The organism is Nostoc sp., assembly GCF_036919815.1.
Lineage (GTDB): Bacteria > Cyanobacteriota > Cyanobacteriia > Cyanobacteriales > Nostocaceae > Nostoc.
In genome coordinates, this window is record NZ_JBALCE010000011.1 from 113,597 (window position 1) to 162,832 (window position 49,236).

General features: G+C 42.2%; 46 protein-coding genes, 1 other RNA gene and 2 pseudogenes (1 of these 49 running past the window's edge). 30 read left to right on the forward strand and 19 right to left on the reverse strand.

All coding sequences use genetic code 11. The features are described from left to right. Window positions 1-283, forward strand: partial view of a hypothetical protein gene (locus V7K15_RS03800; protein ID WP_334903141.1) — the end only. It extends 1,013 nt beyond the left edge of the window; the window shows 283 of its 1,296 coding nt (coding positions 1,014-1,296); its start codon lies off the left edge, out of view; it ends in the stop codon at window positions 281-283. Between the two features lie 229 nt (window positions 284-512). Here the strand turns inward: V7K15_RS03800 and V7K15_RS03805 are convergent, their stop codons facing one another. Further along, window positions 513-1,715: an FtsW/RodA/SpoVE family cell cycle protein gene (locus tag V7K15_RS03805; protein ID WP_334903143.1), complete on the reverse strand. Its 1,203-nt coding sequence runs from the start codon at window positions 1,713-1,715 to the stop codon at window positions 513-515. A 402-nt stretch (window positions 1,716-2,117) separates the two neighbouring features. Between V7K15_RS03805 and V7K15_RS03810 the strand changes: the two genes are divergently transcribed. Together V7K15_RS03810 and V7K15_RS03815 are read left to right on the forward strand one after the other, a co-directional pair. After that, window positions 2,118-2,828, forward strand: coding sequence for a hypothetical protein (locus V7K15_RS03810; protein ID WP_334903145.1), 711 nt, complete (start codon window positions 2,118-2,120; stop codon window positions 2,826-2,828). Between the two features lie 296 nt (window positions 2,829-3,124). Further along, the gene (locus tag V7K15_RS03815; RefSeq protein WP_334903146.1) at window positions 3,125-5,512 is read left to right on the forward strand and encodes an EAL domain-containing protein; all 2,388 of its coding nucleotides are present in this window, start codon (window positions 3,125-3,127) and stop codon (window positions 5,510-5,512) included. Between the two features lie 257 nt (window positions 5,513-5,769). Here V7K15_RS03815 and V7K15_RS03820 read toward each other — a convergent pair whose 3' ends face one another. From V7K15_RS03820 to V7K15_RS03835, 4 genes and pseudogenes are all read right to left on the reverse strand, one after another. Next, window positions 5,770-5,976: a phycobilisome linker polypeptide gene (locus tag V7K15_RS03820; RefSeq protein ID WP_012411143.1), complete on the reverse strand. Its 207-nt coding sequence runs from the start codon at window positions 5,974-5,976 to the stop codon at window positions 5,770-5,772. A 223-nt stretch (window positions 5,977-6,199) separates the two neighbouring features. Beyond that, a complete protein-coding gene (apcB, locus tag V7K15_RS03825) occupies window positions 6,200-6,688 on the reverse strand; it encodes an allophycocyanin subunit beta (protein ID WP_292801661.1) in 489 nt (162 codons plus the stop codon). 65 nt (window positions 6,689-6,753) lie between these two features. Further along, on the reverse strand, window positions 6,754-7,239 hold the full coding sequence (gene apcA, locus V7K15_RS03830; RefSeq protein WP_292826785.1) for an allophycocyanin subunit alpha: 486 nt from the start codon (window positions 7,237-7,239) through the stop codon (window positions 6,754-6,756). Window positions 7,240-7,639: 400 nt separating this feature from the next. Next, a pseudogene (locus V7K15_RS03835) lies at window positions 7,640-10,945 on the reverse strand (phycobilisome rod-core linker polypeptide); the annotation flags it as partial. 510 nt (window positions 10,946-11,455) lie between these two features. On the opposite strand from V7K15_RS03835, the gene V7K15_RS03840 reads away from it, so the two are divergent. After that, window positions 11,456-11,986 (forward strand): hypothetical protein, encoded by a 531-nt coding sequence (locus V7K15_RS03840; RefSeq protein ID WP_334903148.1) that lies wholly within the window; start codon window positions 11,456-11,458, stop codon window positions 11,984-11,986. On the opposite strand, the gene V7K15_RS03845 is transcribed toward V7K15_RS03840, so the two are convergent. Further along, entirely contained in the window at window positions 11,987-12,721 is a 735-nt protein-coding gene (locus V7K15_RS03845; RefSeq protein ID WP_334903150.1) for a 2-phosphosulfolactate phosphatase, read from the reverse strand. It abuts the gene before it with no gap. 190 nt (window positions 12,722-12,911) lie between these two features. On the opposite strand from V7K15_RS03845, the gene V7K15_RS03850 reads away from it, so the two are divergent. The 13 genes from V7K15_RS03850 to ssrA all read left to right on the forward strand — a co-directional run bounded on the left by V7K15_RS03850 (window position 12,912) and on the right by ssrA (window position 22,804). Then, window positions 12,912-13,328 carry a XisH family protein gene (locus tag V7K15_RS03850; protein WP_334903151.1) on the forward strand — a complete coding sequence of 139 codons (417 nt, stop codon included), beginning with the start codon at window positions 12,912-12,914 and terminating at the stop codon, window positions 13,326-13,328. Next, a complete protein-coding gene (locus V7K15_RS03855; RefSeq protein WP_334903153.1) occupies window positions 13,316-13,645 on the forward strand; it encodes a XisI protein in 330 nt (109 codons plus the stop codon). Before V7K15_RS03850 ends, V7K15_RS03855 begins: the two co-directional genes overlap by 13 nt. Window positions 13,646-13,727: 82 nt before the next feature. Next, on the forward strand, window positions 13,728-14,930 hold the full coding sequence (locus V7K15_RS03860; protein ID WP_334903155.1) for a class I SAM-dependent methyltransferase: 1,203 nt from the start codon (window positions 13,728-13,730) through the stop codon (window positions 14,928-14,930). Between the two features lie 504 nt (window positions 14,931-15,434). Further along, window positions 15,435-15,917: an ATP synthase subunit I gene (locus V7K15_RS03865; RefSeq protein ID WP_292801677.1), complete on the forward strand. Its 483-nt coding sequence runs from the start codon at window positions 15,435-15,437 to the stop codon at window positions 15,915-15,917. Window positions 15,918-15,977: 60 nt separating this feature from the next. Next, window positions 15,978-16,739 carry a F0F1 ATP synthase subunit A gene (gene atpB / locus V7K15_RS03870; RefSeq protein ID WP_334903157.1) on the forward strand — a complete coding sequence of 254 codons (762 nt, stop codon included), beginning with the start codon at window positions 15,978-15,980 and terminating at the stop codon, window positions 16,737-16,739. A gap of 147 nt (window positions 16,740-16,886) precedes the next feature. Beyond that, the gene (gene atpE, locus V7K15_RS03875) at window positions 16,887-17,135 is read left to right on the forward strand and encodes an ATP synthase F0 subunit C (RefSeq protein ID WP_196521630.1); all 249 of its coding nucleotides are present in this window, start codon (window positions 16,887-16,889) and stop codon (window positions 17,133-17,135) included. Between the two features lie 406 nt (window positions 17,136-17,541). Continuing rightward, a complete protein-coding gene (locus tag V7K15_RS03880) occupies window positions 17,542-17,973 on the forward strand; it encodes a F0F1 ATP synthase subunit B' (RefSeq protein WP_292801681.1) in 432 nt (143 codons plus the stop codon). A 187-nt stretch (window positions 17,974-18,160) separates the two neighbouring features. Further along, window positions 18,161-18,733: a F0F1 ATP synthase subunit B gene (locus V7K15_RS03885; RefSeq protein ID WP_334903158.1), complete on the forward strand. Its 573-nt coding sequence runs from the start codon at window positions 18,161-18,163 to the stop codon at window positions 18,731-18,733. Further along, on the forward strand, window positions 18,730-19,284 hold the full coding sequence (atpH, locus tag V7K15_RS03890) for an ATP synthase F1 subunit delta (protein WP_334903160.1): 555 nt from the start codon (window positions 18,730-18,732) through the stop codon (window positions 19,282-19,284). Before V7K15_RS03885 ends, atpH begins: the two co-directional genes overlap by 4 nt. Window positions 19,285-19,507: 223 nt before the next feature. After that, complete coding sequence (gene atpA / locus V7K15_RS03895) at window positions 19,508-21,028, forward strand: F0F1 ATP synthase subunit alpha (protein WP_334903162.1); 1,521 nt, start codon at window positions 19,508-19,510, stop codon at window positions 21,026-21,028. 168 nt (window positions 21,029-21,196) lie between these two features. After that, window positions 21,197-22,144 (forward strand): F0F1 ATP synthase subunit gamma, encoded by a 948-nt coding sequence (locus V7K15_RS03900; protein WP_334903164.1) that lies wholly within the window; start codon window positions 21,197-21,199, stop codon window positions 22,142-22,144. Between the two features lie 59 nt (window positions 22,145-22,203). After that, window positions 22,204-22,341 carry a hypothetical protein gene (locus V7K15_RS03905; RefSeq protein WP_334903166.1) on the forward strand — a complete coding sequence of 46 codons (138 nt, stop codon included), beginning with the start codon at window positions 22,204-22,206 and terminating at the stop codon, window positions 22,339-22,341. A 73-nt stretch (window positions 22,342-22,414) separates the two neighbouring features. Beyond that, window positions 22,415-22,804, forward strand: a transfer-messenger RNA (tmRNA) gene (ssrA, locus tag V7K15_RS03910). A gap of 313 nt (window positions 22,805-23,117) precedes the next feature. Here the strand turns inward: ssrA and V7K15_RS03915 are convergent. Together V7K15_RS03915 and V7K15_RS03920 are read right to left on the reverse strand one after the other, a co-directional pair. Continuing rightward, window positions 23,118-23,606, reverse strand: coding sequence for a helix-turn-helix domain-containing protein (locus V7K15_RS03915; RefSeq protein ID WP_334903168.1), 489 nt, complete (start codon window positions 23,604-23,606; stop codon window positions 23,118-23,120). Between the two features lie 1,027 nt (window positions 23,607-24,633). Continuing rightward, the gene (locus tag V7K15_RS03920; RefSeq protein WP_334903170.1) at window positions 24,634-25,095 is read right to left on the reverse strand and encodes a BON domain-containing protein; all 462 of its coding nucleotides are present in this window, start codon (window positions 25,093-25,095) and stop codon (window positions 24,634-24,636) included. Between the two features lie 116 nt (window positions 25,096-25,211). On the opposite strand from V7K15_RS03920, the gene V7K15_RS03925 reads away from it, so the two are divergent. From V7K15_RS03925 to V7K15_RS03940, 4 genes are all read left to right on the forward strand, one after another. Further along, on the forward strand, window positions 25,212-25,352 hold the full coding sequence (locus tag V7K15_RS03925) for a hypothetical protein (protein ID WP_334903171.1): 141 nt from the start codon (window positions 25,212-25,214) through the stop codon (window positions 25,350-25,352). Window positions 25,353-25,413: 61 nt separating this feature from the next. Continuing rightward, complete coding sequence (locus V7K15_RS03930; RefSeq protein ID WP_334903173.1) at window positions 25,414-25,572, forward strand: hypothetical protein; 159 nt, start codon at window positions 25,414-25,416, stop codon at window positions 25,570-25,572. Between the two features lie 112 nt (window positions 25,573-25,684). Then, a complete protein-coding gene (locus tag V7K15_RS03935) occupies window positions 25,685-26,605 on the forward strand; it encodes a ribonuclease D (RefSeq protein WP_334903175.1) in 921 nt (306 codons plus the stop codon). A gap of 227 nt (window positions 26,606-26,832) precedes the next feature. After that, window positions 26,833-27,675, forward strand: coding sequence for a tetratricopeptide repeat protein (locus V7K15_RS03940; protein ID WP_334903177.1), 843 nt, complete (start codon window positions 26,833-26,835; stop codon window positions 27,673-27,675). Window positions 27,676-28,062: 387 nt separating this feature from the next. Here V7K15_RS03940 and V7K15_RS03945 read toward each other — a convergent pair whose 3' ends face one another. From V7K15_RS03945 to V7K15_RS03955, 3 genes are read right to left on the reverse strand one after another with little or no spacing between them, the layout of a single operon-like run. Continuing rightward, window positions 28,063-28,404 carry a hypothetical protein gene (locus V7K15_RS03945; protein ID WP_334903179.1) on the reverse strand — a complete coding sequence of 114 codons (342 nt, stop codon included), beginning with the start codon at window positions 28,402-28,404 and terminating at the stop codon, window positions 28,063-28,065. 2 nt (window positions 28,405-28,406) lie between these two features. Continuing rightward, on the reverse strand, window positions 28,407-29,975 hold the full coding sequence (locus tag V7K15_RS03950) for a sodium:solute symporter family transporter (protein ID WP_334903180.1): 1,569 nt from the start codon (window positions 29,973-29,975) through the stop codon (window positions 28,407-28,409). A gap of 56 nt (window positions 29,976-30,031) precedes the next feature. After that, window positions 30,032-30,307 (reverse strand): DUF485 domain-containing protein, encoded by a 276-nt coding sequence (locus V7K15_RS03955; RefSeq protein ID WP_334903181.1) that lies wholly within the window; start codon window positions 30,305-30,307, stop codon window positions 30,032-30,034. 432 nt (window positions 30,308-30,739) lie between these two features. On the opposite strand from V7K15_RS03955, the gene V7K15_RS03960 reads away from it, so the two are divergent. Continuing rightward, window positions 30,740-31,348, forward strand: coding sequence for a site-2 protease family protein (locus tag V7K15_RS03960; RefSeq protein WP_334903182.1), 609 nt, complete (start codon window positions 30,740-30,742; stop codon window positions 31,346-31,348). Between the two features lie 98 nt (window positions 31,349-31,446). Here the strand turns inward: V7K15_RS03960 and V7K15_RS03965 are convergent, their stop codons facing one another. From V7K15_RS03965 to V7K15_RS03975, 3 genes are all read right to left on the reverse strand, one after another. Next, complete coding sequence (locus V7K15_RS03965; protein WP_334903183.1) at window positions 31,447-33,117, reverse strand: phosphatidylglycerol lysyltransferase domain-containing protein; 1,671 nt, start codon at window positions 33,115-33,117, stop codon at window positions 31,447-31,449. 69 nt (window positions 33,118-33,186) lie between these two features. Continuing rightward, a complete protein-coding gene (locus tag V7K15_RS03970) occupies window positions 33,187-34,089 on the reverse strand; it encodes an alpha/beta hydrolase (protein ID WP_334903185.1) in 903 nt (300 codons plus the stop codon). Window positions 34,090-34,227: 138 nt separating this feature from the next. Next, window positions 34,228-35,202, reverse strand: a complete 975-nt coding sequence (locus V7K15_RS03975; RefSeq protein WP_334903187.1) for an alpha/beta hydrolase — start codon at window positions 35,200-35,202, stop codon at window positions 34,228-34,230. A 170-nt stretch (window positions 35,203-35,372) separates the two neighbouring features. Between V7K15_RS03975 and V7K15_RS03980 the strand changes: the two genes are divergently transcribed. Continuing rightward, window positions 35,373-36,314, forward strand: coding sequence for a lysylphosphatidylglycerol synthase domain-containing protein (locus V7K15_RS03980; protein ID WP_334903189.1), 942 nt, complete (start codon window positions 35,373-35,375; stop codon window positions 36,312-36,314). A gap of 1 nt (window position 36,315) precedes the next feature. On the opposite strand, the gene V7K15_RS03985 is transcribed toward V7K15_RS03980, so the two are convergent. The 3 genes from V7K15_RS03985 to V7K15_RS03995 form a co-directional block, all read right to left on the reverse strand. Then, complete coding sequence (locus V7K15_RS03985) at window positions 36,316-36,468, reverse strand: hypothetical protein (RefSeq protein ID WP_334903191.1); 153 nt, start codon at window positions 36,466-36,468, stop codon at window positions 36,316-36,318. 147 nt (window positions 36,469-36,615) lie between these two features. After that, a complete protein-coding gene (locus V7K15_RS03990; RefSeq protein ID WP_334903193.1) occupies window positions 36,616-38,304 on the reverse strand; it encodes an NAD(P)H-quinone oxidoreductase subunit 4 in 1,689 nt (562 codons plus the stop codon). A gap of 236 nt (window positions 38,305-38,540) precedes the next feature. Then, the gene (locus tag V7K15_RS03995; protein WP_334903195.1) at window positions 38,541-39,260 is read right to left on the reverse strand and encodes a response regulator transcription factor; all 720 of its coding nucleotides are present in this window, start codon (window positions 39,258-39,260) and stop codon (window positions 38,541-38,543) included. A 576-nt stretch (window positions 39,261-39,836) separates the two neighbouring features. Between V7K15_RS03995 and V7K15_RS04000 the strand changes: the two genes are divergently transcribed. From V7K15_RS04000 to V7K15_RS04030, 7 genes are all read left to right on the forward strand, one after another. Next, window positions 39,837-40,931: a hybrid sensor histidine kinase/response regulator gene (locus V7K15_RS04000; protein WP_334903197.1), complete on the forward strand. Its 1,095-nt coding sequence runs from the start codon at window positions 39,837-39,839 to the stop codon at window positions 40,929-40,931. 112 nt (window positions 40,932-41,043) lie between these two features. Further along, entirely contained in the window at window positions 41,044-41,691 is a 648-nt protein-coding gene (locus V7K15_RS04005) for an SMI1/KNR4 family protein (RefSeq protein ID WP_334903199.1), read from the forward strand. An 869-nt stretch (window positions 41,692-42,560) separates the two neighbouring features. After that, complete coding sequence (locus V7K15_RS04010; RefSeq protein ID WP_334903201.1) at window positions 42,561-42,881, forward strand: RNA recognition motif domain-containing protein; 321 nt, start codon at window positions 42,561-42,563, stop codon at window positions 42,879-42,881. Window positions 42,882-43,114: 233 nt separating this feature from the next. After that, window positions 43,115-43,303 (forward strand): 30S ribosomal protein S21, encoded by a 189-nt coding sequence (gene rpsU, locus V7K15_RS04015; protein ID WP_012407716.1) that lies wholly within the window; start codon window positions 43,115-43,117, stop codon window positions 43,301-43,303. A gap of 123 nt (window positions 43,304-43,426) precedes the next feature. Beyond that, complete coding sequence (locus V7K15_RS04020; protein WP_334903202.1) at window positions 43,427-45,187, forward strand: serine/threonine protein kinase; 1,761 nt, start codon at window positions 43,427-43,429, stop codon at window positions 45,185-45,187. A gap of 451 nt (window positions 45,188-45,638) precedes the next feature. After that, a complete protein-coding gene (locus V7K15_RS04025; protein WP_334903204.1) occupies window positions 45,639-46,202 on the forward strand; it encodes a pentapeptide repeat-containing protein in 564 nt (187 codons plus the stop codon). A gap of 208 nt (window positions 46,203-46,410) precedes the next feature. Next, the gene (locus V7K15_RS04030; protein ID WP_334903206.1) at window positions 46,411-47,595 is read left to right on the forward strand and encodes a M20 family metallopeptidase; all 1,185 of its coding nucleotides are present in this window, start codon (window positions 46,411-46,413) and stop codon (window positions 47,593-47,595) included. A 90-nt stretch (window positions 47,596-47,685) separates the two neighbouring features. Here V7K15_RS04030 and V7K15_RS04035 read toward each other — a convergent pair whose 3' ends face one another. Continuing rightward, the gene (locus tag V7K15_RS04035) at window positions 47,686-48,729 is read right to left on the reverse strand and encodes a hemerythrin domain-containing protein (RefSeq protein ID WP_334903208.1); all 1,044 of its coding nucleotides are present in this window, start codon (window positions 48,727-48,729) and stop codon (window positions 47,686-47,688) included. A 277-nt stretch (window positions 48,730-49,006) separates the two neighbouring features. Then, a pseudogene (locus V7K15_RS04040) lies at window positions 49,007-49,236 on the reverse strand (hypothetical protein); the annotation flags it as partial.

Below are 49,236 nucleotides of genomic sequence, written 5' to 3' on the forward strand. Positions count from 1 at the left end.
AGCAGGTTTCTTAGGCATACCGTTATTGCGTTATTTCTGGATTCGGTGGCGTAATCGCAAAATAGGCGATCGCAACCGCGATCGCATTTCCAGAGCAAGGCTATTGGCAAGTCCTGATGCACCTTTGCAACAAAAAATCGAGTATGCTCAACAATTTGCAACACAAAAAGTCATTGGCAACGAAGATTTAGTGTATTCTAGCGAAACTGACTTACTTGACCAAGAAGTTGAGCGTTCTGCACAAATTGACGCTGAATGGCAACGGCGGCTAGATCAGTCATAAGCAATTCGCTTATCCAAAATTTCCTATAATCAGAAGCTAACAAAAATGGGCGGGCATCTTGCCCACCCATTTGAGTTTTTGCGGGAGGAATCCATTTAAAACTCCCTTACCTCTGAGATAACTTTTGGGCGATGTGAAAAGCAGAGATATATGAAAGTTCAAGACTGCCTCCAAAATCATCTTCTATGCGGTTAGTCTATTCAATTTGATCGTACAAAGGCTTAGTAGCTCAATTCTTATTTTTCTGAAAAGCTCGGCGTCTGCGCCCATTTTCAACCAAGGGTTTTCGCAACGGTAGTACCTCAGCTTCACTACTCTCGCGTGCTACCCGAATCAGCAACCCAGCAGCGATTAAGCTGGCAATCATGGAATTACCACCATAACTAAACATGGGCAAAGGTAAGCCAGTAGTTGGTAAAGAACCTGTAGCAACACCGATGTGGAGCAATGATTGTCCTACCATCAAAATCGTCACGCCGATCGCTACCAATCGATGTACTGTATTTTTAGCCTTCAGGGCCACAATTAATCCGAGAGTGGCGAATGTCGCTAAAAGTGCTAACAATACCATACTGCCAACAAAGCCAAACTCTTCAGCGAACACAGCAAAAATAAAATCGGTGTCCTGAATTGGTAAATAAAACAGCTTTTGTTGAGAAAGCCCATATCCAGCTCCCCAAGTTCTACCAGAACCCACAGCTAGTAGACTTTGTACCAACTGGTAGCCATCTCCTGTAGCATCCGCCCACGGATTCAGGAATGACATTACCCGCTTACGCTGATACTCTTTAATACTAATACTCAGTATTGCCAACATCACTCCACCAATTGCTGTTCCTCCCAGATATTTGTAAGATAATCCAGCTGCTAGAGCAATTAGCCAGATAGTCATGCCGCAAAGTGCTGTTGTACTCAAGTTAGGCTGGGCAAGAATTCCTAAAAGTACCAGACCGAAAATACCCAACCAAGCCAAGCGAACCCGCCAACTGATTCGTTCCCACTGACCAAAAAGCCGCGCACTTTGCAGCACCAAAAAGGGTTTAATTAATTCTGACGGTTGAATCGGAATTGGCCCGATCGCAATCCAACGCGCTGCATCAAAAGCTTTTTTTCCCAATCCTGGGATCAATGTGACAAAAATTAACGCTAAAAACAGCAACAAAAACCAATGGGATAGTCCCAAAATTTTCTGCAACGGCAAATTCACAATAATATTGAATCCGATTAAGGAAACTAACACCCAAAGCAGTTGACGCTTAAAGTAGTACAACCCATCATGTTGACGGGCATCAGCGACAGGATAGGATGCTGAAAATAGCATGATTAAGCCGGCGAACAGCCAAATCAACGTTAACCACCGCAACAACCGCGCTTCTAATGCCCAGTTGGAGACGGAAATATCAAAAATTGGAATCAGGCGGCGTAGATTCACGATCAGTACAGGTAAAAAGTTAGAAATTAGGAGTTAGTAATAAAACTCATAAATCATAACTCATAACTTATAACTCTTAAGTAGCTTTGACAACGATACATTTGATAATGGTCAACTTTAATACACTCAACTAGCAACTGTTAATCTAATTCTCAGTCGCCTTGACTGGGGTTGTTCTAGCGATCGCTAGGATATTTTTCTCAGACGACTACCAAATTTGACAACACAATACTTCTTGCTTTCCTTGATTTGACTTTTGACAAACCGAAAAATTTTTAATTTATCATGCATCCAGAAAGTTTCTCATAAAAAGCCCAGATAAAGTTTCAGTAATATTACGGTAGTGGCTTAACCTTCTTAGGGCTATGGTTAATTGAACTTATTTAAAAAGCTTGCGTGAATATGACGAATAACAGCCAAACCACCACAAACACAATTGTGCGTAAATCTACTCGTCCAGCATTAGTAGGTGAGTTTCACATGCATATAGATGCTCAGACGCTTTCAACTCCTTTTGAAAAATTTCTGATCGAGACTCAGAACTTTTGGAATTCCGATTTCTCAGGTCATCCCCAAGGACTTGCTCATCGTCCTCCAAAAAAGCACTTGACAATGAAAACTAAATATGCGTCACAACTTCGAGAAAACTTTGCTAGTGTTCTCCGCTACTTAGAGGATAATTCTGAAGCTATAGAAGGGTACATTGAGGCGGAATATATTCCCGTTGACGTAGAAATTGAGGAAAAATCTTTCAATCCAGAAATCGAAATTCCTTTTAAGCTTAAGTTGGCATCTTTAGCACCTGGAACATTTCGTCAAGATGAGCTCCACATCACTTTATCGCGGGAGCAGTCAGACCCAAGATTAATTAATTCCTTGCGAGATATGGGATTCTACTCAGTCTATATGGAAAAATCATTTGGGGAAGTAGAAATCTTTACTGCCCAAGGAACACGCAAAATGATTCGTCAGCTTTTGCCAGAGGTTATTACATATCTAACAGCAGTGGGGGGTGCCGTACAGTGCAGCGTTAAAGAAGAAAGAATTATTCGCTGGTGGATGAGTTCACCAGAACTTCTACTGCCTTCTGTTATCAACACTGTTGAGAGTTAATTAGCTCTGTTTCATCACTGTACTGGGAGTAATATTTTAAAGTAGCTCCTATAAAATTCCAGGTAATCTAAAACCTTTGCTGCAACAAAGTTTTAGACTCTTCCGAAGGGCTTGATAGAACACCTAACCGTAGTACCGCTACGTAGAATTCAAAATTAAGAAAGCTTACCAAATAAGGTTTTGACTTGTTTTAAATGGTTGGTTTATTTGCGCCCTGCTGTACTGGTTAGAGTACAAGAATGAAGGCTACTTTATATAACTGTAGCAGAATTCTTTACTCTAAAAGCCAGAATCTTGTGAAGAGTCAACCCAATCTCATCTGTCGATTTATCCCATTACAAACTCGTTCAAACAGGATATCAGACATCCTGCATCGTTTGAGTTTAAGAAACAAAATTATTGGCGGCTATGCTGTAGCTCTGAGCATTGCTGTAGGAGGAACGATCGCTGGATTGACCCTTGGCAATTACTACCAGCAACAAGCGAGTACCAGTCAAGACAGTGCTAATCAACAAGGTCAGCTCTTGAGTGACTTGCGACTAGCCATGCGTTGGACTTTACCTACCAAAGAGTTTGTAGCTTTACTCAAAAAGCCGAAAGAGTTTGAGCAACACAAGTCGGAATTGTCTGAGCGAGCAGAAAAAATTAAGCAGCTGATCAACGAACTCCAGCGATCACCACAAACCATAGCTACAAAAGACTTGGATCGTTTGTTGTCCAAAGATTATCGGGTGGTGGAAAAATTCTACCAACAGCTTGAAGTCGTGCTCAACCAGATAAAGCCGCAGATGTTACAGCCACAATCAAGTGGTGCAGCTAAGAAACTAATTACAGACTTTACAGGTGGCCCCGAATTTTATGCAATTGCTAGCTCTGCTGACGATCTCACAACTTTTATTAAAAGCGCTAAAGAGCAAGAGAAAGAAGCAAAGTACGCCTTGACAAAAGCAGAAGACCTGCGAAACCAGATTATTCCTATCAGTATGGTACTCTCAGTCTTGTTCGCTGCTGTCTTAGCCTTCTCTACCAGTCGAGCGATCGCCCGGCCGATTGAAGCTATGACTCAGGTTGCTCAACTTGTTAGTTCTTCATCAGATTTTAGTTTGCGAGTTCCGGTCACCACATCAGATGAAATTGGTCTATTGTCAATATCCTTCAATAACCTCATCCAAACGATCGCAATTTACATTCAAAAACTTTCACAAAAGCATCAGAAACTAGAGCAAGCAGAAGAGGCGTTACGAATAGCTCATGATCAGCTAGAAACTCGTGTCAGAGAACGAACAGCAGAACTAGCGAAAATAAATCAGGAATTGCTAATTGAAGTTACAGAGCGTAAGCGAGTAGAATCACAACTGCTACATTTGGCATCTCACGATGCGTTGACAGGGTTGCCAAACCGCACTTTCTTTATGAATAGCCTCAGAAATGCGATCGATTATTCAAAGCAGCATTCAGATTATTTATTTGCCGTGCTGTTTCTAGACTTAGATCGATTCAAATTTATCAACGACAGCTTGGGACACACATTTGGTGACCAACTACTGCTGACTATTGCTCAAAGGCTAAAGGAATGCCTGCGCTCTATAGATGTAGCTGCAAGGGTGGGAGGAGATGAGTTCACAATCCTGTTGGGAGGAATTCAGGATGTCAACCACGTAGTACTCATGACTGAACAGATACAAGAAAAAATTGCGCTTCCCGTAGTTTTAGATGGGCAAGAAGTGTTTACCACAGCCAGTATTGGTATTGCCTTGAGCATGACAGATTATAACCAACCAGAAGACCTTCTGCGTAACGCCGACATTGCAATGTACCGAGCTAAGGCACAAGACAAGGTGCGCTACCAGATGTTTAATACTGATATGCATATTCAGGTAATGGCACACTTGCAGTTGGAGACGGCTCTGCGACGAGCTATTGAACGTCAGGAGTTTCGGATTCATTATCAACCAATTGTGTCACTCACTACCGGGAAGATAACTGGTTTTGAAGCACTGGTGCGGTGGCAGCATCCACAACGGGGTATTATTTTTCCAGAAGATTTCCTGCCAACTGCTCAAGAAACTGGGCTGAGTATTTTAATTGATGAGTGGGTGATGCGTGAAGCATGCCGCCAGACACAGCAGTGGCAAGACCGATTCCCTCCAAAATCAGGGAAGTTGGGTGAGCAAGCCTTGACCATTAGCGTCAATCTTTGTAGTTCTTGGTTCAGTCAACAAAAGCCACTGCTGCACATCAATCAAGTCTTACAGGAGACTAGTTTAGATATAGAGAGTTTGAAATTGGAGATCACAGAAAGCGTAATTATGGAAAACGGCGAGAATGTCACCACCACGTTAAATCTACTCAGAAATTTAGGAATTAAGTTGGCAATTGATGACTTTGGTACAGGCTATTCTTCATTAGGTCGCCTTCACCACTTTCCGATTCATGAGTTGAAGATTGACCGCTCCTTTGTTAGTGGAAGCAGTGTTGGTGAAGGAAATTTAGATATTGTTGAGACAATTGTCACCCTCTCTAAAAAAATAGGTGTAACTGTGACAGCAGAAGGCTTGGAAACGGCAGAACAACTAGCACTCCTGAGAGCAATGAAATGTGAATATGGCCAGGGAAACTTTTTCTCGAAGCCCTTGAACAGTTCGGCAGCAGAGGCTTTAATCGTGGCTAATCATAAGTGGTGATTATGGCAATTTTTTACACAGTTGCAGACAACGACTTCAACTAACAACAAATCTTATTCTGATGCTATTTACTTAATATAACTCAATGACTTAATCCGATTAACTGCTTGGCTTTTAGGAGATATGATCATGCAAGGATTGTTAACAGAATCACCAATGAGCGATCGCATTTTCTAACTTTCAAAAATCCAAGCAACAAAAAAGAGGTCTTTTTCGACCTCTTACCAATTCCCTAAAATAATCTTCTATTTACAAAATTACGACAAGCCAGTATTAGCACCTTGCTTACCAGTTGCCAGTTCCACCTTGATAATTTTGCCGCCTGCTTTTTGAATGCGTTGCTGTTCGCGGAACCAGTTCTCATAGGGAACTAGCTTAGTGAAATAAGTATTTTGCAGTTCGCGTTGGGTACGAATTCGGGTTTGGCTGGGAACTAGAGCAGTAATTTTAAACAAACGGGACATATTCTGAAAATCTCCTGTATACTTTGTGAAAACTTTTTTTATCTCAAAATCTTGAGTGCAAATCTTTTAATCATTCAAAGGCTGGAAATCAAACATAAATACTAGACCACCAACACTCATCACTGATAATTTACCAAGATAAGCAATATAACGTTCTAGCACTCACGCTTGATTTCCAGACCTTAATAAAGCCGCACCTAAATTCTTAAGCGCAAACTAGCTCTTAGCTTAAGCCAGAAGAGATATAGTCTAAGTAAACACCCATTTCCTTACCAGCATCAGAACCAACTAAACTAGCGGTTACTTGTTTAATTGCTTGGATAGCTTGCACAGTAGCACCAACAGGAACACCTAAGGAGTTGTAGGTTTCCTTCAAGCCATTTAGTACACGCTCATCCAAAATGGAAGGATCGCCAGCTAACATCGCGTAGGTAGCATAGCGCAGGTAGTAGTCCAAGTCACGGATGCAAGCAGCATAACGGCGGGTAGTATACATGTTGCCGCCGGGACGGGTGATGTCAGAGTATAGCAAAGATTTTGCTACAGCTTCTTTGACGATCGCAGCAGCGTTGGCGCTGATGGTGCTAGCAGCACGTACCCGCAGTTCGCCAGTGGAGAAATAGCTTTTTAGCTTCTCTAAAGCAGAAGAGTCGAGGTACTTACCTTGAACGTCTGCGGAGTTAATGACAGCGGTAATTGCGTCTTGAGCCATGTTGTTAATTCCTTATTTCCAACCGTATTGCAATACTTCTGTTTCAGTAGGTAAACAGTTTCACCCTACAGTAGGGCGCCAACTAGGTAGTCGAAGTAGTTACCAGCTTCAGCAGCGTCTTCGCCAGACAGCAAGGTAGCAGAGACATTCTTCAATCCACGGATACCTTCAGCAACACCATCGATAGGAGTTCCCAAGGACTTGTACATTTCGCGGACACCGATAACACCAATTTCTTCAATAGGTGTAACATCACCAGAAACGATACCGTAGGTAACGAGACGGAGGTAGTAATCTAAGTCACGCAGACAAGTAGCAGTCAATTCTTGACCGTAAGCGTTCCCACCAGGAGACACAACATCAGGACGCTTTTGGAACAGTTGATCGCCAGCTTGCTTAACTAGCCGTTCCCGGTTTTCTGACAAAACTTGAGCAATCCGTACACGGCGCTCACCACTTGCAACAAAGGATTTGATCCGATCTAGCTCACCAGGGCTGAGATAGCGGGCTTCTGCATCAGCATTCACGATAGCTTTCGTGACGATACTCATTAATGGATTCCTCCAATACGAATGAAACCAGGATTTGATTAAACTGGTGCGACTTTAAATTTGGTTTACTGAGTTTGTTTTCTCGTCGTTTTAGACACAACAGTTCATCACTGCTACGGCTAATAAATTACGAGTTCGCCTGAGTCAACATAAGTAGACAAGCTTTAAAACTCAATTACCTTCCGCAAAACATTTTCCGGTATTCTGTTGAGCATTTATGACTGTTCTTAACACTTTGTAATATTGCTTTTCAGAATTCACTGTTTTAGCTGCAATCTGAGAGTTATATTACGAAAGGTTACGAATGGGGCATTGGGCATTGGGCATTGGGCATTGGGAAGAGAATTAAGTCCCTAGCCCCCAGTACCCAATCCCTAATCCCTAATCCCTAATCAACCGCTACACTGCCCAGGTAGTTACCTGCTGCTAAAGATGGGAAGCGGTTGTAAGGCACAACATCTTCACCGAAGTAGCGGCTATATTCTGGATTTTCGATTATTGCTTCTACAGCAGCTGACAAACCGCGATCGGTCAGCAGCTGGTTATACTGACGAATTTCTTCCTGAGTTGCGGGTGTACGCCCCAACAGGTGACGGAAGAGGAACTCAATCACCTTGGCATGAGGATAAGGTGATAAGAAGCGCTGGCGATAGATTTCGGAACTGGCTAGTTCACGCACAAACTCCCGGATGGAAATTTCACCATTTTGGAGTTTGCCCTCTAGGTCAGGACGGCGGAAATTATCAGGCACTTCCTCGCTAAATACATCCAACACTTGACGGTAAATGGCGTTGATTGCCTGTTGTCTTTCAGCTTGGTTGGTACTTTCCGTTAGACGATAAATACGTGAATGTTTACGTACACCCAGTTCCACAGATTGGTCGCTACCATCGTTGTAGGAACGACCCAGATCAGCAAAGGATGGCTGGCTCTGGTTTAGACCATTTGCTTGCGCTGCTATATCTGCGATCGCCTGCGTCGAAAGCGGTGTATCGTTACTAACTCCGACGCGCGGTTGCACTGGCTTAAAGCTCGGTACAACTACCTCATCGTTTTGCTTAGTAAGCTGGTTATACAGCTTCTCCGTATTCGGGAAGTTTGCCGCAGGTAGGGTGGGGAAGCGACGGTAAGGCACCGTATCTTCACCAAACACTTGGTTATATTCCACACTTTCTACCAGGGCACTAATAAAGGCACGAATACCTTGAGTAGCCAAAATCTGGTTATACTTGCGGATTTCTGCTTGGTCTAATGGCGCACGTCCGAGGAAGTGTTTAGTTCCCAACTCAATGACTTTGGTATTGGGGTAGGGTGTGTAGAACTCTTTCAGGTAGAGGTTAGAGTAACCCAAACCTTCAATAAATTCCTTCACACTGATTTCGCCATTCCCCAGCTTGCTTTCCCATTTTGTAAATTCATTTTTGGCGATGTAGGGTGCAATATCACGTTCAAAAATCTGACGATATGCAGCGCTAATCAAAGTTTGGACTGCAACTTTGTCACTGATATTGGATACCAGCTTGAAGATTTTGGTTTGTTCCCGTTGCTTACTGACACCTTGGTTAATGCGGAACTGAATATCTGGTTCTGACCGGTTTTCTGTGACTGTACCCAGTGTCACAAAGCTCGGCGTTACTTCCTTCTGGACTTTGATGCCGATATCTTCGCCAATGCTACCAACGCGCAATTGTCGCCCGGCTACACCACCAGGAGTCAGATACCGTTCGTAAGGAATCGTATCTTCACCAAATGCTTCGTTGTATTCTACGCTGTTAATAATCGCATCAACCACGGCGTAAAAGCCCTGTTTTGAAGCGATGTCAAAGTACTTGTTGATTTCTTGACGCCCATAGGTTGGACGACCCAACAAGCGGCGGTGAATATACTCGATCGCTTTACAAACATACAGCGATGTCCAGTAGAGATTGCGAAATACATCCGACTTAGCCAAAGCGCGGATAAACTCCCGCACAGAGATGTCGCCGTTTTCCAGCTTAATTTCCAATACCTTCGGGCGCTGACCTTCGTAGAGATCCCGACCGAAAACTTGCAAATAAGCAGCTCTAATCACTGCTTGCGTGGAGCTTTCGGAGAATTTGACGCTAGAACCTTTAATAGCCTTTTTACCAATAGTACCAGGCAGTTGGTCTAACTTGAACACCTTGGGGCCAAGAGTACCAGGAGCTTCACCCCGCGCCTTGGGATTGCTATTTTGGTTATTAATCCCTGCTCCTTGGTGAATCAGGATACGTTTGGTATCCTTACCAAAAGGAGCCGGACGGGTGCTGGGGTTGCGAGTTTCTTTCGGGAAAATCGCCCCAAACTGAATTTCCAAGGGGTCATTTCCAGAACCGTAAGGATGTTGGTCTGGTAGGGGTTGCTCGTAAGCAGCAAATGTGGTAATGAACTGAGGTATCTTGCGGAAAGGCGCACTATAGTTAAACAGGTCTTGCTGCGGTCCCCAGTTGCGACATTCTTGTGCTTCTTGACCCAGACCCCGGAGGTAGGGCACTGTTTCTTCGCCAAAATAGTCGCCGTATTCAGCAGAATCTACTAAGGCATCTACCAAGGCTGGTAGACCACCGTTAGAAATAATCGAGAAGTATTTTTGTACTTCTTCGCGGCTACTTGGGCCTCGTCCTAGAATATGACGGAAAGCTAGTTCGATGACTCGGCTGTTAATAAAAGGCTGGTAAAACTGTTTTTGGTAAAGGGGAGATTTAGTTAGACGACGGACAAACTCCTTCACGGAGATGTCGCCATTCTTCACCTTAGATTCTAGGTCAGATATCGACAAGCTATAAGCACGGGTAATGTCACGCTCAAAGATTTGCCGATATGCAGCCTTGATTACCTCATTTTTTTCGCTAGCTGATAACCCAGTTTTCATCACAAACTTGGGACGTCGTTCTGCGGCATTGAAGTAAATTTGTGGCAGTTGCAACCCTTGCTGGTCGCTAGAAGGGCGTTGACGCACTTTATTTGAAGGTGTGGCTGCTTTGAATTCTGTTAACAAAACATCCATGTACTGAGACACAATTTCTGTAGCCTCAGCATCGTTGCGGAAAAAGGAAAGTGACCCGATTTTGATTTCCTGCAAAGCTACTAGCGTTGCTTCACCAGAGCAGGCATTTTCAATTATTTCTCGCAAACCCCGTGTATTCACCGCTATGATGTTGGGGTCGCCAGCAACGATCGCATAAGTAGCGTAACGTAAGAACCAGGATAAATCCCGCAAGCTCTTGGCCATGTTGCTCGGACCATAACGAGCAATGTTAATTGGTCTGAAACCTGGGGGTGTCGGGCCGCTGGGAGATGAGTTAAAGATTGAGCGTAAATTTTCTAGAAACCCACCACGACTTTCAACGTAGGTTACAGTTCCTAGTTGCATCCCTTGCTGAACATTAGCACCAGCACTAACAGGTACTATTTCTATTTCTCTGGGCTTTTCTAAAAAAGCCATTGGCGAACCACCGACAAAAATCCGGTTCGCAGCGCGAGATACGATAATTTCGGCATTATCGGTCAGCGTCTGGGAAATTTCTAGACGCTTTGCACCAGATGCAAAATAGCTTGCCAGTTCATTTAATTCACCATTTCCCAAAAACCGGTCTTGCTGATCCGCTTGGGTAATTGTGGCTACAGTTAGGGTTTGATATAGTTGCGGACGCGCAACTGAGCTTCCACCACTCGCCTTAACACTCATCGGCTTTGTAAAACTCCCATCATAATCGTTTATATGTTAAGTCTGGGCCGTTTTGAGGCTTGACACATCGGTATGTCTATGCTTTATGAACTTGAAAGTACTGCCTGCAAAAGTGCCAGTAAATTAACCCAGTTAGCTTTTAGATTAGAACGTTTTGCGTTCTCAAAGCTGGTTTATTAAGAAGTGTATAGAACCTCGATCTCAAATGTATCCAATCTTAAAATGCATACCTCGGTTTGCCTGAGATAAAATATAAGTTTTGTAACTAAGTAGGAGGTTGAGAACTGTCTACCGATTTCTTTTTTTTCCATCCCGTCATCTGCTCTTGATAAATTTAACTTCTCCTCGCTTCTCCTGCTTCCTAGTCACTGGACAGTGGTCATTAGACGATGTTAAGTTATTTTTAACACTAATAAATTTATACTTACAACTGATAGCGGGCTGGAAGTAATTCTTAATTTGTAGTGGTTTAATCTGTAAATATCAGTATTTACATACAGGGAAAATACTATGGACAAAAGTTGTAAATTTAACTATTTATTCAATGTTACCCTGTCTGCGATCGCAGTTATTTTAGCTGTGACTCCGGCAAATGCACTTCCAGAACAAAACATTAACAGTGTTGTTAAGTGGGCAAAGACCAGACCTCAACTACCAACTCTGAGATACAACAGCGAAGCCCACGGCTATGAAGGTACAAAGGGAAATTTATACTTTTATGCTGATGTCACTTCTCAAAATGGGACAGTGACTAAAGAAGGAATAACCGTTAGTGGTGACTCAAGCCTCAAATTCACCACAAAAAATGCCAAAGCAGTGAAATTGTTACAAAATATTTATAATTCTAATATTGCCAATGACTTCCAGAAGTCTCGATATGTCACCAAAATTGGACGTGACCAGTTTTATCGCGGGCAAAAGTTTGCTTACATTGCTGCTGAGGTAAAGGGTGGGTCATCATTTCAGATAATTCCCTTGAATAAGTTGCAAGAGTTTATAAATAATGCCAAATATTGTCAAACCAATCAATGCGACATTTAATTAAGCTTGTAGCCTGTAATTGATATAAGCATTATCAGTAAACAAAGGCACGCAATCACTAACGTTGTAGGTTGCTGATAATTCAACATCTGACTCAAAACCTTTTTCAATCAACTCTTTACCCGAACTGCATTTTTTCAAGTACCCCAGTAAATCTTGCCGGAAAGCTTGAAATGTTGCCACAGCCACTTCAGCTTCTGGTGATAGACTACCATTTAAATAACTGAGAATTGCCCCAGCACCAATTAAATCTTCAAATGCAGGACGTAGGCTACCATCATCTTTCCACCTCTCACCAGCAGGAATCACAGCGATTTTATCGCCATACTTTTGAGCAAACTGCGCCACAGCTTGGCAATTTCGCAAGCAACCAGCCAAAGTTGGTGTATTCCCTGTATGTAAGGTCATAAAAGAACCATTAGGTGAGGGTAAAACTAGTCTAGTTCCAGCCGGAATCTGAACCACCGATTTTGGCGAGAGAGAATATCCTGTTGTAGTCCAACGTTGTCTATGACTTGCTAACTCTGCTCGCACTGACTTGGCATAATCTATAACAGATTCATCTCTGATTGCATAGGGAAAAATTATCGCGCCATTGTTGGTGGCAATTTCCACGCAGGTAGAAAAAGAGAGAACGTCAACTATCACAACTACATCACTGATAGGAGCGAGTTCAGCAACTGCTTGTGGTCCCCATTCACAGCGCAAATTAAATTCGGATTGGTTGTAAATCATTGGAGGTATATTTAAACCCTGGTTGAGTTAAACTATAAACAATAACATTGTATAGATAAACGCCAGACATATTGATTACTAAGCTCATTTCTGTAGACTTTAATTAGAACAAGGTAAAACCCTAAATCAATCAACATAAATTTATGGCCAAAAATATCTATCTATATTGTTATTAAATGCTAATTTTCCTATGCCATCTAAAGATATATTTCATCAGTCTGTCCGCACTGCTTTAGAAAAAGATGGTTGGATGATTACCCATGATCCACTGCATCTGAAAGTTGATGACATTGAATTTTTTGTGGATTTAGGAGCAGAAAGACTATTAGCAGCACAAAAACAAGGTCAAAAAATAGCTGTAGAAGTTAAATCATTTGTAGGTGCATCTGAAGTAACGGAATTTCATCTCGCTTTAGGTCAAACCCTGAATTATCGGCTAGCATTAAAAAAAGAACAACCAGAACGCATTTTATATCTAGCTATTAGCCAAGATACATACCAAGACTTTTTCTCACGTCAATTTATTCAAGATTCTTTAAAAGAATATCAAATTAAACTTTTAATATTTAATTCCTTAAGTCAGGACGTTGTTTTATGGAAGGAATAAATTACTCTCAAATAATTCAAGATATTTTAAGTAACCATTCTGCTAATGACGTGGCTAATGGCTCAGAAGTTCAACTGTTGTTTGACGCAGAACGCCATCATTATCAAGTCTTAAATATTGGCTGGAAAGAACAAAGGAGAATTTATGGAGTCATTATTCATGTTGATATCAAAGACACAAAATTTTGGATACAAAGAGATGGTACAGAAATCGGCATCGCTAACGAATTAATCGCGGCTGGAGTCCCTAAAAAAGATATTGTATTAGGTTTTCACGCTCCTTATAAACGCGAATTTACAGACTTTGCTGTTGAATAAGTAGCAGGAAATAAGCAATAGTAACCTTTGCCCTAGTCAACCACTATCCGGTAAACTCAGAAATACTGCGTTATTCCTGATCATGTCCGATTCTCAAACTGTTAGTGCTGCTGTTGCCAAACTCTACAATACCTACCCCTTTCCGCCGGAAGCCCTGTTGGATGAACCACCTCCAGGCTACAACTGGCGCTGGAATTGGCTAGCCGCTCATAACTTCTGCACAGGTCAAAAACCCCAAAAGCAAGATATTCGGATTTTAGATGCAGGTTGCGGTACTGGTGTGGGTACAGAGTACTTGGTTCACCTCAATCCTCAAGCTTCTGTTGTGGGAATTGACCTGAGTACTGGCGCTTTGGCTATAGCCAAAGAGCGTTGTCAGCGTTCAGGGGCTACCCGCGTTGAATTTCATCACCTCAGCTTGTTTGATGTGGAACAGTTACCGGGTGAGTTTGATTTAATTAATTGCGTTGGTGTTTTGCATCATACCCCTGATCCCATTGGTGGTATTCAAGCTTTGGCGAAGAAGTTAGCCCCAGGCGGCTTGATGCACATTTTTGTGTATGGAGAATTGGGACGCTGGGAAATTCAACTCATGCAAAAAGCGATCGCACTTATTCAAGGTGACAAAAAAGGCGACTACCGCGATGGTGTCCAAGTCGGGCGACAAATATTCGCTTCTTTACCAGAAAATAACCGAATTGTCAAATACGATAAACAACGTTGGTCACTAGAAAACCACAAGGATGAAAACTTTGCTGATATGTACGTTCATCCCCAGGAAATTGACTACAACATTGAGACGCTGTTTGAATTAATAGATGCTTCCGGATTGGAGTTTATTGGTTTCTCGAATCCGAGTTTCTGGGATTTGCAGAGACTTTTGGGCAAAGCACCAGAGTTAGTAGAACGCGTAAAAGATTTGAGCGATGCCTGCGGCGGGCAAGGCCAACGCCAGCTTTACCGTCTGATAGAATTACTAGATCCAGAAGTAACTCATTACGAGTTTTTCCTTGGTCGTCCTCCCTTAATCAAAGCCGATTGGACAGACGATAACACTCTATTGACGGCGACTCCTGAACTTAATCCTTGTATTGAAGGATTTCCCAGTCAATGTTTCTTTAATTACGATTACCAGATTGTTAATTTATCAGTAGCAGAGTTTGAATTTATGCAAAAGTGTGATAATAATTCCACAGTTGCAGAGATTTTGGCAGGTGTAGAACTAGGATTGGATGGGGTAAAAACGCTTCTTCAGCAACAGCTGATTTTATTAACACCTGCTTAATTAGACTGCACTCGGATACTGAATTAACAAAATAAATTGATACTGGTGGTCAGGAGCGATCGCCCATCACTATTTTTGGTAAATTAATGTAAATTAGAAAAGTGTCCCAGAAACGGGTATTGTCCATCCCAAAAGTTGGAGTTTTCTGGAATTCAGCAGTGGTGCAATGTTTAATGACAAGCCGCTACTCTGCGATTTCTGATTTGCGGTATGTCCATATACTCCTCAAGCACCAGCTGATTTTATTTACACCGACTTGATCAAACACCAAGATGCTATCTCAGGACTTTAGAGGACAATTATTTCCTCAAAAAAGCTGGAATTGGAAGAAATTTTGAATTTTCAGGCAGCGATTATTGATTATTCACCCCCTGAGTCCCTCACATCATCAGCCGCTCTCTCGCTTCTGGGGACGCGACTTTACTGACTGTCTAACCTTGGCAAAAGTTAATTGTTTTTCCCTAAAGTATTGTTACCGGATCGTGATATGATTCAGCTGACTGAATGTGCAGTCATCATAATTTAGCTGTACTGGTTTCAAGTCTCGTGAGCTTGTCTGACGAATCAATTGCGCCCACTCCGACAACGCAACAAGATGCTAAAACTGGTTCTGAAGACACAGAATCAGGTAAGTCCATGCAAGAGTTCCATCAACTCTTCCAGCGATTGTTGGTAATCACGCTTGTCTTGACGGGGGTTATTTTTATCTCTGTGTGGATTTTTTATTCCTTGAACATTGCCCTTAATTATTTAATTGGGGCGTGTACAGGTGTGGTTTACTTAAAAATGCTGGCTAAAGACGTTGAGCAGCTCGGTAGTGAGAAAACCAGTCTGAGCAAAACTCGTTTTGCTCTGTTTATGGGAGTGATGATCGTGGCAACTCAATGGCGTGAGCTACAGATTCTCCCCATTTTTTTGGGATTTCTGACTTACAAAGCCACGCTACTCGTCTATATGGTGCAAATTGCGTTCATTCCTGATTCTTAAAAAGTCAGGCTCACAAACATAGTAATCCCATCCTCGATCGTTGGGGAAAATGCTTGAAGAATGCAAATGCTTAGTGTCTTAAACGCCTTTAATTCTTTTCCCCTTGCCGCATTAGAAGTAGGTCAACATTTCTACTGGCAGTTGGGCAATCTTAAAATTCATGGGCAAGTTTTTCTCACCTCATGGTTTGTGATTAGCATTTTAGTAGTGGCTTCAATAGCAGCTACTCGTAATGCACAAAGAATTCCCAGTGGCATCCAAAATTTGATGGAATATGCCCTAGAATTTATTCGTGGTTTGGCGAAAGACCAACTAGGTGAGAAAGATTACCGCCCTTGGGTGCCATTTATTGGCACATTGTTTCTGTTTATTTTCGTATCGAACTGGTCAGGGGCGTTAATTCCCTGGAAGCTCATCAAGCTGCCTTCGGGTGAATTGGCAGCTCCCACAAATGACATCAATACGACTGTTGCATTGGCACTGCTGACCTCTTTAGCGTATTTTTACGCAGGTTTTAGCAAGCGTGGTTTGGGCTACTTTAAGAAATATATAGAGCCGACACCCATTCTATTGCCGATCGCAATTCTCGAAGATTTCACAAAGCCCCTCTCCCTAAGCTTCCGGCTATTTGGCAATATATTAGCGGATGAATTGGTAGTAGCGGTGCTGGTTCTGCTAGTTCCTCTATTTGTACCTCTACCTGTAATGGCTTTGGGTTTGTTTACCAGTGCCATTCAAGCCCTGGTTTTTGCTACCCTAGCTGGAGCATACATTCATGAGGCGATCGCCGGACATGGTGAAGAAGAGCATGAGGAGCATTAAACTTCTCAGTTGATAGCACAGTTCCAAGAGCATGTTCGCTCAAAACATCGCAAAGCGCGATCAAAGAACCCGGTGCAGCGTGAAAAACACGTTTCTATTCGTTAACGTACATTTGTTAGTTTTGTAATCAAACCAAGGAAAATCAACATGGACCCATTAGTACAAGCTGCTTCAGTTCTCGCTGCTGCTTTAGCGATTGGTTTAGCTGCAATTGGCCCTGGAATTGGTCAAGGAAATGCTGCTGGACAAGCAGTAGAAGGTATTGCTCGTCAACCAGAAGCAGAAGGAAAAATTCGCGGTACTCTGCTATTAACCTTGGCTTTCATGGAATCCCTGACTATTTATGGTCTAGTTATTGCCCTGGTACTACTGTTTGCTAATCCCTTCGCAGGATAAGACCTAAAAGTTTTTTTTCGTGTGGAGACGTGAATCATCACGCCTCTACCATCTAAATATTTTGGGCATTAAGTCATTCTGATGTAAGTTGACTACCAATTTTGGACTTTCCTGCGGAACGCTACGCGTAGCTTGCTTCCCCGGAAGGGTAAGGCTACGCTCAGTCGAACGATTTTGGATTATCAAGAGTTTTCGGTACTTGCCCCTGAGCTATGCCTGCTCTCAAATCTAAACTCGTCAATCTAAAATCTCTGAACTACGCAGGCTTGCGGACAGTATCAATTTGAAGTCGTCAATCTAAAATCCCAAATCCCTTGCCCCTTGTTGGCTCTGGGTTTCTAAAATATGAAAGATTGGATGATGTTGCTAGCCATGAAAACTGCTACTCCAGCCAAAGAGGAGAGAAATGTTTGATTTCAATGCTACCTTGCCCTTCATGGCATTGCAGTTCCTGCTATTGGCAGCTTTGTTGAATGTAATTTTCTATAAGCCACTGACCAAGGTACTCGACGATCGCGATAATTATATCCGAACGAATACTCTTGAGGCAAAGGAAAGCTTGGCAAAAGCCGAGCGTTTAGCCGCCGAATATGAGCAGCAACTCGCAGATGCTCGTAGACAATCGCAAGCTACTGTCGAAGCAGCTCAACAAGAAGCCAAGAAAATTACTGCCGAGAAAATCGCTGAAGCCCAAAAAGAAGCTCAGTCTCAACGAGAACAAGCTGCTGTTGAAATAGAACAACAAAAGCAGGAAGCTTTACATACCTTAGAGCAACGAGTTGATGCTCTAAGCAGGCAGATTCTAGAAAAACTATTGGGGCCAACTCTAGTTAGATAAGCTAACAAGACTGGTTCTATCAAAGCTATACGCGCAACTGGGCACTAGTCCAGAGCGCTTAATTAAGTGTCAAAAAAAGGCACTTTTTCCCTACTAGATAAAGATACTTTATTTACTACGGGAAAAAATACTTTATTTCCCTTTGGGAAAATACTAACGTATTAGCAAGCGAGCAGCGCACTTGTAAATGGGTATCATGGGCACATTCTTATTAATTGCCGCAGAAGCAAACGCTGTTCACTCTGAATTGGCAGAAGGCGCAGCAGAAGGTGGTTTCGGTCTAAACTTAGACATTTTTGAAACCAACCTGATAAATCTAGCGATTCTGGTTGGCATATTATTCTACTTCGGACGGAAAGTTTTAAGCAAGATCCTGAACGAGCGACAATCCAATATTGCCACCGCAATTCAGGAAGCAGAAGGGCGCTCAAAAGAGGCAAAGATTGCCTTATCCAAAGCCCAAGAGCAGTTGAAGCAATCTCAGGCAGAGGCACAACGCATCCGCAAATCTGCCGAAGAAAACGCTCAAAAGGCGAAAGAAGCCTTGTTAGCGAAGGCAGTGCAAGACGTAGAACGCTTGAAACAAACAGCAGCAGCAGATTTAAACACTGAAACTGATCGAGCGATCGCTCAACTGCGGCAACGAGTTGCTACACTAGCATTGCAAAAAGTCGAATCGCAACTCAAAAGCGGGATTGCCGACGATGCTCAACAAAGTTTAATTGACCGCAGCATCGCACAACTCGGAGGCAATGTATGACAAGCAAAGTAGCAGCAGCCGAAGTAGCTCAACCTTATGCACAGGCACTTTTGTCAATAGCGCAATCGAAAAATTTGACAGAAGAGTTCGGGGAAGATGCGCGTACTTTCCTGGGACTGCTGAGAGCAGACAAACAGCTAGAAAACTTCTTCAGCAACCCGTTTATTCAGTCTGAGAACAAAAAAGCTCTGATCAAACAAATACTCGGTGAAGGCGCTAACACCTACTTACGCAATTTTTTGCTAATACTGGTAGATAAACGGCGCATTGCTTTCTTGGAATCAATTTTTCAACAATATCTGGCGCTGTTGCGGCAGCTGAATCAAACCGTATTAGCGGAAGTAATTTCAGCCGTTCCCCTCACAGAAGCTCAACAGCAGGCAATCATCCAAAAGGTCATTGCCATCACGAATGCTCGTCAGGTAGAACTAGAAACCAAGGTAGACAACGAGTTAATTGGTGGTGTGATCATTAAAGTAGGCTCGCAGGTAATTGACGCCAGTATTCGGGGTCAGTTACGCCGTCTTTCATTGCGCTTAACCAGTAGTTAGAAAGTTAGGATTAGAGACGCGATTAATCGCGTCTGTACAAGAGTTAGGAGTTAGGAGAGACGCGATTAATCGCGTCTGTACAGGAGTTAGGAATTGGGAGTTAAGTAACAGTAATTTATTTTGACTTTTAACCTTTGCTTTTTTAACTCATAATTCTTAACTCATCACTACTCACTCTTAACTCAGCACTGAATTCCGTCTCGAAACCAAAAAAGATAGACACATGAGCATATCAATTAGACCTGACGAAATTAGCAGCATTATCCAACAACAAATCGAGCAATACGACCAAGACGTAAAAGTTGCTAACGTTGGTACTGTCCTACAAGTAGGTGACGGTATTGCCCGGATTTATGGTCTGGAAAAGGCGATGTCTGGGGAACTATTAGAATTTGAAGATGGCACAATTGGCATCGCCCAGAACTTAGAAGAAGACAACGTGGGCGCGGTGCTTATGGGTGAAGGGCTGGAAATTCAAGAAGGTAGTACTGTAACCGCTACCGGGAGAATTGCCCAAGTACCCGTAGGAGAAGCTTTAATTGGACGAGTTGTAGACGCTTTGGGTCGTCCGATTGATGGTAAAGGAGATATCAAGACTTCAGAAAGCCGTTTGATTGAATCTCCAGCACCCGGTATCATTGCCCGTCGGTCTGTACACGAACCCATGCAAACGGGTATCACAGCGATTGACTCAATGATTCCCATCGGTCGTGGTCAACGGGAATTGATTATTGGCGATCGCCAAACCGGTAAAACTGCGATCGCTATTGACACGATCATCAACCAAAAAGAAGAAGATGTAGTTTGTGTCTACGTTGCGATCGGTCAAAAAGCTTCCACCGTAGCTAACGTGGTGCAGACATTGCAAGAAAAAGGCGCGATGGATTACACCGTCGTTGTCGCCGCTAGTGCCAGTGAACCAGCAACCCTACAATACCTAGCTCCCTACACAGGCGCAAGTATTGCTGAGTACTTTATGTACAAGGGTAAAGCTACCCTAGTAATTTACGATGACCTCTCCAAGCAAGCCCAAGCTTATCGGCAAATGTCCCTACTGCTGCGTCGTCCACCCGGACGCGAAGCCTACCCTGGAGATGTATTCTACATCCACTCCCGCTTGTTAGAAAGAGCAGCAAAGCTGAGTGACGAATTAGGTAAAGGCAGTATGACCGCCCTACCAATTATCGAAACCCAAGCTGGTGACGTTTCAGCATACATCCCCACCAACGTAATTTCGATTACCGATGGTCAGATATTCCTGTCTTCTGACCTGTTTAACTCTGGTATCCGTCCGGCTGTAAACCCTGGTATTTCCGTATCCCGCGTGGGTTCTGCGGCTCAAACCAAGGCAATGAAAAAAGTTGCCGGTAAGATTAAATTGGAACTAGCGCAATTTGACGACCTGCAAGCCTTCGCCCAATTTGCTTCCGACTTAGATAAAGCCACTCAAGACCAGTTGGCACGGGGTGAACGGTTGCGCGAACTCCTCAAGCAGCCACAAAATTCACCCCTCTCGGTATACGAACAAGTGGCAATTTTATACGCTGGTATTAATGGCTACTTAGATGATGTTCCTGTAAATCAAGTAACCACCTTTACCAAAGGTCTGCGGGAATACTTAAAGACTGGGAAAACCCAGTATGCACAAGGCGTACAAGCATCTAAAGCACTAGGTGACGCAGAAGAAACTGCCTTGAAGGAAGCACTCACCGAATACAAGAAGACCTTCAAAGCAGCAGCGTAATAGAGTGCTGAGTGCTGAGTGCTGAGTGCTGAGTGAGAAGAGGAGTCAAGAGTGAAGATATATAAGCATGATGCTTACGAGTTCTCACATTTCCAATTCCTATAAAGCTTGGCATTCAGCACTTTCTGCTACTCAGGACTCAGAACTCAGGACTCAGAACTTAAAGTTATGGCCAATCTAAAAGCAATACGCGATCGCATTCAGTCGGTCAAAAACACCAAGAAAATTACAGAAGCCATGCGCCTAGTTGCGGCAGCTAGAGTGCGTCGGGCGCAAGAACAAGTGCTAGCGACTCGCCCCTTTGCCGATCGCTTGGCACAAGTATTATATGGTTTACAAAGCCGTCTACGATTTGAAGAAGCAAACCTGCCACTGCTGAAAAAACGCCAAGTTAAGTCAGTCGGGCTGTTGGTCATTTCAGGCGATCGCGGTCTATGCGGCGGCTACAATAATAACGTTATCCGTCGTGCAGAAAACCGCGCCAAAGAAATTAAGGCAGAAGGTTTAGACTACACATTTGTAATCGTTGGGCGCAAGGCTACACAGTACTTTCAACGCCGCAGTCAGCCCATAGATGCCACTTACAGCGGCTTAGAACAAATTCCCACCGCAGCCGAAGCCAATCAGATTGCTGACCAACTACTTTCCTTATTCCTTTCGGAAAAAGTAGACCGCATCGAATTAATCTATACCAGATTCCTTTCCCTGGTTAGCTCTCGTCCTGTGGTGCAAACCTTACTGCCCCTCGATCCACAAGGTCTAGAAGCAGCCGATGATGAAATCTTCCGCTTGACATCCCGTGGCGGTAAATTTGAAGTAGAACGGGAGAAAGTGACTAAGCAAGTCCGCCTGTTGGCTCCTGACATGATTTTCGAGCAAGATCCAGTGCAGATTCTCGATTCTTTGTTGCCCCTGTATCTGAGTAACCAGTTATTGCGGGCGTTGCAAGAATCGGCGGCTAGTGAACTAGCAGCCCGGATGACAGCCATGAGTAATGCCAGCGAGAACGCAGGTGAACTGATTGACACCCTCACGCTGTCTTATAACAAAGCCCGACAAGCTGCAATTACCCAAGAACTCCTTGAAGTTGTGGGCGGTGCTGAAGCACTAACTTAGGATATAGCTAATTGTTAGTTGCGATAATAGCTAATTGCTAATTACTTTAAGATTAGCAATTGGCTATTTTTTTTCTGGTAAATTCGCTGTTTCCTTCGGCTCATTCAATGCTGCTAGAAAAGCGAACTGCTGCTGTGGTTGTTCTGCAAGCTTTTGCGCGACATCTACAACTACAAGGGCGAATCTTTAGATTTTAAACAGCAACCAAATATTTTTTGTCTAGTAACACATTTCAAACATTGCGTATTATAATTGAAGAATGAAGCGCATGGGTCCGTCACGGTTTCGACAGGTTGGCGAACGCTGCTCTGTGATTCAGGTCGAGAGTGAGTCTCCTCTCGGAAATCAAAGGCTCGAAAAAAAAGTAAATGCGAACAACATCGTTAACTTTGCTCGTAAGGACGCTCTAGTAGCTGCCTAAACACCTCTTATAGGTTCGAGCGTCTTTAGTTTGACTCCGTTAAGGACTGAAGACCAAACCCCAACGGATGCTCTAGTAAGCGTTCTCTGGTTGGCTTGCTGGCTAAGATTAAATCAGAGCATCCTACGTTCGGGATAATGAACGATTCCCGCCTTGAGGGTCAGAAAGGCTAAACCTGTGAATGAGCGGGGGGTCAATACCCAATTTGGACAGCAGTTCGACTCTGCTCGGATCCACTAAAAGTAACTAACAAATCCACCAAAGACTTTAATGTTTAGGTGGATTTTGTTTTATCTAAACATAATTCAGAAAGAATTGGAGTCCGACTGGTGGATAGCGCCACGGTGAGCGAGTCCGCGTAGATTGCTTTCCCGTAGGAGTGCGTCTTGATTCTGACTTCTGAATCAACAGCTATTCAAAAATCAGCTAATTATTAGACCTGCTGCAAAAGTCGAACACCCGCCCGGAAATAAATTTTCTTTTCTTATAGCTCTAGTCGGTTTAAACCAACTAATGACACTATTTTTAGTCGGTTTAAACGGAGTTTTACTATTAAACAGGGGCTTGATTCCCTGGCGGTTCAAGTATTTTTGCAACAGGTTTATTCTGTTTCTGGGTTTGAGTGCGTGGGCTTCCAAACCTCCTTCCCCTTTTTTTAAGTACCCGTCGTAATCGATCTGCACTCAAGCTTACTTGACGCTCAGATGCCAGTTTTTTTGCCAGTTGTTTAGAGTTATAAGTCTGTGGCTCTTGAGCTAAACAATTTTCTAGATAAACCAAATCTGATTCCGAATATCGGGGTTTTCCTCCTCGGCCAGGAGCATCCCAGAGACCTACTAAACCCATCTTTTCCCAGCGATGAAGAGTTTGACGTACTGTTGAAATTGCCCAGTTTAAGCCTTTAGCAATATGCTCATTTTTTAAGCCGCGAGCATTCAGCAGTAAAACTTGAGCTCGATCCTTAGTACGTTGAGGAACATCTTTGGCTTTTCTTAACTCTTCTAAAGTCAGCTTTTCTTCTTTATTTAGAAAGACTTTCAATCGGCATCCCATAAACGATAACCTTTAACACAGTCAATTGTTTGGTATTGTTATGTCTATTCACGCTTCTATATCTACTACGGCAGGCACTTAATAATATATTGCTAAACTCAATAACAAGTATTAAGTATGCCGAAGTTTAGCCTTATGGCTGTTATACGCAAAGTATTAGATTGAGAACATTGTTAATATTTGGAATTTATCATCGGTAATGAATTTTTGTAAAAAGTTAGGCACACAAAAAACGATACCCTTAGTCTGTATGGGTATATAGACTTGATAGCCACACGCTATAGCTTATGGCTATAATGAAAATAATTTGTTGGCGTTGTCTTGGTTAATGTTAGGTTGATAATAAAGAAACTGTATCATTAAAATTATTAGATTATTCGTATTATTACGGTCATTCATCGAAACTTTAAAAATGATTTTTACGCTAGTTTTTACTTGAATGAGCCGGAAAAGATATACAGTCCCACTTCTTTTTATTTAAATCGTCTCAGAAACTTTGCCTTGATTATCTCTAAGAGGGTATGTATTTTCTCGACTTTATATAAAATTTATATTTTACGTAACAAGATTCTTGCTTCAGACAAAAATATATTTAATACCAATACGCTTGGGTTAAGGCTAAAACTCTTTGTCAAAGTCAATTTTTTTAACGAACCGCATTCGCGCAGCGTCTCGTAGAGAAGGACGCATTCGCGTAGCGTCTCGTAGAGAAGGAAGAGAAGGAAGAAATGCTTAACTGAACTGTATTGTATTTAATACCCATTGGAAAAACAGTATTAACAGCTTATTTGATGCATATCTAAAATGTGCGAAAAATTTGTCCTACCTTTCCTACTTAGGGAAACTGAAAGCTGAAAGAGAAGTAATCAGGACTTACGTAAACAATAGCTAAAAATAATGATTTTTAGGTAGGGGCAATACCCTGCGGTCAGCCTTCGTCTAGATGAATTGCCCCTACAACATCTGTGGTTGAATTAAATGAAAACTGCTGTAACTAACAGTTTCAGTTATGCTTTTATGGCTTTTTCACAGCTTCAACTTTTGCTTCCACCTTCACTGTCTTCACACCTTGGACTTCTTTAGCCAAGGTTTCAGCTTTCTGAAGTTCTTCAACAGAAGCTGCTGTGCCTTTGAGGATAATTTCACCTTCTTTGTTTTCAACTTGTAACTTATTGCTTGGTAAACCTTTGTTCAACTTTTTGCTAACTTCCGTTTTTAAGTCGCCCTTGGCTTTTGTTGCTGCTGGTTTTTCAGCATCGGTTTTAACTTTGGTGTCTGTGCTAGCTACTGAAGGAGTAGTTTCTTTTCCTGGAATGTTGGTAGTAGTTTGATTTATTTGAGAAGCTGGTGTTGCTGGTGCTTGAGCGGCTTCATTAGTAGTGTTAGGAGTTTCCGAACCAGTTTTAGGAGCCTTTTGACAGCCAAAAGTACCAACTACCAAAATGCTGCTAACTAGTAAGAGAATTAGGTTTTTCATTATCTATCTCCGAATTGAGTACTTGAAGTCTGTGTCATGGTGAGGAGCAGATGTTAAAAAACAATCAAATGTGAAGCAGTAAATGTACCCAAAGCTCGCACTCAGGTTACTGAAAATTGAAACTTGGACGATTTTTTGAAGGTAAGATTTTTCGCCCAGTTTTGAGAAATGCCAATTCAATTTTCCTGACGGCTGCTAACCAGGATGTAGCTTTCTATGAATTTAAGGTAGATGCTGAGGACTATGCCATCCCATAGTGGTGACTCGATGTTATCAGATTTGAGTCTGTTTGGCGATGTCTACGATGGTTACTGACTTGTGCCGAGCGCAGCCGTACTCCTGGCGGAGGACAAGCTACGCGGAGCGTCTCGTAGAGAGGTAGCTTGCCGTACCACTTCTCTACGAGACGCGCTCCGCGAACGTGGAAGCAAGCTACGCGCAGCGTCTGGTAGAGAAGTACGGGCGTTGCGGCGGTAACTCAAAACTTCAGTGTTTTTGCAATACTGTGCCAGCAAAATTACCAACAAAATGTTACTTTAGAAAACTATGGCTTGCTTACAATGCCCTAAATATCAGAAAATATTAGCCAATGCCGTACCTTACTTCTGCGGACGAAATTTGTGCCATTGTTGCTGAATATACCAACGCTAAAACGCTGTGGATAGATACAGAAGTGGCTGACTATAAAAGTCGTAATCCGCGACTATCGCTGATTCAGGTATTAGATGATCCTCAAGATATGAGTGGCGATCGCGTCTACCTTTTAGATGTCCTAGATCAGCCTAACATTATAGCTGAATTTATTGATGAAATTATGATAAATTCTGCAATTGAAAAAGTTTTTCACAACGCCAGTTATGATCTAAAGCTTCTCGGTAACAAGAAAGCCAAAAATATTACTTGCACTTTGGAAATAGCAAAAAAAATTCCCTACTATCTTTTACCATTACCCAACTACCAACTCAAGACCATAGCTACAGCACTTTGTAGCTTTAACAATATCGACAAACAAGAACAAAAAAGCGATTGGGCAAAACGTCCCCTAACTGAAGAACAGATAGAGTATGCTTACTTAGATTGTATTTATCTTGCTCAAATCCACTTAAATTTGTTAGGATTACAAGCCCAAGCTAGCCCCAACTCTGCAACGGAAGACTTAATATCACTAAGTAGCAGATACTCACAACTTCAGCAGCAATCGAAGTTGTTGAATTCTGAATATGAGCATTTAGAAGAACGCATGAAAAAAGCTATGCAAGCTCAGAATATATCCGAAACTTCTGATTATAAGCTGACTAGTTCTGAGCGCACTACAGTCAAAGCTACTTTTATGGAATTGGCAAGGTTAGCACAAACTCAAGGTATTAATTTAGATTTTCCGATCACACTAACTCAGAAACTCCAAAAAGATTTAGGGCAAAATCTGGAACATCTGTCTGTAGATATTGACAAAACTATTTATTGGCGGCTAAATTCCAAAACTCAAGAGAATCAAACTGAGGATGAGTAAATTGTTCATCAGGCTACAAATGTCAGAATTTATCTAGCAAGTTTGATACTTTATAGTTGATAATTGCTTTGACAAATAACCATTAAATAAAGCTATTGAATATCACCTAAATTTGTCAATTCACTTTACAGTTATATCAAAAGTTAGAATAATTATTGAGTGAAAGAATTAAAATCTAGATTTTGGTAGTAATCTTATTCCGGCGTTATGGCAGTTTATATTAACTTATGAGACGGCGTTTATTTGGGCAAAAGCGAACAAGGGTAAATACTTTATTTACCATAGCTATTTTTAGTACATTGACTGCAATTAGCAGTGTTTCTTGCAGTCAGAATGAGAATGTATTGGTGACAGAAATAGGAGTCAGTCCACCTAGCCGTCGTTCAGCGACAACATCCATTGGTGGGAAATTCTATATTCAGGGAAAGGATCAGCATTTAAACGGCGACTTGCAAGCCGCGATCGCTTCCTATAGTAAGGCAATTAATCAAAATTCTCAATATGGCGCTGCCTACAACGGTCGGGGATTAGCCTACTTTGATTTGGGAGACAAGGATAAAGCGATCGCAGATTACAATCAAGCACTTCGCATCAACCCTGATGACGCTGAAGCCTACAATAACTTAGGAAATGCTCGCGCCTCACTGGGAAGCAACAGAGAAGCAGTCAAAGATTACAGTGAAGCGATTCGCCTTAATCCCAACTATGCCGAAGCCTACAATAATCGAGGGAATGCCCGCGTCACCAATGGAGACAAAAAAGGGGCAATAGATGATCTTGATCAAGCAATTATCCTCAACCCCAAATATGCGATCGCTTATAATAACCGAGGAAATGCCCGTGCTGCCAATGGAGATCCACAGGGTGCGATCGCAGATTACAATCAAGCCATTCGCCTCAATCCTAACTTTGCCCCTGCCTACAATAACCGGGGAAATGCCCGCGTCACCAATGGAGACAAACAGGGTGCGCTTAAGGACTTACAACAAGCAGCAAGCATTTTTCAAAGTCAAGGTAACAACGACTTATATCAACAAGTGATGAAAAACATTAAAGAACTTGGACAGTAAGGAAAAGCAGGGTTTTAGTTACAGCTATTTTCAGGTAAATAGACCACACAGTAAGGGCACAGCAATGCTCATTGGTGTCAACTTAAGCTGAAATCTTCTGACTGTATGAGTTTTGCCCTCACCCCCAGCCCCTCTCCCAATATGGGAGAGGGGAGAAAATTCCCCTAACCCCTTCTCCCGTCTTGGGAGAAGGGGTTAGGGGATGAGGGCAACCGTGGAACCCTTTTTTTGCCTGACTTCTACCTTAAGTTGACACGTATGAGCTTTTTCTGTGCCCCTACGACAGATGTGGTTCAAATACTTGAATTCTGCTGTAAATCAATGGCGATGAGAATAGCGTGTCAATGGAAAAACAGAACTTTGCGATCGCTAAAATCGCAATTGCAGTCACAAAATCGATAAATGCGTTGGCGTAGCCCAACCCAGGCATCGCCGAAATAACAAACGCGAACGCCGAAATAACAAACGCGAACGCCGAAATAACAAACGCGAACGCCGAAATAACAAATGCGAACGCCGAAATAACAAATGCGAACGCCGAAATAACAAATGCGAACGCCGAAATAACAAACGCGAACGCCGAAATAACAAATGCGATCGCCGAAATAACAAATGCGATCGCCGAAATAACAAATGCGATCGCCGAAATAACAAATGTGAACGCCGAAATAACAAATGTGAACGCCGAAATAACAAACGCGATCGCATGACTTGTTTGTGCGTTGACAAAATCACATTCCAGAACCAATGTGAATGCGATCCTCAACTTCCGCAAATTTTTCTAGTGCCTCCTGTTCAGTACTCAATAGTGAAACGACGATCGCCACAATAAATGCCAATGGGATACTGATTAATCCAGGATTTTTCAAAGGAAAGGGTGCTGAAGCGTGCTTGAGAATTGTTACTTGAATTGTAGGTGACAAATAAATTAGCACTAAAGAGGAGACAGTACCTACTAACATACTCGCAACCGCCCCGTTAGTGGTGAAGCGTCGCCAAAGCATTGATAAAAGCAACGCTGGGAAGTTTGCACTAGCTGCGATCGCAAATGCTAAACCTACCATATAAGCGACGTTTTGCCCTTTAAACAAAATACCCAGAATTATCGCCACTAACCCCAAAACCATTGTCGCACCACGAGCCACTTTCAGCTGTTCTGACTCGTCGGCATGGCCAGAGCGCACCACATTTACCCATAAATCGTGGGACAATGCAGCCGCACCTGAGAGCGTCAACCCCGCTACTACCGCCAGAATAGTTGCAAAGGAAACAGCCGAAATAAAACCTAAGAAAGGATCACCACCGAGAAATTCTGCTAACATCGGTGCAGCCATATTACCACCAGTACCAATTTGCTTGATAGCATCTTGACCTACCAGCACCATCGCTCCAAAGCCCAGGATGAAGGTAAGGAGATAAAAAACGCCAATAATCGCTGTAGCGTAAGTAACAGAGAGCCGCGCGGCTTTGGCGTCGGGTACGGTGTAGAAACGCATCAAGATGTGGGGTAGTCCAGCCGTGCCGAACATCAACGACATCCCCAAGGAGATAGCATCAAGGGGATCAGAAACCAGTTTACCCGGAGCTAATACACCTGTATACTTTTCAGATGCAGCCGCAAAAAGAGCGATCGGGTTAAAGCCAAATCGTGCCAGTACCAAGATAGCTAGTAAGATTGTTCCGCCGAGCAACAAAACTGCTTTAATAATTTGTACCCAAGTGGTGGCAATCATCCCGCCAAAAATCACATAAGCCATCATCACGCAACCGACGATAACCACAGCTAATTCATAATCAAAGCCAAATAATAGTTTGATTAGCTCACCAGCACCTACCATCTGGGCAATTAAATAAAAGCTAATTACTACCAGCGTTCCAATCGCCGATGCTATGCGTACAGGTTTTTGCTGCAAACGATAAGCTACTACATCCGCAAAGGTGTATTTACCTAAGTTGCGTAGTGGTTCGGCAATTAGGAACATGACAATCGGCCAGCCCACCAGGAAGCCGATAGAATAAATTAAGCCGTCAAAGCCGTTGAGTGCTACCAGCCCAGTGATACCTAAAAAGCTAGCTGCACTCATAAAGTCTCCCGCCAAGGCCAGCCCATTTTGGAAACCGCTAATCTTACCGCCAGCTGTATAGAATTGTGCTGTATTTTTGGTGAGCTTTGCCGCCCAAAAAGTAATGCCTAAAGAACTTGCAACAAACAGAAAAAAGAAAGCGATCGCTAACGGGTTAAACTTACCAAGACTGCTAATATCCGCCGCTAGTGGCAGAGCGAACCATACACTATTCATGCTTAATTTTGGGTTTGATAATTTGGATTTGGGACTAGAAATTGCTAATAGTTAATTTACTTGCGTGTCAGCCTGGCGATTTGATCGTCGTAACTACTATTTGCCCAGCGCACGTAGATAAAAATTAATACCCATGCTGAGACAATTACCAGCGCCCCTAGTAAAATTCCCAAGCTGAGGCCAGGAACTACTAATGACCCCAGTAGGGGCTTATTGAATGCGATTAATAGGATAAAGCCAAAGTAAATAAACATCATGGCTCCACTGAGAATCAGGGATACCCGCCAACGTTCTGCCGCGAGAGCCTGTAGAGCCTTTGTGCGATCGCTCATGTCTGACTTTAGGTTGAGAAGATTAGGTCAGATTGTCTCATTGAAGTTGATTTCTGCCTAATTTTCTTAAAGATTATTAGTAAATCTATTGCTATTTCAGGTAATAAAATTAACTTTGCAAAGTGATATACCAAAATCAAAGTACATATGCTTTTTTATACTACTTTATTCTACTAGTATCCAAAAGTCTCTAATCTTTATATACTAAAAGTTATAATAAATACGTAGTTATTACCAGGTTTTAAAATCCCAAAAGTGTTATGGAATGTTTTTTTAAGCTATTAAAAATCAATTGATATTAATCAAAGTAGCAAATTTTGATTTATAAAATATACCAAAATTTACCGTAGCAAGTTAAGCAAATATCTTGTTAAGCTTTATACACAATAATTTCTATTACATAGATATTACCTCACCAAAATTTAATAAAGTATGTTTATCCAAACACTCATCACAGAGCCGATTCATTTTTTCAGAATCGTTGTAATTGTCATTTTTTCCATCACTTTGCATGAACTTGCTCACGGCTGGGCTGCGATGAGTCAGGGAGATAACACTCCACAACAAACTGGTCATCTCACGCTTAATCCTGTAGTTCACATGGGCAAAGAATCCCTCATCTTTCTCTGTCTCATGGGTATAGCTTGGGGACAAATGCCCGTCAACCCATCTAAGTTTCGCTCTGGGAAGCTAGGCAATATTTTGGTATCAGCAGCTGGGCCATTATCAAATCTGGCTTTAGGCATTCTGTTTATTGTGCTGCTCAAACTTTTCTTTAAACCTAGTCTTTCAGGACTCTTCAGTGTCGAATTTTTTTACCTAGCGGCTCGGATTAATTTGACGTTATTTCTGTTTAATCTGCTGCCAATCCCACCACTCGATGGTTTTCATGTTTTCAGTGAGATTTTTCCTCAGCTAAAACCACTACAATATACCCAGTTCGGACTCTTTGCCATGATGCTTCTATTTCTAATTCCGGGTTTGGGGACAGGACTTAGTAGGATTGCTGATTTATTTATCCGATCAGGATTGGGGATGTAAACAGCAACTTTTAGGCAAAGGCAAAGGAAAACTTGAATGAAAATCAAACAAAAACTTGTGGTTGCTATTATTAGCATTGCCTGTTATTTTTCCCACATTTAGGCTCCCGGTTTGAAATAATCGAAAAGGCGATCGCCTGAATCGGCGCGAATCAATGCTACAACTACATCAGGTAAGGCGGTTAAACTGGGGTAAACCAAATAACGCGGTTCCCAACGGGGGCGGAACTTCTCTCTGTAGGCGTGCAATCCCTTGAAATTGTAGAAGCGATTCAAATGCCCATAAAGATAGTGCAATACTTTCTCCAAGCGGCGTGATTCTGGGTTCTCTCCAACTCCAGCAAGTGCAGAAAGACCGAAATTAAAGCTATCGTAGCCACACTCTTTAAAATGTTGAAGCAGGGAAATAAATAGAAAGTCCATTGTGCCATTTTCAATCGACGAGCGATGTCGCATCATGTCAATAGTGGCTTCGTTGAGTTGGTACTCCCGGAGAATGTTGGCAAAGGCGCTGATTTGACCTTCGGGATTATGCACTACAGCAATCTCGCACTCTCGCAGGTAAGCTTCCTCAAACCAACCCAAAGAAAAGTGTTTTTCCGAACCTTGTACCATTTTCAGCCATTCATCACTCACAGGTTTGAGTCGGTGCAACAAAGCATCGGCGATGGGTGGTTGGTAAAAGTCGATTTGGTATCCTAGCTTAGTTAAACGATTGATTGATGGTCTAAAGTTTTTACCGGCTTTACCTTGTAATGTAAAACTTTTCAGGTCAACGATCGCTTCTTCTCCAATCTTGAGTACCTTAAACCCCAATGACTTATAAAGCTCAACATCATCGGGCAAAGTTTGGTAAAAGCCAGGATACCAGTCATTGCGCTGGCAAAACTGCTGAAAAGCAATAATTGTCTCTTTGCGGTCTTCAATCGGGCCGATGGGATCTCCTAAGGCGATCGCGCCCCGTCCTTTAGGAACATAAGCAATTACACTATTACCTGAAGGACTGAAATAATAACTTTTATCATTTAAGAGTGTGAAAGCTGCTAAAGAAGAACATCCATATTGCTCGACAATTTCTTTAACTTTTTGCCGCTCATTTGTGGTTGCTAGATTCCGCGAAAACACAGGTTGCAATAGCATTACTATTGCATATGTAATCGTAACTGCGGCAATAATATAGATAGAATTAGCAAAGAAATCTCCAAATCGGCTCTTTGGTTGTAGTCCCCAATTATCCTCGGTGAAGAACATCGCCAAAGTCTGAAGCATCGCTTCCCGCCAATTAAAATTCTCGGAAAACTTGCCGTCTAACAAGTAAAATCCAATAGTTCCGTATGCCAGGGTAAATAGTAAAGCACCGATCAGGGCTCGAACTCCCCGTGCAATGGAAGGACGGTCTGATTGCGCCGTGAAAAAATGGCGCATCAAAATTAATTGCAGCAGTAAAACTCCAGAGAGTAGGCTTTCTTCATAGTCCAATCCCTTCAGCAAGTGGCTGAAAATCGAAATCACTAGTAAAGTAATCGTCAGTAACCAAGCGATTCTTTTTCGGCGTAATAAGTTAGTAGCAAGTGCTAGTAAAATAAACCCAGTCAACGCTGCAAATATATGACCACTAGCCCGGATTTCAAATGGTAAAAATTCCTTCAACCAGTGATTTCGCCCATACAAGTTAGGTGTCACTGCTGACAACAAATTTACTACTCCGACTAAACCTGTAAGGAAAGCTGCACTCCAAAGTCCAATCTGAGTTTTTAAATTATTAGTCATTTGTTCTTTGTCATTTGTTCTTTGCCGTTTTTCATTTGTTTTAGCGTTAAAACTCTTAACTCCTAACTCCTAACTCTCAACTTTTTTAAACTGTTCACCTACATAGAAGAGCGAATCTTTGAGATGTTTGTGAAAGTAGTTCCAGCCTATATCTGCACCAGACAAACCATGACCTCCAGGAAATGCATAAAATACGTGAGCAATGCCTAATTTATTTAAGGTTTCGTTGAAAACTTTGGTAGAAGCCAGTAAATTAGTATCGTTCAGACCTGCATCTAGGTAAACACGCAATTGCTTTCTATCTTCAACTGGTAGCTGTTGCACGATTTCTTGGGGACTATTTTGTGAACCACTATTATCGGTAAAATAACCGCTATGGCTAAACAGAATGTGGAAGTTGTTAAGATGGCGTAACCCGATATTAAAAGCCCCCCATCCCCCAGAAGACAGACCTCCTAGCGCCCAAAACTGGGGTTCTTCCAAAGTGCGGTAGCGCGATTTGACAACTTTTACTAATTCTAAACCAATCAAAGTCCCCACTTTGCCATTCTGCCCATCAAAATAATCAGGATCATACAAAGGACTGGAACCGCGATTATCATTACCATCAGGTGTAATCACAATCGAGGGCGGTAATTTTCCACTTTGATAAAGTTCATGCAGTACGTCTAAGAGTGCATACTTGTCAGCGTAAGCGCGAGCATCATCATGACCACCGTGTAATAAGAATATCACGGGGTAGCGCTTTTGCTGATTTTTGTTATAACTCGGCGGCAAAATCACACCGTAGTTACGGACTGCACCCATCGCTTGGGAGTTGAAGGTTGCTAATTGAAACTTTAGCCCGGTATCTGCCTCTTCTGGGGGCGGGTCTAGTTGTGGCGCACCTAAGATGAATACATAATAATAACTAGCAGTCGTGAGGAGTGCGATCGCTCCTACCAAGCTAATTAAAAATTTAGAAATCTTCATATTCTTTTGGCGGTTAAAAAAAATCACCTCAATTAGAACTTACTATAGTTAATCTGCTGAAAAACTGCACCAAATTTTTCCACGTTCACCTTTGGATGTCAACGTTTTGGCAAAATTGCATTTTTTTCACCAAAAGTTCTAATAACTTCGAGTATTTTTACCCCGATTAAAACCTAAATTCTCATCTCTATGAGCTATCTCAGAAGCTCTAAATTGTTTTCCCACAAATGTCAAAGAATCCGCTAAGTGTTCACGCCAGTATTGCCAAGTGTGACTGCCAGGAAACTGACGAAACGAATTATAAATTTTATGTTCGTTTAGTACTTTAGTAAATCCTTTGGCTTCGTCGATTTCTTCAATATCTGATTTACCTGAATCTAGGTAGATCCGTAACCTTTTTTGAGCTTGTAGGGGAATGGTTTTGATATAAGATATTGGGCTATTTATCGGGCCACTTTTATCATGAAAATAACCACTATGACTAAATAAAATCGAGAAATGATCCAAGTTGTGTAATCCCACATTCATTGCTCCCCAACCACCTGAAGATAAACCACCTATCGCCCAAAAATCTGGATTAGTTAGTGTACGATAACGGCTTTGCACAACTTTTACTAACTCATCCCCTACGGCTGTGGAGACTTTACCGTTAGGGCCATCGATATATGCGGGGTCTCGGTAGGGACTAGAGCCACGTTTATCGTTGCCATCTGGTGTGATGATGATGCTGGGTGGCAACTTACCTGTAGTATAAAGTTTTTCTACAGTCTTAAGAGCTTGTCCCTTGTTCTGAATAAACCAATCAGTAGGATAACCATGTCCACCGTGCAGGAGAAAGATTACAGGATAACTTTGTTTTAGGTTTTGTTTATAGCCCGGTGGTAAAGAAACGCCGTAGGTACGACTTGCACCCATTACCTGACTATCATAGGTTTCAATCTTGTAAGTTAGAGGAGTAGCTAAATCCCTAGTATCAGGCTGGCTTGAAAAAAGAGAAGGCGTTGTTTGTAAATCCTGCTGTTGAGGTATTGCTGCTACACTTTGACGGTAATTACAGCCAACTAGAGTTAATACGGAAACTAGGAAGAGAATTTTAGATTTTTTGTAGTTCATTTATTTAGTTATCACTATAAAAAAAACTTTGTAGCTGGTGTTTATCTTCAAAAGCTTATGCAAATGATATGTCAATGCTGTGTCAAACCGATGGAAATTTGGCGACTGCTAGGAAGTTAAAAGTCAAGACTTAGAATAGGTTTCTTCACTTAGTACTCAGGACTTTTAAAATGCTTAAAAAGTTTCGACTCAAATTTAGCACGCTGTTCGGCTTGTCGCTGCTGGTGCTTTCTGTGTGGGCGATCGCTAACGAATTGCATGAGTATAATTATCGTGATATCCTCAACTCTCTGGCCGCTATTCCCAAAAGCCGCTTAAGCTGGGCAGTTTGGCTGACAGCCTTGGGTTATCTAGTGATGATTGGGTACGATATGTTAGGTTTTAGCTACATTAATCGTTCCCTAAGTTGGAACAAGATTGCTTTAACCAACTTTATTAGCTCTGCGTTTAGTAATACCATCGGTTTTGCCTTGCTAACTGGCAGTGCTATCCGTTATCGATTTTACTCTAGTTGGGGAGTGTCAGCAGTAGCGATCGCTCAAGTAATTGCTTTCGCCAATTTTACCTTTTGGTTGGGGATGTTTGCTGTTGCAGGTTTGTTGTTTATCATCAACCCCCTCAAAATTCCCACTCAACTACATTTACCTTTTACCACTGTGCGTCCCATCGGCGTGATTTTTCTGCTCCTGGTAGCTGCTTATTTGCTAGGAAGTATTTTTATTAAACAACCGTTAATAATTCGGGGACAAGAATTTCGATTTCCTTCTTTGAAAATATCCCTGGTTCAAATAGCAATTTCTGGTTTTGATTGGATTTTGGCAGCAGCAGTTCTTTACGCTGTGCTTCCCACTAATATATCTCTGTCCTATCTAGACTTTTTGGGAATCTACTTACTAGCGATGTTTGCGGGTGTTGTTAGTAATGTCCCTGGTGGGTTAGGAGTATTTGAAACTGTAATTTTGCTGATTCTCTCCTCAAAAGTTTCGGCGGCGGCAATTTTGGGATCAATGTTAGCTTATCGGGGAGTCTATTATTTCTTACCTTTGCTAGTAGCAGCAGGTTTGCTAGGACTTTATGAAATTAGATTTAGAGCAGGGAGTTTAAAAAAATGAATCATCTGTAAAGGTCTATATAGGAAATTCTTGGGTCAAATTTTTTAGCAGTTGGTATAATCACCTTTGCCCAAGCCCAAAAATATTTCTCAACAATTCTAGCTTTTATTAAAGATTGTTCTTTCTGTTCATCAAAGAAAGAAGTATTACTCATACGCAACCCACTTATGTATTACTCTAATGTAATAATTGTAGGTTGCGTAGAGCCTTTGGTCAAAGTAATAACCTAATAAAAACGCATAGACGAGTAGTAGTTAGTCGTAGACAACGCTCTTTTCGACAAGTCTATTGGTCAAAAAGCTTACTTCAAAGTTCCCAAGATGGGCGCTACTTCAACCTCTGAAATTTGCGGAACCAATAATGCCTTAGCATAAATCTGGGGATTTGTTTGCGAGACTATGGCATAAGACTGGCGAAGATTAGCATTCACTGCGACAGTCTTCACGTCGTACATCTGCATCGCCATTTTGGGATAGAAACCAATACCAATAATCAGCACCAGAAAACAGGCAGCGATAAACACCTCACGCGGTCTAGCATCGTCGTAAACTGCATCTTCTGGCACGAAGCAGTCTGTACCAAAACAAACTGTTCCGTCATCTTCTTGATTTTCTAAGCCTGCATTATTGATGTCGCAGATGAGTGCTGCACCGTCACCATAAAATACCTCTCGTAGCATGGAAAGTAGATAGATAGGTGTGAGGATGACTCCTACTGCGGCGAGAAAAACGGTGACAGTGCAGAAAGTTGAACTGTAAACGTCACTGCTTGTCAGACCAACGAATACTGATAGTTCGCCAGCAAAGCCGCTCATACCGGGAAGTGCGAGGGATGCCATTGCTGCGATTGTAAACAGGGCAAAGACTTTGGGCATGGCTTGACCAATACCGCCCATATCTTTCATTATCATTGTGTGGGTGCGATCGTAAGTAACGCCTGCTAAGAAGAACAGCACCGATGCAATTAAACCATGCGAGATCATTTGCAACATTGCACCGTTGATTCCCAAATCAGTGAAAGACGCAATCCCAAGCAGTACAAACCCCATGTGAGAAATCGACGAATAAGCCAAACGCCGCTTCATATTCGTCTGAGCAAAGGAGTTCAATGCACCATAAATAATATTGACAACACCCAGAATCGCTAGAACTGGCGCAAAGTAAATGTGTGCATCGGGGAGTAGTTCAAGATTCAGGCGAATCAGCCCGTATCCGCCCATCTTCAGCAACACACCAGCCAAAATCATCGACACAGGCGAGGATGCTTCGCCGTGGGCATCAGGTAGCCAGGTATGCATCGGGAAAACAGCGAGTTTGACACCAAATGCAATCAACAACCCTGCATAAAGTAGCAGTTGTAGACCAAGGGGATATTCCTTTCTGGCGAGGGCGGTGATATCAAATGTCATATCACCGCCACCGTATAACCCCATTGCCAGGGCCGCCACCAAAATAAATATAGAAGCCGCTGCGGTATACAACAAAAATTTCGTAGCCGCATAACGACGCCTTTGCCCACCCCAAATGCAGACTAGTAGGTAGACGGGAATCAGCTCTACTTCCCACATAATGAAAAATAGCAGCAAGTCTTTGGCAACGAACACCCCTACCTGTGCGGAATACAGCACCAGCATCAAGAAATAGAAGAGGCGGGGGCGGTGATCAACTTGCCAAGCCGAAAATATCGAGAGTGTGGTGACAAATCCTGCTAGAAGCACAAGTGGCACTGAAAGTCCATCAACTGATACCGCCCAGTTCAAACCTAACTGAGGCACCCAGGCATAATTTTCCACAAGTTGAAAACTAGCACTGCTGGCATCGTAATGTTTCCAAAAGGCGTAGCACATCAAAGCAAAGTCTGCCATACCTACACCCAGTGCATACCACCGCACGCGCTTGCCATCTTTATCAGGCAGCACAGGGATGAGCAAGGCAGCAACGAGTGGCAGTAAGACGATCGCGGTAAGCCAGGGAAATTGATCCGCTATCATGATGTATATGAAAAAAAATACTTATTTGTGAATGCTGTTATTCTACTAAACTTTGTAACAATTTGTTCATAAATCTTTGTTCCACTTAACCGCTTTGACCGAAAAAGAATTATGACCAAGCATTTCGTTAGCGCAGCATCTCGGAAAAAGTTACAGTTTTGAGGTGGATAGTTCAGTACCCGTTTTTAAGGAATTAAAAATTACTGTGGAAATTGCAATGTGAGTAGGTGAACTACTCACGGTACTAATCCAGCACGCAAAGCCCGGACAGCAGCCTGTGTACGGTCAGCAACACAGAGTTTATTGAGAATACCTCGAACATGAGTTTTTACAGTACCGACTGTTAGATACAGCCTTTTAGCAATTTCTGCATTGTCACACCCAGCGACAATCAACTCTAAAACATCCATCTCTCTATTAGTTAAAGGATAGCCGACTATACTTTTCTCAATATCTGGGTCAATACCTTCAATTAAGACTCTTTTTCCAGATGTGCCTCTGCTAGCATCGGGGAAATCTTGACGTATTTGTTGTAGTACAATATCTGCGATCGCTGGATCGATCCATGATGCACCTGCATAAGTCGTTTTCACAGCCTCAACTAGTTTCTCAGTTTCGATATCCTTCATGCAATAAGAATCTGCACCCGCCGCAAATGCTGCTAAAACTGCCTGTTCGCTATTCTGCATCGTTAAAATTAGCAGCTTTGTTGTATAATCTTCATGTTCTGCTTGATATTGCCTAAATGTGCGTGTTAGCTCAATCCCATCCATGTCAGGCAAACCAATGTCAATAGTAGCAACATCAGGCTTGAGAGTTTTTAGAAGCTTGATGCCGTCGGCAGCATTCGCGGCTTCACCAACAATGTTTAACTCTGGCTGCGTTTGTAAGGCAGCCCGTAAGCCGATTCTTGTCAGGTTGTGATCTTCAATCACGAGGATGTTGATTTCACTCATAGTTGCTTAACTTTACTGTGATCTATCTAAAATACAGATTAAAATAATCTCGTTCTTCTATTCGGGATTTTATCCAAAAAGCAATGCGTTTGGGATTATTTCCTTAAGTTCATCTACCATTGCACATAAATAACCTAATCTCGGAAGTTTTTCTCAAGCAAGAGTTGCGATATAACAATATAACTCAATCAAAAAATATTTTTATACATTTACTTGATGATAGATGTTTGATGGCAAACAACTCCTCTCTGAAAATCCTGTAGCAAGCAAGAGTGGGTGACTATTTAATAGTTGCCCTTCCAATAGCTAGAATGATCCACATAGAAGGGACGTAAACTACCTCACCTTAAGACGCCGACACAAATATTGCTTGGATAATCAGACGGCTAAGATACCTATGAAATAGTTTTAATTGATACATTAATTAATAACACAAATAGTGTAATTACGTACAAGAATAAAATAATTCAGGAAACTTTAAAGGAAAATACGAATCCTTAATAATCTCAGCGCTAGTGAAGTAAGCTATTACTAGATTTGCTAGGGATAGCCAAGCACTTCTTTTTTTATTTAGCCATGTCTTTAACCAAAAGTGTCAAAAAAGATAAAATTCTCGTTGTCGATGATGTTTTTGACAATTTACTGGTCTTAGAAGCAGTTCTAGAAGATGAGGACTATGAGATTAACTTGGTGGAAGATAGCAAAATTGCTCTGAGTATGGTTGAGCAGTCGCCGCCAGACTTAATTCTCTTAGATGTGATGATGCCGGAGATAGATGGCTATGAATTTACTCGACGCATCCGCCAGAATCAGGCGTTGCCATTTATCCCCATTTTGCTGCTCACGGCTCACTATGAGTCTAGCGTTGTTGAAGGACTTGATGCGGGTGCAGATGACTTTATTCGTAAACCATTCGATCCTGATGAACTACATGCACGAGTGCGATCGCTCCTGCGCCTCAAGCATAGTATCGACGAACGCGATCAGATGGCTAACCTCCGTGCAGATTTTGTCTCGCGTTTTACTCACGATTTACGCATACCTCTAGTAGCCTCCAACCGCGTATTAAAATTATTGCTGTCAGGCAGGTTTTGTGAAGTTTCGCCACAATTGCAAGAAATAATTGATACCATGATTGGCAGTAATCAAGACCTGCTGGAAATGGTAAATACCTTGTTAGAAGTTTATCGTCATGAAGCCGGCTGTAAAACCTTAAAAATTTCTCCCTGCAATATTCAAGAATTAGTTAGCGAAGTTTCCCAAGAATTAACTCCCTTAGCTGAAGAAAAAAGATTAGTTGTAAACATTGATATAGGTGAAACTGCAAGCACCATCATGGGCGATCGCGTAGAACTGCGGCGAGTTTTGACAAATATTATCGGTAATGCGATCAAATTTACAGACAAAGGTTCTGTAGATATTCACTGCTATCTCACTCCGGTAGCTGTGACTATTGATATCCAAGATACAGGGTCGGGAATTTCTAAACAAGATCAGGCAATATTATTCGAGCGATTTCGCCAAGGTAAACACCAGCGTTCTGGTAGTGGTTTGGGACTCTATCTATCTCGCTGCATTATCGAAGCACATCAAGGCACAATCAATGTGACATCTGAACCAGGGCAGGGTAGTACATTCACTATACGTTTACCTGTAGCTGGCGAAAACTAAAAGTAGCGATAGGCAAAAAATCTCAGGTAAAACACAGATTTAAGAAAGGGAGAATATTAGACGAGATCGTTGAAAATAGTTTCGTCTTTAATCACTAAATGAGGTTAGTCAAATGTCTGAACTTATGGATGAACTTCAATATATTTTGAATTGGTTAAAATCCACTAATGTTGAATTCTTCGATTGTTACAATCCAGGTTTAACTCGCCAGCAAATTGATGAAATTACTAAGGATTTACCATTCAGGTTATCCGAGGAAGTATACGAGCTTTATCAATGGCGTAATGGAACCGCCGATCTTGGTTATAACAATGGCTATCTACCACTCTATTTTTTGTTTCCTGACCAATTTATGAATCATTCACCTATTCCATTCTATACTTTACAAGAATCAGTTTCAAATTATCATGATTTATGGCAACTTGCACAATCAATTATGATGAATAAGCCATATAATAATCATAAAGGATGGGATCAAAAATGCTTTCCTATTGCCTCATTTGAGAACAAAACAATTCTATATATAGTTGGCGATCTCAATCCATCTCCAATTTATGTTGTCGATTATATTTTTATTGATAATCCATTAAGAGTATATAACAATCTCACCAGCATGATATCTGTAATTGCAGAGTGTTGTGAGTTGGGTTTATATAAACTTATACCAGATGAAAATGGAGAAGAAGATGACATGATAATACGAATAGATCAAGAAAAGCTGGAACTTGAAAAAGAGATATATCGAAAATATAACTCATAATTATAGTTAATCTAAAGCTAAAGAATTTTATTCTGTGGTTTAGGAATTTGACGATTCCATTCTGACCTAATTATTTATTAGATTTTATCAAGGTTAATCACGGAATTTGCCAAAGCGCTACCACAGGAACTTTCTGGTGGGATGAAACAACGGGTAGCGATTAAAGAAAGTATCCCATAGTAAAAATAGATACTCTAAACATCGACTGCTGCGTAAATTTATGTAAGTAGATGAAATTTTCTTCAGTTCAAAAACGAACTGAGGCGATTTATCATTTGGATTTGACGCTAAGATTTTTTATTTGTCCAAAGTCCAATCGAATTGTTCTCGCGTACTTCTGTACGAGAGGCTGCGCTCAGTACAAGTTTAAATTCGCTTGCTCCTCGTGCGATCGCTGCGTGATTGCCTACGGCAGGTACGCGATCGCAGTTGCTTTCATGGCGGGTTCTCCAAAGGAATACAAGTCGGCATAGCTTTTATATGTTGCCTGACTTTGCCTTTCATATTAAAATTTGGAAGTAATACTTCATGGTTAATGCAGTTAAACTTCAATTCGGATATTAAAGATGCGCTCCTGTATGTCTGATTTCCTTTATCACCCTACAGAATTTATCTTTTTCCATTTCCAACCCTTTTTTGCGGTGGGCTGTACTTAGGGTAAGTGGGGGCGGGCGATCGCCTAGATGCGATCGCATCACTGATTAACTAACCACTGGATGCAGAGAGTTAGCTCCTATGTCATCCTAGATTAGGAGAGTTAGTTCCGTGATGTCTTTGATTTTAGTATTGAAGGGCTTTTTCCTTTTAGTATTTACAGACTTCTCAGAGAAATTAAAATCTCTACACAGTGATGATTTTGGAGATAATCGATGTCAATTTATGTAGGTAACCTCTCTTATGACGTTACACAAGAGGATTTAACTGGTATTTTTGCAGAATATGGTGCTGTCAAGCGGGTTCAAGTACCTACTGACCGTGAAACAGGTCGTCCGCGAGGCTTTGCTTTTGTGGAAATGGGAACTGATGCTGAAGAAACAGCTGCTATTGAAGCTCTAGACGGTGCTGAGTGGATGGGTCGTGACCTGAAAGTAAATAAGGCTAAACCCAAGGAAGACAGAGGTGATAGAGGTTCCTTTGGTGGTAATCGAGGCGGATATGGTGGTGGCGGCGGTGGACGCTCGCGCTACTAACTTTGGAAACAAAAAAATTTACCTAGAGTCTTAAGTCAGACAAGGAGTCTGTCTTTTTTTTGCACTTAGGACTTACGCAAAACTACATGAGGTAGGGGCAATTCATGTAGCTTTAGCTTACCGCAGGGTATTGCCCCTACCTCAAAATCAGGGTTTCGGCTATTGTTTGCGGAAGTCCTGGCACTGTTACTACCTGCATACCCATTGATTAAGTCAACTTAGTAGGAGAGATAATGACCCAAGTAATTGTAGGTGACAATGAACACATTGAGTCAGCCTTACGACGATTTAAGCGAGAAGTTTCCAAGGCTGGAATTTTTCCAGACATGAGAAAGCATCGTCATTTTGAAACGCCCCTAGAAAAACGCAAGCGCAAAGAAGTTGCCAAGCACAGACAGAGTAAGAGAAGTTTTCGTAATTAAGGGCTGACATAAATATAAACGAATGCCCTCATAGCTTTTATGAGAGCATTCGTTTTGCCTATTTTAAAATCAGGAAACCTAAAGAAACGCTAAAATCAAGTCAGCCTTTGTATTGTAGCGGTTGTGTCCCACATCACTCAGAGGGCGGTTCACTGCATAAATCCTGATTGTCAACGTCCTTATCCTCAGCCTTGGGGAAACAAATTTTGCAACAGCTGTGGCGCACCGCTAGAGCTGTTAGACCGCTATGTTCCACTTCAGCCGTTGGGGTCGGGAGGATTTGCTCAAATCTACACGGTTTGGGATGAAAAAACTCAAACCGAGAAAGTACTGAAAGTGTTGGTAGAAGATTCACCAAAGGCACTGGAATTATTTACCCAAGAGGCGGCGGTTTTATCTAACTTGCAGCATCCGGGTGTCCCTAGAGTCGATGCTGATGGATATTTTCACGTAAACTTGTTTAATCCCAAACCGCACCAACTGCCTTGCCTGGTAATGGAAAAAATTAATGGGCGGACTTTAGAGGAGATATTAAAAAAGTTTCCCCAAGGGTGTCCAGAGGATTTGGTTTTAAACTGGTTTGCCCAAGCTGTACAAATTTTACAGGAATTACACAAACGTCAGATTATTCACCGGGATATCAAACCCTCTAATTTAATGCTAGGCACCTCTTCGTCAACTGTAACCCGATCCCAAGGGCAAATAGAGGGCGATCGCGTGGTACTAATTGATTTTGGTGGGGCAAAACAATTTAGCCCCTCTAAGCTGCGTTCTCAGTCTAGTTCCACGCGATTATTTTCTTCTGGCTACAGTCCACCAGAACAAGTGACTGGAGGGATTGTTAGACCGAGTGCTGATTTTTATGCCCTTGGTCGAACGATAATTGAACTACTAACAGGCAAATACCCGCTAGAGTTGGAAGATCAGCAAACGGGTAAATTGCACTGGCGAACTGCGGTGAATGTCAACCCGCAATTAGCAGATTTGCTAGATGAGATGGTGGAGGCGGATGTGCGATCGCGTCCGGCAAATGCAGCGATAATTCAAAAACGATTGGCGAAGATTTCTCAATCATTACCGCCGCCAGGGTTGTTTTCCCACCTGCGAGACAACCTTAAGCAAGCCTCAACGCAAGCTTACCAGAAATTTACAGTGCTAAAGTTAGCTATTGAACAAGTTTTAGCTAATTTTAGCCAAGCTGTAACTAAAACCGTTGTTTTCATCGCTCAGACAATCATCAAAATTTTCCAAGCTTGTTTGGCGACGATTTGGGCGATAATCCTGAGTAGTATCGGCGCTTGTTTTGGTGCGATTGCTGGTTTTATTTTGGCCTATCGCACCAGCTTGGGGCATCGGGTTGTGGAATTTCTTGGGAGTCAGCTAAACCAATTAGTGCCAAATACTCAACCCCACTTCGGGGCAGATATTTTGGTGTTTGTCGCCGCAGGCTGGGGAACCGCTTGGGGGCTGACAGTATCCGGGTGTTTTGGTCAACGGCGGCGCTTTTTAGTGGCGTCGCTGATGGGTATAGTTAGCTATGGCTTCGGCTGGTTGATTTTGCAATTAATCACCCCAAAAGATAGCGGTGAGGGCTTAGTGGCAGTGATTTTAGTGGCAGTTTCCCTACTCACCTTGAGTTTAGGTCTTCGCAGCCATCATATAGTGTACGCTGTGTTCGCTGCCTTTGGTAGTGCGATCGGCTATGCACTTTTGATTCTTTTGAAGTTAGCACCTGCTATCTTGCAATTATCTAGTCAACCAGGCTGGTCGGAGTTATACCAGCCTCTGATTTTTTTTGGTTCTGTGGGCTTCTTTGTCAGCTTCTGGTTAGGAGTGAGTTACTACCTAATTGTGCCTGGATTGCGCCTTTTGGGATGGCGTTAAAATAATTCGTAATTCGTCAGGACTTACGCAAACAATAGCTGAAATCCTGATTTTTAGGTAGAGGCAATACCCTGCGGGTTCGCGTAGCGTTCCGTAGGAAAGCTAAAGCTACATGAATTGCCTCTACTGCGTGTAGTTTTGGGTAAGTCCTATTCGTAATTCGTAATTCGTAATTAATCAAGTGCCCAAAAACAAGATCCCCCTAGCTCGATAAAAAATCGACTAGGGGGATCACATATTTGGTAGTCTATAATTGGTTCGGTATACTTGCCTACAAATCGATTCTATAGCCTAGATTTCGGTTTGAGTAGTTTTACCATTAGAATTCATACTACTTTTACACATTCTTAATCAATGCTTCATCCCTGTTCTTCCTTAGAGAAGTGGTATATGTAAGTATGACAGTACGCAATGTGCGTAATTTGTCAAATTGTGAATATCTGTAAAAAATATGAAACTCAAGATTGTCGCTACCGTCGCCCTGTTAGCTTGTTTCGGGTTTGCAGAGCCGAGCCTTGCATTAAATCAGCTAGACTTGGATCAGTTGAAGGCAACAAGTACCTGTCCCCGGTGTAATTTGAGTGGTGCTGACCTAACTAAACTGAATCTAAGTGGAGCAAATTTGCGAGGGGCTGACTTGAGCAGCGCTACATTATCTCAAGCTAATCTCACCAATGCCGATCTCACCGGTGCAAATTTAGAAAGTGCTATTTTGAATTCGGCGAATCTCAGTGGTGCTTCCTTAACAGGTGCCAATTTGAAATCAGCATCCCTGGAAAATGCCGATCTATCTTATGCCGGTTTCATCAGCGCCAATTTAGAAGCAGCAAACTTAAAAAATGCTAATTTGCAGTTTACCAATTTTCGGGGGGCTAACTTCCGACTAACAACTCTGGCTAATGGTGTCGTCACCTCCGACAAACCCTATGGCTGGTCGTTAGAGCGTCAAAATCTCAGAGAATGTAATGAGTTCAAACCCGAAAATACCCGAGGCACAACCTGTTATTCCAAATAAACTGGGCATTGAGTATTGGGCATTGATTATTAATTCATCTCCCACGCTGCGGGTTCGCGTAGCGTTCCGTAGGAAAGCTAAAGCTACATCTCCCTTATCTTCCCGTCCACCTTTGCTTGTTCTCAACTCTCGTTGTAGTATGCCAAAAGCATTTTGTTTGTTAACAGTTCTTTATCATGGGAAAAAAGGCTGGAGATTAATTTAATCAATGCTTACCCGTATTAAAGACTTAGCAGCAAAACTAGCACCCCGCTTAATTGAAATTCGCCGCCACATCCACTCTCACCCAGAACTTAGCGGTCAGGAGTACCAAACAGCAGCCTTCGTAGCTGGTGTTCTGTCTTCCAGTGGGCTACACGTCCAAGAGGGAGTCGGCAAAACCGGCGTGATTGGAGAACTGCAAGGCACTAGCCAAAATGACCGTTTATTGGCAATTCGCACCGATATGGATGCCTTACCAATTCAAGAGGGCACCAATTTGGAATATGCCTCTCGCGCAGATGGTATTATGCACGCTTGCGGTCATGATGTCCACACTACAGTGGGGTTAGGAACGGCAATGGTGCTGTCCCAAGTTACAGAGGATTTGGGTGGGAAAGTGCGGTTTTTATTTCAGCCCGCCGAGGAAATTGCCCAAGGCGCAAGCTGGATGGTGAAAGATGGGGCGATGGAAAATGTCTCGGCTTTATTAGGGGTTCATGTTTTCCCTTCTATACCCGCAGGTTCTATTGGCGTGCGTTATGGGGCATTGACAGCCGCCGCTGATGATTTAGAAATTCTGATTATGGGAGAATCTGGGCACGGGGCGCGTCCCCATGAAGCGATTGATGCAATTTGGATTGCTTGCCAAATTATTACTGCACTGCAACAAGCAATCAGCCGCACCCAAAATCCCTTGCGTCCTGTAGTATTGAGCATCGGGAAGATTAACGGTGGTAGAGCGCCGAATATAATTGCGGATAAAGTGCAGTTATTGGGAACCGTGCGATCGCTCCATCCCGAAAGCCGTGCCCAGCTCCCAAACTGGATTGAAAATATTGTATCTAATCTCTGTGATACCTACGGGGCAAAGTATCAAGTCAATTATCGCCAAGGCGTACCCAGTGTCCAAAATGATTACGCCCTAACGCAATTGTTGCAATCAGCCGCAGAAGAAGCTTGGAGTTGCGATCGCGTTCAAGTCTTACCCGAACCTTCCCTTGGGTCTGAAGATTTTTCAATGTATTTGGAACACGTCCCCGGTTCCATGTTTCGCTTGGGTGTAGGCTACAAAGAAAGAATTATTAACCACCCATTACATCATCCCCAATTTGAAGTCGATGAATCTGCGATTATTACCGGGGTTGTAACTATGGCATACACCGCTTATAAATACTGTCAGCAAAATTTGTAAATAAAAAGTCCCAGCAGATAAGTGCTGGGACTTTTTGTTTAACTAACCTTTTTTAGCGGATATCGAAAGCCCGAAAGCCCACGATACATTTTATTCAGTAACAACACCGAGTTTTTGTTGAATTCGAGTCTTAGCAGCTTTGAATTCAGTAGCAAGTTGTTCACTTTGCTCAGTGGTCAAGTTGTTACGAATGGCAGCAAACATTGTGGTTTCTTCTTGACGAATATGATCCCCAAGTTTAGCCAATAGCTCTTTGGCTTTATCTTTGAATTGGGGTGAAGATGGGCTAAGAGCCTTAATTTCCTCTAACGCCAGTTTCGCATGAGCTTGTTCATCAAACAGTTCTTGGGTGTTTTCTTGACCGTAGAAAGGACGTACTCTTGGATAGACTACTTCCTCTTCAGCTTCCGAATGGGCAGTTAAATCTTTGTAAATTTGACCAAAGTATTCTTGGATCTTTTGTGGATCATTGCTTTGCAGCAGTTCGGTGAACAGGGTATTTACCTTGCCGTGATCGAGGCGGATGACATCTTGGATATTTAGATCCTTTTTGTCGCTGGTTTGGGTAACAGCACTACCTACCACACCACTGACTGCCGCCATAGCATCCTGGACTCGTGCCCAAATTCCTTGATCTGCATCTTGTCCAGTGAGTTCGCGGACACCTAGAACCTCCAGAATACCTTTGAGTTGCTCTTGGTGAGCGCGGTTTTCAAAGTTAATTGTATTCAAAGGTGCGATCGCTAGCAAAATGTCAGCACCAACTTTTTGAGCAGCTTTGTGAACTATCAAGCCACTCATTACTAGTTGATGTTTGAGCAATTCATGCTGAGATACTTTTTCATACAGGCTCAACTCAGAACCTTTAAACAATTCGCCAGCTTTTTCAATGAATTGTGTAACAGTTTTTTTGGGTTCAGCCTGAATGCCATACTGACCAATTACAGTTTCCAGAACGCCAAGATTTTTTTCATCATCATTGATGAAATTCCGAATGCGATCGGCAATTTCGGTATCAAGTCCTTCTTTCAAAAGCAATTTCTCATTTTCAATTACTAACTTTTGCAGTGCTTTGATACTTGCCAATTTTACAGCAATAGCATTGCGTTTCGTATCATCTAAAGTAGTTACCATCCGTGTTCTCCTCGGCAGTGTTCATAATTCTTAACTTATATAACCTTGACATAGAAGTTAGGTATATTGCCTCTTTCTTTTGAGCGATCGCTCTCACAACTCTGGGTAGATAAACATAACTTTTCGTTACAAACTCTGTTTTTCTACCTTTATATAGATATAAATTTAAATCTGTATTCTATCCCCAGGCAGATTAATTTTTAATGCTAGTTTTATATTATAATTAAATATTTTTGATAAATCTAAAAACTTACAATATTAATAATCTAAGATTTCCTTAAAAACGCTCTTTTAAATCCACCTCAGTAGGGCGTTTTGCAAATTGCTCATGGCTATAAATCCACACAAGCTTGATTACACAATCAGTTGTATTGACTAAATACATTAATCTAATTTGTCCTGAAGCGCCTTTAGAGGTTGTTTGAAAAGTGATATGTTGTGATTTTAATCGAATTGTTACCCCCCTTAATCCCCCCTTGTAAAGGGGGGAAACAAGAAAAATTCGGT

Excerpts from the sequence above, each read along its gene's own strand:
- V7K15_RS03860 (WP_334903155.1), top strand. The coding sequence starts at position 13,728 with ATGTCCGATTCTCAAACTGTTAGTGCTGCTGTTGCCAAACTCTACAAT.
- V7K15_RS04010 (WP_334903201.1), top strand. The coding sequence starts at position 42,561 with ATGTCAATTTATGTAGGTAACCTCTCTTATGACGTTACACAAGAGGAT.
- V7K15_RS03970 (WP_334903185.1), bottom strand. The coding sequence starts at position 34,089 with ATGAAGATTTCTAAATTTTTAATTAGCTTGGTAGGAGCGATCGCACTC.
- V7K15_RS03990 (WP_334903193.1), bottom strand. The coding sequence starts at position 38,304 with ATGATAGCGGATCAATTTCCCTGGCTTACCGCGATCGTCTTACTGCCA.
- V7K15_RS03980 (WP_334903189.1), top strand. The coding sequence starts at position 35,373 with ATGCTTAAAAAGTTTCGACTCAAATTTAGCACGCTGTTCGGCTTGTCG.
- V7K15_RS03955 (WP_334903181.1), bottom strand. The coding sequence starts at position 30,307 with ATGAGCGATCGCACAAAGGCTCTACAGGCTCTCGCGGCAGAACGTTGG.
- V7K15_RS03950 (WP_334903180.1), bottom strand. The coding sequence starts at position 29,975 with ATGAATAGTGTATGGTTCGCTCTGCCACTAGCGGCGGATATTAGCAGT.
- V7K15_RS04025 (WP_334903204.1), top strand. The coding sequence starts at position 45,639 with ATGAAACTCAAGATTGTCGCTACCGTCGCCCTGTTAGCTTGTTTCGGG.
- V7K15_RS03820 (WP_012411143.1), bottom strand. The coding sequence starts at position 5,976 with ATGTCCCGTTTGTTTAAAATTACTGCTCTAGTTCCCAGCCAAACCCGA.
- V7K15_RS03995 (WP_334903195.1), bottom strand. The coding sequence starts at position 39,260 with ATGAGTGAAATCAACATCCTCGTGATTGAAGATCACAACCTGACAAGA.
- V7K15_RS03880 (WP_292801681.1), top strand. The coding sequence starts at position 17,542 with ATGTTTGATTTCAATGCTACCTTGCCCTTCATGGCATTGCAGTTCCTG.
- V7K15_RS04035 (WP_334903208.1), bottom strand. The coding sequence starts at position 48,729 with ATGGTAACTACTTTAGATGATACGAAACGCAATGCTATTGCTGTAAAA.
- apcA (WP_292826785.1), bottom strand. The coding sequence starts at position 7,239 with ATGAGTATCGTCACGAAAGCTATCGTGAATGCTGATGCAGAAGCCCGC.
- V7K15_RS03920 (WP_334903170.1), bottom strand. The coding sequence starts at position 25,095 with ATGAAAAACCTAATTCTCTTACTAGTTAGCAGCATTTTGGTAGTTGGT.
- V7K15_RS04005 (WP_334903199.1), top strand. The coding sequence starts at position 41,044 with ATGTCTGAACTTATGGATGAACTTCAATATATTTTGAATTGGTTAAAA.
- atpH (WP_334903160.1), top strand. The coding sequence starts at position 18,730 with ATGACAAGCAAAGTAGCAGCAGCCGAAGTAGCTCAACCTTATGCACAG.
- V7K15_RS03975 (WP_334903187.1), bottom strand. The coding sequence starts at position 35,202 with ATGAACTACAAAAAATCTAAAATTCTCTTCCTAGTTTCCGTATTAACT.
- atpB (WP_334903157.1), top strand. The coding sequence starts at position 15,978 with ATGCAAATGCTTAGTGTCTTAAACGCCTTTAATTCTTTTCCCCTTGCC.
- V7K15_RS03865 (WP_292801677.1), top strand. The coding sequence starts at position 15,435 with ATGTGCAGTCATCATAATTTAGCTGTACTGGTTTCAAGTCTCGTGAGC.
- apcB (WP_292801661.1), bottom strand. The coding sequence starts at position 6,688 with ATGGCTCAAGACGCAATTACCGCTGTCATTAACTCCGCAGACGTTCAA.
- V7K15_RS03900 (WP_334903164.1), top strand. The coding sequence starts at position 21,197 with ATGGCCAATCTAAAAGCAATACGCGATCGCATTCAGTCGGTCAAAAAC.
- V7K15_RS03855 (WP_334903153.1), top strand. The coding sequence starts at position 13,316 with ATGGAAGGAATAAATTACTCTCAAATAATTCAAGATATTTTAAGTAAC.
- V7K15_RS03840 (WP_334903148.1), top strand. The coding sequence starts at position 11,456 with ATGGACAAAAGTTGTAAATTTAACTATTTATTCAATGTTACCCTGTCT.
- atpE (WP_196521630.1), top strand. The coding sequence starts at position 16,887 with ATGGACCCATTAGTACAAGCTGCTTCAGTTCTCGCTGCTGCTTTAGCG.
- V7K15_RS04000 (WP_334903197.1), top strand. The coding sequence starts at position 39,837 with ATGTCTTTAACCAAAAGTGTCAAAAAAGATAAAATTCTCGTTGTCGAT.
- V7K15_RS03810 (WP_334903145.1), top strand. The coding sequence starts at position 2,118 with ATGACGAATAACAGCCAAACCACCACAAACACAATTGTGCGTAAATCT.
- V7K15_RS03940 (WP_334903177.1), top strand. The coding sequence starts at position 26,833 with ATGAGACGGCGTTTATTTGGGCAAAAGCGAACAAGGGTAAATACTTTA.
- V7K15_RS03885 (WP_334903158.1), top strand. The coding sequence starts at position 18,161 with ATGGGTATCATGGGCACATTCTTATTAATTGCCGCAGAAGCAAACGCT.
- V7K15_RS03850 (WP_334903151.1), top strand. The coding sequence starts at position 12,912 with ATGCCATCTAAAGATATATTTCATCAGTCTGTCCGCACTGCTTTAGAA.
- rpsU (WP_012407716.1), top strand. The coding sequence starts at position 43,115 with ATGACCCAAGTAATTGTAGGTGACAATGAACACATTGAGTCAGCCTTA.
- atpA (WP_334903162.1), top strand. The coding sequence starts at position 19,508 with ATGAGCATATCAATTAGACCTGACGAAATTAGCAGCATTATCCAACAA.
- V7K15_RS03965 (WP_334903183.1), bottom strand. The coding sequence starts at position 33,117 with ATGACTAATAATTTAAAAACTCAGATTGGACTTTGGAGTGCAGCTTTC.
- V7K15_RS03985 (WP_334903191.1), bottom strand. The coding sequence starts at position 36,468 with ATGAGTAATACTTCTTTCTTTGATGAACAGAAAGAACAATCTTTAATA.
- V7K15_RS04030 (WP_334903206.1), top strand. The coding sequence starts at position 46,411 with ATGCTTACCCGTATTAAAGACTTAGCAGCAAAACTAGCACCCCGCTTA.
- V7K15_RS03935 (WP_334903175.1), top strand. The coding sequence starts at position 25,685 with ATGCCGTACCTTACTTCTGCGGACGAAATTTGTGCCATTGTTGCTGAA.
- V7K15_RS03845 (WP_334903150.1), bottom strand. The coding sequence starts at position 12,721 with ATGATTTACAACCAATCCGAATTTAATTTGCGCTGTGAATGGGGACCA.
- V7K15_RS03960 (WP_334903182.1), top strand. The coding sequence starts at position 30,740 with ATGTTTATCCAAACACTCATCACAGAGCCGATTCATTTTTTCAGAATC.